Origin of the sequence: Rhodococcus sp. IEGM 1302, assembly GCF_030056935.1 — a bacterium.
GTDB lineage: Bacteria > Actinomycetota > Actinomycetes > Mycobacteriales > Mycobacteriaceae > Rhodococcus_F > Rhodococcus_F qingshengii.
In genome coordinates, this window is sequence record NZ_JASHKY010000003.1 from 256,630 (window position 1) to 314,300 (window position 57,671).

The 57,671-nt window shown below is 62.5% G+C and carries 51 protein-coding genes, 3 tRNA genes and 1 other RNA gene (2 of these 55 only partly in view); 35 read left to right on the plus strand and 20 right to left on the minus strand.

All coding sequences use genetic code 11. The annotated features are described in order from the left end of the window. Both QM609_RS08295 and QM609_RS08300 read left to right on the plus strand, forming a co-directional pair. Nucleotides 1-113, plus strand: partial view of a YdcF family protein gene (locus tag QM609_RS08295; protein ID WP_007731109.1) — the 3' portion only. 577 nt of this gene lie to the left of the window's left edge; the window shows 113 of its 690 coding nt (coding positions 578-690); its start codon lies off the left edge, out of view; its stop codon occupies nt 111-113. A gap of 5 nt (nt 114-118) precedes the next feature. Next, a complete protein-coding gene (locus QM609_RS08300; RefSeq protein ID WP_007731110.1) occupies nt 119-1,417 on the plus strand; it encodes a deoxyguanosinetriphosphate triphosphohydrolase in 1,299 nt (432 codons plus the stop codon). A 13-nt stretch (nt 1,418-1,430) separates the two neighbouring features. Here the strand turns inward: QM609_RS08300 and QM609_RS08305 are convergent, their stop codons facing one another. After that, nucleotides 1,431-2,981: a serine/threonine-protein kinase gene (locus tag QM609_RS08305; protein WP_030536591.1), complete on the minus strand. Its 1,551-nt coding sequence runs from the start codon at nt 2,979-2,981 to the stop codon at nt 1,431-1,433. Nucleotides 2,982-3,053: 72 nt separating this feature from the next. On the opposite strand from QM609_RS08305, the gene dnaG reads away from it, so the two are divergent. Then, nucleotides 3,054-4,973, plus strand: a complete 1,920-nt coding sequence (dnaG, locus tag QM609_RS08310; protein ID WP_030536590.1) for a DNA primase — start codon at nt 3,054-3,056, stop codon at nt 4,971-4,973. Nucleotide 4,974: 1 nt separating this feature from the next. Here dnaG and QM609_RS08315 read toward each other — a convergent pair whose 3' ends face one another. Continuing rightward, the gene (locus QM609_RS08315; RefSeq protein ID WP_003941570.1) at nt 4,975-5,226 is read right to left on the minus strand and encodes a hypothetical protein; all 252 of its coding nucleotides are present in this window, start codon (nt 5,224-5,226) and stop codon (nt 4,975-4,977) included. A gap of 136 nt (nt 5,227-5,362) precedes the next feature. Between QM609_RS08315 and QM609_RS08320 the strand changes: the two genes are divergently transcribed. Beyond that, nucleotides 5,363-5,435, plus strand: a tRNA-Asn gene (locus tag QM609_RS08320). Between the two features lie 56 nt (nt 5,436-5,491). Here QM609_RS08320 and QM609_RS08325 read toward each other — a convergent pair. Both QM609_RS08325 and QM609_RS08330 read right to left on the minus strand, forming a co-directional pair. After that, nucleotides 5,492-6,115 (minus strand): HAD-IA family hydrolase, encoded by a 624-nt coding sequence (locus tag QM609_RS08325; RefSeq protein WP_228232656.1) that lies wholly within the window; start codon nt 6,113-6,115, stop codon nt 5,492-5,494. A 131-nt stretch (nt 6,116-6,246) separates the two neighbouring features. Further along, a complete protein-coding gene (locus tag QM609_RS08330; RefSeq protein WP_003941659.1) occupies nt 6,247-6,444 on the minus strand; it encodes a hypothetical protein in 198 nt (65 codons plus the stop codon). A gap of 177 nt (nt 6,445-6,621) precedes the next feature. Between QM609_RS08330 and QM609_RS08335 the strand changes: the two genes are divergently transcribed. Then, a tRNA-Ile gene (locus QM609_RS08335) sits at nt 6,622-6,695 on the plus strand. A gap of 2,047 nt (nt 6,696-8,742) precedes the next feature. Beyond that, nucleotides 8,743-9,261, plus strand: a complete 519-nt coding sequence (locus tag QM609_RS08340) for a DinB family protein (RefSeq protein WP_050657018.1) — start codon at nt 8,743-8,745, stop codon at nt 9,259-9,261. Here the strand turns inward: QM609_RS08340 and QM609_RS08345 are convergent, their stop codons facing one another. Together QM609_RS08345 and QM609_RS08350 are read right to left on the minus strand one after the other, a co-directional pair. After that, a complete protein-coding gene (locus QM609_RS08345) occupies nt 9,262-10,734 on the minus strand; it encodes a mannitol dehydrogenase family protein (RefSeq protein WP_050657014.1) in 1,473 nt (490 codons plus the stop codon). Between the two features lie 7 nt (nt 10,735-10,741). After that, the gene (locus QM609_RS08350; protein WP_050657017.1) at nt 10,742-11,752 is read right to left on the minus strand and encodes an NAD(P)-dependent alcohol dehydrogenase; all 1,011 of its coding nucleotides are present in this window, start codon (nt 11,750-11,752) and stop codon (nt 10,742-10,744) included. A gap of 139 nt (nt 11,753-11,891) precedes the next feature. Here QM609_RS08350 and QM609_RS08355 point away from each other — a divergent pair, with 139 nt between their 5' ends. The 13 genes from QM609_RS08355 to QM609_RS08415 all read left to right on the plus strand — a co-directional run bounded on the left by QM609_RS08355 (nt 11,892) and on the right by QM609_RS08415 (nt 26,780). Further along, a complete protein-coding gene (locus QM609_RS08355) occupies nt 11,892-12,890 on the plus strand; it encodes a sugar-binding transcriptional regulator (RefSeq protein ID WP_050657013.1) in 999 nt (332 codons plus the stop codon). A 63-nt stretch (nt 12,891-12,953) separates the two neighbouring features. Then, nucleotides 12,954-14,306, plus strand: a complete 1,353-nt coding sequence (locus QM609_RS08360) for an ABC transporter substrate-binding protein (protein WP_030536581.1) — start codon at nt 12,954-12,956, stop codon at nt 14,304-14,306. Continuing rightward, nucleotides 14,303-15,253 carry a carbohydrate ABC transporter permease gene (locus tag QM609_RS08365; protein ID WP_019748978.1) on the plus strand — a complete coding sequence of 317 codons (951 nt, stop codon included), beginning with the start codon at nt 14,303-14,305 and terminating at the stop codon, nt 15,251-15,253. Before QM609_RS08360 ends, QM609_RS08365 begins: the two co-directional genes overlap by 4 nt. After that, nucleotides 15,253-16,119, plus strand: coding sequence for a carbohydrate ABC transporter permease (locus tag QM609_RS08370; RefSeq protein WP_050657016.1), 867 nt, complete (start codon nt 15,253-15,255; stop codon nt 16,117-16,119). The genes QM609_RS08365 and QM609_RS08370 overlap by 1 nt, the downstream gene beginning before the upstream one ends. Nucleotides 16,120-16,146: 27 nt before the next feature. Beyond that, nucleotides 16,147-17,241, plus strand: a complete 1,095-nt coding sequence (locus tag QM609_RS08375) for an ABC transporter ATP-binding protein (RefSeq protein WP_050657012.1) — start codon at nt 16,147-16,149, stop codon at nt 17,239-17,241. Between the two features lie 95 nt (nt 17,242-17,336). After that, the gene (locus QM609_RS08380; RefSeq protein WP_042921922.1) at nt 17,337-18,254 is read left to right on the plus strand and encodes a carbohydrate kinase family protein; all 918 of its coding nucleotides are present in this window, start codon (nt 17,337-17,339) and stop codon (nt 18,252-18,254) included. Between the two features lie 95 nt (nt 18,255-18,349). Beyond that, complete coding sequence (locus QM609_RS08385) at nt 18,350-20,566, plus strand: MMPL family transporter (protein ID WP_149357664.1); 2,217 nt, start codon at nt 18,350-18,352, stop codon at nt 20,564-20,566. Between the two features lie 18 nt (nt 20,567-20,584). Next, complete coding sequence (locus QM609_RS08390) at nt 20,585-21,787, plus strand: sensor histidine kinase (RefSeq protein ID WP_050657011.1); 1,203 nt, start codon at nt 20,585-20,587, stop codon at nt 21,785-21,787. After that, nucleotides 21,784-22,458 (plus strand): response regulator transcription factor, encoded by a 675-nt coding sequence (locus tag QM609_RS08395; protein WP_076948663.1) that lies wholly within the window; start codon nt 21,784-21,786, stop codon nt 22,456-22,458. The genes QM609_RS08390 and QM609_RS08395 overlap by 4 nt, the downstream gene beginning before the upstream one ends. Before the next feature lie 66 nt (nt 22,459-22,524). Next, entirely contained in the window at nt 22,525-23,829 is a 1,305-nt protein-coding gene (locus QM609_RS08400; protein ID WP_050657009.1) for an HNH endonuclease signature motif containing protein, read from the plus strand. 309 nt (nt 23,830-24,138) lie between these two features. Continuing rightward, a complete protein-coding gene (locus tag QM609_RS08405; RefSeq protein WP_007735481.1) occupies nt 24,139-25,266 on the plus strand; it encodes an NDMA-dependent alcohol dehydrogenase in 1,128 nt (375 codons plus the stop codon). A 36-nt stretch (nt 25,267-25,302) separates the two neighbouring features. Further along, a complete protein-coding gene (locus tag QM609_RS08410; protein WP_007735479.1) occupies nt 25,303-26,142 on the plus strand; it encodes a serine hydrolase domain-containing protein in 840 nt (279 codons plus the stop codon). A gap of 128 nt (nt 26,143-26,270) precedes the next feature. Beyond that, complete coding sequence (locus QM609_RS08415) at nt 26,271-26,780, plus strand: DUF3145 domain-containing protein (RefSeq protein ID WP_050657015.1); 510 nt, start codon at nt 26,271-26,273, stop codon at nt 26,778-26,780. A gap of 110 nt (nt 26,781-26,890) precedes the next feature. Here QM609_RS08415 and QM609_RS08420 read toward each other — a convergent pair whose 3' ends face one another. The 6 genes from QM609_RS08420 to aceE all read right to left on the minus strand — a co-directional run bounded on the left by QM609_RS08420 (nt 26,891) and on the right by aceE (nt 35,370). Next, nucleotides 26,891-28,324 (minus strand): acyl-CoA carboxylase subunit beta, encoded by a 1,434-nt coding sequence (locus QM609_RS08420; protein ID WP_050656440.1) that lies wholly within the window; start codon nt 28,322-28,324, stop codon nt 26,891-26,893. A gap of 108 nt (nt 28,325-28,432) precedes the next feature. Next, nucleotides 28,433-29,683 (minus strand): KasA/KasB family beta-ketoacyl-ACP synthase, encoded by a 1,251-nt coding sequence (locus QM609_RS08425; RefSeq protein WP_003941591.1) that lies wholly within the window; start codon nt 29,681-29,683, stop codon nt 28,433-28,435. Between the two features lie 7 nt (nt 29,684-29,690). Continuing rightward, entirely contained in the window at nt 29,691-29,966 is a 276-nt protein-coding gene (gene acpM / locus QM609_RS08430) for a meromycolate extension acyl carrier protein AcpM (RefSeq protein ID WP_003941649.1), read from the minus strand. Nucleotides 29,967-30,050: 84 nt separating this feature from the next. After that, on the minus strand, nt 30,051-30,959 hold the full coding sequence (locus tag QM609_RS08435; RefSeq protein ID WP_064689135.1) for an ACP S-malonyltransferase: 909 nt from the start codon (nt 30,957-30,959) through the stop codon (nt 30,051-30,053). A 127-nt stretch (nt 30,960-31,086) separates the two neighbouring features. Next, the gene (locus QM609_RS08440; protein ID WP_003941635.1) at nt 31,087-32,415 is read right to left on the minus strand and encodes a PucR family transcriptional regulator; all 1,329 of its coding nucleotides are present in this window, start codon (nt 32,413-32,415) and stop codon (nt 31,087-31,089) included. 99 nt (nt 32,416-32,514) lie between these two features. After that, nucleotides 32,515-35,370: a pyruvate dehydrogenase (acetyl-transferring), homodimeric type gene (gene aceE / locus QM609_RS08445; protein WP_042445740.1), complete on the minus strand. Its 2,856-nt coding sequence runs from the start codon at nt 35,368-35,370 to the stop codon at nt 32,515-32,517. Nucleotides 35,371-35,603: 233 nt separating this feature from the next. On the opposite strand from aceE, the gene QM609_RS08450 reads away from it, so the two are divergent. From QM609_RS08450 to QM609_RS08475, 6 genes are all read left to right on the plus strand, one after another. Next, nucleotides 35,604-36,164 carry an Rv2240c family protein gene (locus QM609_RS08450; protein ID WP_228401081.1) on the plus strand — a complete coding sequence of 187 codons (561 nt, stop codon included), beginning with the start codon at nt 35,604-35,606 and terminating at the stop codon, nt 36,162-36,164. Between the two features lie 177 nt (nt 36,165-36,341). Then, nucleotides 36,342-36,767 (plus strand): DUF3052 domain-containing protein, encoded by a 426-nt coding sequence (locus tag QM609_RS08455; protein ID WP_003941575.1) that lies wholly within the window; start codon nt 36,342-36,344, stop codon nt 36,765-36,767. A gap of 35 nt (nt 36,768-36,802) precedes the next feature. Then, nucleotides 36,803-37,267 carry a peroxiredoxin gene (locus tag QM609_RS08460; protein WP_003941619.1) on the plus strand — a complete coding sequence of 155 codons (465 nt, stop codon included), beginning with the start codon at nt 36,803-36,805 and terminating at the stop codon, nt 37,265-37,267. A 32-nt stretch (nt 37,268-37,299) separates the two neighbouring features. Then, nucleotides 37,300-37,371, plus strand: a tRNA-Val gene (locus QM609_RS08465). A 91-nt stretch (nt 37,372-37,462) separates the two neighbouring features. After that, nucleotides 37,463-37,687 (plus strand): hypothetical protein, encoded by a 225-nt coding sequence (locus QM609_RS08470; RefSeq protein WP_050656439.1) that lies wholly within the window; start codon nt 37,463-37,465, stop codon nt 37,685-37,687. Between the two features lie 65 nt (nt 37,688-37,752). Further along, the gene (locus QM609_RS08475; protein WP_076948678.1) at nt 37,753-38,772 is read left to right on the plus strand and encodes a cobalamin biosynthesis protein; all 1,020 of its coding nucleotides are present in this window, start codon (nt 37,753-37,755) and stop codon (nt 38,770-38,772) included. Here the strand turns inward: QM609_RS08475 and QM609_RS08480 are convergent. The 3 genes from QM609_RS08480 to QM609_RS08490 are packed head-to-tail and all read right to left on the minus strand — an operon-like array spanning nt 38,713 to nt 40,873. Beyond that, nucleotides 38,713-39,651 carry an SURF1 family cytochrome oxidase biogenesis protein gene (locus QM609_RS08480; protein ID WP_283337267.1) on the minus strand — a complete coding sequence of 313 codons (939 nt, stop codon included), beginning with the start codon at nt 39,649-39,651 and terminating at the stop codon, nt 38,713-38,715. The genes QM609_RS08475 and QM609_RS08480 overlap by 60 nt on opposite strands. A gap of 48 nt (nt 39,652-39,699) precedes the next feature. Continuing rightward, nucleotides 39,700-40,191 carry a low molecular weight protein-tyrosine-phosphatase gene (locus tag QM609_RS08485; protein WP_007735468.1) on the minus strand — a complete coding sequence of 164 codons (492 nt, stop codon included), beginning with the start codon at nt 40,189-40,191 and terminating at the stop codon, nt 39,700-39,702. Then, a complete protein-coding gene (locus tag QM609_RS08490) occupies nt 40,178-40,873 on the minus strand; it encodes an HAD hydrolase-like protein (protein WP_042445748.1) in 696 nt (231 codons plus the stop codon). The genes QM609_RS08485 and QM609_RS08490 overlap by 14 nt, the downstream gene beginning before the upstream one ends. A 56-nt stretch (nt 40,874-40,929) precedes the next feature. On the opposite strand from QM609_RS08490, the gene cobC reads away from it, so the two are divergent. From cobC to QM609_RS08510, 4 genes are all read left to right on the plus strand, one after another. Next, nucleotides 40,930-41,964 carry an Rv2231c family histidinol phosphate aminotransferase CobC gene (gene cobC / locus QM609_RS08495; RefSeq protein WP_050656437.1) on the plus strand — a complete coding sequence of 345 codons (1,035 nt, stop codon included), beginning with the start codon at nt 40,930-40,932 and terminating at the stop codon, nt 41,962-41,964. Continuing rightward, entirely contained in the window at nt 41,961-43,094 is a 1,134-nt protein-coding gene (locus QM609_RS08500; RefSeq protein WP_030537562.1) for a Nif3-like dinuclear metal center hexameric protein, read from the plus strand. Before cobC ends, QM609_RS08500 begins: the two co-directional genes overlap by 4 nt. Before the next feature lie 108 nt (nt 43,095-43,202). Continuing rightward, nucleotides 43,203-43,940, plus strand: coding sequence for a zinc ribbon domain-containing protein (locus QM609_RS08505; RefSeq protein WP_019748955.1), 738 nt, complete (start codon nt 43,203-43,205; stop codon nt 43,938-43,940). After that, nucleotides 43,937-45,052 (plus strand): bifunctional RNase H/acid phosphatase, encoded by a 1,116-nt coding sequence (locus QM609_RS08510; RefSeq protein WP_050656436.1) that lies wholly within the window; start codon nt 43,937-43,939, stop codon nt 45,050-45,052. The genes QM609_RS08505 and QM609_RS08510 overlap by 4 nt, the downstream gene beginning before the upstream one ends. 29 nt (nt 45,053-45,081) lie before the next feature. Here the strand turns inward: QM609_RS08510 and QM609_RS08515 are convergent, their stop codons facing one another. Together QM609_RS08515 and QM609_RS08520 are read right to left on the minus strand one after the other, a co-directional pair. Next, complete coding sequence (locus QM609_RS08515) at nt 45,082-46,317, minus strand: SLC13 family permease (protein WP_042445760.1); 1,236 nt, start codon at nt 46,315-46,317, stop codon at nt 45,082-45,084. Between the two features lie 28 nt (nt 46,318-46,345). Beyond that, nucleotides 46,346-46,873 carry a DUF1697 domain-containing protein gene (locus QM609_RS08520; protein WP_007735458.1) on the minus strand — a complete coding sequence of 176 codons (528 nt, stop codon included), beginning with the start codon at nt 46,871-46,873 and terminating at the stop codon, nt 46,346-46,348. Nucleotides 46,874-46,927: 54 nt separating this feature from the next. Between QM609_RS08520 and rnpB the strand changes: the two genes are divergently transcribed. The 3 genes from rnpB to QM609_RS08535 all read left to right on the plus strand — a co-directional run bounded on the left by rnpB (nt 46,928) and on the right by QM609_RS08535 (nt 49,365). Next, an RNA gene (rnpB, locus tag QM609_RS08525) (RNase P RNA component class A) lies at nt 46,928-47,342 on the plus strand. Nucleotides 47,343-47,661: 319 nt separating this feature from the next. Beyond that, a complete protein-coding gene (locus tag QM609_RS08530) occupies nt 47,662-47,847 on the plus strand; it encodes a hypothetical protein (RefSeq protein ID WP_007735457.1) in 186 nt (61 codons plus the stop codon). Between the two features lie 108 nt (nt 47,848-47,955). Further along, on the plus strand, nt 47,956-49,365 hold the full coding sequence (locus tag QM609_RS08535) for an RNB domain-containing ribonuclease (RefSeq protein ID WP_050656435.1): 1,410 nt from the start codon (nt 47,956-47,958) through the stop codon (nt 49,363-49,365). Between the two features lie 4 nt (nt 49,366-49,369). Here QM609_RS08535 and pip read toward each other — a convergent pair whose 3' ends face one another. Genes pip through panB form a run of 3 tightly spaced genes read right to left on the minus strand, consistent with a single transcriptional unit; the run spans nt 49,370 to nt 51,711 of the window. After that, nucleotides 49,370-50,353 (minus strand): prolyl aminopeptidase, encoded by a 984-nt coding sequence (gene pip, locus QM609_RS08540; RefSeq protein ID WP_050656434.1) that lies wholly within the window; start codon nt 50,351-50,353, stop codon nt 49,370-49,372. Next, nucleotides 50,353-50,790 carry a hypothetical protein gene (locus tag QM609_RS08545; RefSeq protein ID WP_007735455.1) on the minus strand — a complete coding sequence of 146 codons (438 nt, stop codon included), beginning with the start codon at nt 50,788-50,790 and terminating at the stop codon, nt 50,353-50,355. The genes pip and QM609_RS08545 overlap by 1 nt, the downstream gene beginning before the upstream one ends. Nucleotides 50,791-50,841: 51 nt before the next feature. After that, nucleotides 50,842-51,711, minus strand: a complete 870-nt coding sequence (gene panB / locus QM609_RS08550; RefSeq protein WP_007735454.1) for a 3-methyl-2-oxobutanoate hydroxymethyltransferase — start codon at nt 51,709-51,711, stop codon at nt 50,842-50,844. A 207-nt stretch (nt 51,712-51,918) separates the two neighbouring features. Between panB and QM609_RS08555 the strand changes: the two genes are divergently transcribed. The 3 genes from QM609_RS08555 to QM609_RS08565 form a co-directional block, all read left to right on the plus strand. Further along, a complete protein-coding gene (locus QM609_RS08555) occupies nt 51,919-53,490 on the plus strand; it encodes an alpha/beta hydrolase (RefSeq protein WP_030537557.1) in 1,572 nt (523 codons plus the stop codon). Nucleotides 53,491-53,597: 107 nt separating this feature from the next. Beyond that, on the plus strand, nt 53,598-54,938 hold the full coding sequence (locus tag QM609_RS08560; protein WP_003941637.1) for a glutamine synthetase family protein: 1,341 nt from the start codon (nt 53,598-53,600) through the stop codon (nt 54,936-54,938). Further along, nucleotides 54,935-57,671, plus strand: partial view of a bifunctional [glutamine synthetase] adenylyltransferase/[glutamine synthetase]-adenylyl-L-tyrosine phosphorylase gene (locus tag QM609_RS08565; RefSeq protein ID WP_050656433.1) — the 5' portion only. The gene runs 278 nt beyond the window's last position; 2,737 of the gene's 3,015 nt are visible here — the first part of the coding sequence; its start codon is at nt 54,935-54,937; its stop codon lies off the right edge, out of view. Before QM609_RS08560 ends, QM609_RS08565 begins: the two co-directional genes overlap by 4 nt.

Below are 57,671 nucleotides of genomic sequence, written 5' to 3' on the forward strand. Positions count from 1 at the left end.
CTGTCTTCACCCGCGAATCCCAGTTGCACGGAATCGCTCGCGAAACCGGCGCGCTGCTCTGGTATCAGCTCACGCACTTCTCGGCAGACTTCCCCTACACGGCAGGGCAATAGAGACCATGACAGCTCACACCACCTACGGAGGCGGCACCTACTCCGAACACGACCTCGAACGTCGTGTCGTCGAGGCGCCGAAGCGAGCGGGGTTGCCGGGTTCGCAGATCGCAGCGGCGCAGCATCGTTCGGACTTCTCGCGAGATCGGGCGCGTGTCCAACACTCCGCGGCTTTGCGGCGCTTGGCCGACAAGACCCAGGTTGTCGGCCCGCGCGACGGTGACACACCTCGCACGCGGTTGACGCACTCGATGGAGGTCGCACAGATCGGGCGAGGGATCGCCGACGGACTCGGTTGCGATCCGGACCTGGTGGACCTCGCCGGTCTCGCGCACGACATCGGGCACCCACCGTACGGTCACAACGGCGAGAAGGCCCTCGACGAAGTCGCCAAGGACTGCGGAGGTTTCGAGGGCAATGCGCAGAATCTGCGGATCTTGACCAGCCTCGAACCCAAGATCCTGCGCCCCGACGGTCTGAGCGCAGGCCTCAATCTCACCAGGGCGTCACTCGACGCAGCCATCAAGTATCCCTGGACCCGCCCTGAGCCCGGCGCGAAGTTCGGGGCATACGACGACGACGCAGAGGTGCTCGCCTGGGTTCGCGAGGGAGCGCCCGAGCGTCGGCAATGCCTGGAAGCTCAGGTCATGGACTGGGCCGACGACATCGCGTACTCCGTGCACGACGTGGAGGACGGGGTGATCGCAGGCCGTATCGACCTTCGCTCGCTTGCTGATCCGTCCGAGCAGCGCGCACTGGCAGAACTGGGGGCCTCCGAGTTTCGGGGGTTGGTAGTCGACGATCTGATCGACGCCGCTCAACGGTTGTCCGAACTCCCCGTCGTACGCGGGGTCGGAAGTTTCGACGGAACACTCGGAAGTTCCGTCGCGTTGAAGAATCTCACGAGTGAATTGGTGGGTCGCTTCGCCACCGCGGCGATCGCCAGCACCCGGCTGACACACGGTGACCGACCCCTCTCGCGCTATCAAGCCGACCTCGACATACCCGAGGCCGTCGCATCCGAGGTGGCGTTGCTCAAGACCGTGGCGCTGTACTACGTGATGTCCGACGCCGGACACAAAGCGCGTCAGGATCGGCAGCGTGATCGTGTTCATCGCGTCGCGGAATGGCTGCTGGCAACTGCGCCGGCCGGGCTCGATCCGATCCTGCTGCCCGCGTGGGAACGCGCCGCGGACGACGGTGCTCGGGTCCGGGTAGTGGTGGATCAGATCGCGTCGTACACGGAGAGTCGGCTCGAACGGGTGGACAAAGCGAGCCTGGGCGCGCAGGCCAGCTGGGGCTGAGCCACTTACGCCCTCAGCAAGTCATCCGCGTCGACGGGTCGGTAGTGGTATCGAGCCACTTGCCGTAAGCGTCGCCACCTGCTGCGCGAACGTCCTTGCAGATCTTCGACTCGGTGTTCCCGGATTCGCGATACACCGTGTAGATCGCCGTCCCCGAATCGGAGACTTGACGCAGTGACGGGCAGGACTGGTCTGTGCGTAGGTATTTCGAGCCGGGGAACGCGTCGAGGTAGTTCTGGATCTCGCTGGCGTACGTTGCCGGATCGGTGGCATTGGCCAACACCACGATTCCGGTTCCTTTGCATGAGGGGACGGTGATCGGCTTGCTCACCCCGAGATCGCCGTTCTTCGTGGCGGGGTTCGGCGCCCGCGTGGTCGTGGTTGCCTGCTGTCCGGCGGTGGGTAGCGGCTCGAGCTTCGGCGTTCTGACCGGATCCTGAATGGGTGCCGGTGCCGACGTGGCGGTGGAAGCTGCTACAGCGGTTGGTGATTCGGGGCCCGAATTCCCCAGCGTCACCCAGGCCGCCGTGCCTCCTGCGGCCAGAACGAGTGCAATTCCAGCCGCACCGATCGCGATCGGTGCTCGGTTTCGCTTGGTCTTTGTCACGATGTGCGTGTAGTTCCCGTGAGCGGGATTCGCCGTGGTGTAGGTGGGCTGCCCGACGATCGTGGGTTGCAATCCGCCGGCGGCACCGGGGGTGTGGGTCGTCGAGAGGGCCTGCCGCGCTTGGAGTGCGAGCGCTCCCGTAGTCGGATAGCGGTGTGCGGGATCCTTTGCCATGCCGCGAGCCACGATGGCGTCAAGGCCTTGCGGGAGCGACGGAACCGCCAGTGTGGGGCGTGGCGGCGGAGCGTTCAGGTGCGAATTGACCAGATGCTCGATGCTTGTGGTGTTGAAAGGTGTTGTTCCGGTGAGTGATTGGTAGAGGACACAAGCCAGGGAATAGACATCCGCTGCGGCCGTCGGCGTTTCGATTCCGAACCGCTCCGGCGCCATGTATGCATACGAACCGACTGCGCTTCCCTCGGTGGTGATCTTCGTGTCCGTCTGTGAGTAGGCGATTCCGAAGTCGACGAGGTAGGCGAAGCCGTTGTTCGTGAGAATGATGTTGTCTGGTTTGACGTCACGATGGATGAGCCCGCGGGCATGGGCGGCGTCCAACGCCGACGCGATTTGCGAGACGATGTCGACGGCTCGTACAGGCGTGAGTCGGCCGAATTCGGTCAACTCGGCTCGCAACGTATGACCTTCGACCAATCGCATGTCGATGAAGAGAACTCCGTCGATCTCGCCCCAGTCGTGCACCGGGATCACGTGCGGTTCGTTCAGGGCGGCGGTGGTGCGAGATTCTCGGCGGAAACGAGCTTGGAATGACGGGTCGGCCGCAAGCTCTCGATGGAGCAACTTGAGAGCGACCAGGCGATCCTTCGAGGTGTCGTACGCCTCGTACACTTCACCCATTCCGCCTCGGCCGAGGAGGCTACGCAACTCGTACACGCCGAATCGGGTTCCTGATCGCCCTTCGTGCGAGCTCGAGGCGTTTTCAGTCATCGTCGGTCCCATCGCTGCGGTGCAGAGTCGGCCATCAACATATCGTTGTCAGGAGGTGCCGGGGGACCGCCTAGACTGATGTACGTGGCGGGCCGAATTTCTGACAGAGACATCGCGGCCATTCGCGAACGCACTCGCATCGAGGACATCGTCGGTGAATACGTTTCACTCAAGCGTGCCGGTGGCGATTCGATCAAAGGTCTGTGTCCCTTTCACGACGAGAAGTCGCCGTCGTTCCATGTGCGACCCAACCACGGCCTCTACCACTGCTTCGGCTGCGGTGAGGGTGGTGATGTGTACTCGTTCCTGCAGAAGATGGATCACATCAGCTTCGTAGAGGCCGTCGAGCAGTTGGCGGATCGACTCAGCTACACGATTTCGTATGAGGGCGGCGGACCGTCCGTTCAGCGCGATCGCGGCACCCGTGCACGCTTGATCGCAGCAAACGCGGCGGCTCAGGAGTTCTACGCCGCTCGTCTGCGCGAACCCGATGCCCAGGCGGCTCGCGACTACCTCACCGAGCGAAACTTCGACGGTGCAGCGGCCTTGCAGTTCGGGTGTGGATACGCGCCAGAAGGTTGGGACACTCTCACAAAACACTTGATGTCCAAAGGTTTCGAGTTCAAAGAACTCGAAGCAGCCGGGCTGTCCAAAGAAGGCCGGCGAGGTCCGATCGACCGGTTCCATCGCCGACTTCTGTGGCCGATCCGCAGCGTCGCCGGTGACGTCATCGGCTTCGGTGCCCGCAAGCTCTTCGACGACGACACCATGCCGGGTAAGTACGTCAACACGCCGGAAACGATTCTCTACAAGAAGTCTCAGGTCCTGTTCGGCTTGGACCTCGCCAAGCGCGACATCGCCAAGGGGCACCAGGCGGTAGTCGTCGAGGGTTACACCGACGTCATGGCGATGCACTTGGCCGGCGTCAAGACCGCCGTCGCTTCGTGCGGAACCGCCTTCGGTGAGGAGCACCTTGCGATGCTCCGTCGACTCCTGATGGACGACAGCTACTTTCGCGGTGAAATCATCTACACCTTCGACGGTGATGCCGCGGGGCAGGCCGCTGCGATGAAGGCGTTCGAGGGTGATCAGAAGATGGCCGGGCAGACGTTCGTCGCCGTCGCGCCCGACGGAATGGACCCGTGCGATCTGCGACTGAAGTCTGGTGACGCCGCCGTTCGCGACCTCGTGGCACGGCGCACTCCGATGTTCGAGTTCGTGGTGAAGTCCATCCTCACCGAACACGATCTGGAGACCGCTGAAGGTCGTGTCGAGGCACTGCGTCGTACCGTGCCCGTCGTTGCGCAGATCAAGGAATCAACTCTGCGCGACAGCTACGCGAATCTGTTGTGCGGATGGGTCGGTTGGGACGATCTTCCGTCGGTTCGACGACGCGTGCGTGACGAAGCTCGCAAACGGGCGTCGACGCGTGGATCGTCACCGGCGCCCAAGCGTCGTCAGGTTGTCGACCAACCTGCTGCCGATGCGCTTGCGCTGCCGATCGGAATCTCCAGGCCCCGGCCCAACGATCCCGCGCTCTCGACGCAGCGAGCTGTCCTCAAGGCCGCATTGCAGCACCCTGGCATCGCCGGCAGTGTCTTCGACTCGTTGCCGCCCGAGACGTTCACCCACCCCGCCTACGTTGTCATCAGACAGGCAATGGCTGACGCCGGTGGAACGAGCAAGGGACTCGGCGGCGCCGAGTGGATCGAAGTCGTTACCAAGGGCGTCGAAGACATGACGGTGGCCTCGGTTGTATCTGAGCTGGCCGTCGAACCGATGCCGTGTGACGAAGACACGGTTCCGCGCTACATCAACGGAGTGCTCGCACGACTGCAGGAAGCGTGGGTGGGCGAGCAGGTTGCCGACCTCAAATCCAAGCTTCAGCGCGTTTCACCTGCTGCAGCCCCCGAGGAGTACAACTCACTGTTCGGCGACCTCGTGGCGCTGGAGCAGTATCGCCGACAGCTGCGTGAGCAGGCTGTCGGCGACCAAAGCGTCTGACCTAACGGTTTTTCTTCAACTGGTCGTGGGGGACCAGAATCGTAGTCTCCTCGTTGATCGGCTTCATCGGCTCGAGCTTGGGCTGAGTACTCAGTGAGTCGGCCAGCTTCTGCCGTGACGCGTCCAACACCTTCTTGGTGGCCGGACTGGTGGCCACCGCCTTCGCGGCCCGGCTGATCTGCTCGTATCGTGCGCGGCCCGCTTTGGTTCCCAGGACGTACCCAGCTGCAACACCGATCAACAAACGCATCATTCCTGCTTCCCTCCAGCACCGATCGTCCTGACTCCATCCTGCCTGATGACTCGCTGGGCAGGCGATTTGGTACTTCGGTGAAGGATTCGCTACAGTTTCTCAGGCAACGCCGGAACGGGCGAAGCGAGCAAGACAATCCCCTGTAGCTCAATTGGCAGAGCTTCCGACTGTTAATCGGACGGTTGCTGGTTCGAGTCCAGCCGGGGGAGCAGCAAAGCCCCTCACCTGAGAAATCGGGTGGGGGGCTTTCTTGTTTTGATCTGACCTAGTGCGCTCGCAGCAGACCCACCGATCGAAGTGCCGATTCGACGTCTGCCGCCTTGTTTGCTTGTTCGCCGCGAATTCCCAGCCGTCGAGCGCTGAGGACGTTCACCGGGTTGTCGTCGACGAAGAAGGTCTGCTGTGGACGCGCTTCGAGCAACTCCAGCGCAGCCAGGAAGGCCGCAGGTTCGGGTTTGGTAGCTCCGAGCATGCAGGAGAAAACATGCTCGTCGATTGCCGATGGAGTTACGACACTCTCGATGGCGGCCAAGAGAACAGGTCCGTTGTCGGAGAGTGTGGCGACCACGACCCCCTCGCTTCGAAGCGCGATTGCGAGATCGATGACCGCGCGGTCCGGGATGAAGGCCTTGGCCCAGGCTCGGCGTAGCTCGTCGCGGTCACCAGGAAACCCGAGTCGTCGAAAGCGTTCCAGGATCGCGGTTTCGGAGTGAATGCCGAGATCGCATTCCTGGTCGAACCCGGACGCGAACACGAGGGCATGAATCTCGTCTTCCGTGACGCCGATGGCCGCAGCCAGTTCTGCGGCGCGACGGTCAGGCTCGAATCGACACAGCACACCGCCCAAGTCGAACAACACGAGTTCAGGTGGTCCGCTGTCGTTCGCCATGTCGGAGAGGATAGGCGGCATCAGCACCCGTGAACGCGACGCGAAGATATTGGCGATAGATACACCAAAGCCCGACGCAAGTGTCTGCGTCGGGCTTTCGGTGGAACCGTCGAACTGTTTGACCGGTGCGCCTACTTCGCTGCGCGATCCGACGGCTCGAACAGCCGGATGATGTGGCTGGGGTTGATGTAGTAGACACCATTCGGAGAATTGAGAACGAGAGTGTCTTCGGTGAAATCGGTGACGGTGCCGTTCAGTTTCGCGCCGTCGGACATGATGATCCGGATCGTGGCCTTCGAGTTCTTGAATTCGGTCAGTGCAAGCTTCATGTGGTGATCCTGTTCCGTGGGGTGTGCACTCCCACGGTATCGGCTCATCGCGCCTGTGCCGACCAACCTTGGAAGACTCGACTCGAAAGAGTGCAACGCGTCACCGCCTGCCCGATTGTGATCCGCGTCGGATGTGCCGGTAACATTCGGATTCGCCGCGATGCATCGCATCCGGATGGGGCGGTAGCTCAGTCGGTTAGAGCCGTGGACTCATAATCCATTGGTCGCGGGTTCGAGCCCCGCCCGCCCCACATTCAGTTGCCGTGAGCCCGCAGGTCAGACCCAATGACTTTTGTCGAAAGTCATGCTGCCGACGATCGCAACGGCGACAAGTGCGCAGAGTGCAATCAACAGGGCAGTTGCCCACAGGTTGTTGGTGCAGTTGCCCACACGTAGTTGGTATTGAATCGCACGCAACGCGCATGCGGGTACGGCTGAGTTGATCCTTCGTGGCTACACAAGTAAATGTCGTACCGCGATCGTCGATCTCGGACGAGGTGAAAGTCTCGGATCCGGATACCCAATCCTCGACAAGTATCGGGAGCGCAGTGCAATTGGGCGCAACCGAGCGAGCGACGTGCCGGACGTGAAGGAAAAGTAGGTACCTATCCGGGTATTTCAGCGTATGTGCTCGACGTACAGAAGTGTCACGCTTTAGACGTGCCTACCGGTGTAGGTACAAGGCAGTCGAGCCGTCCCCCCCGCGGCTCGGCTGCACCCAAATGTTGACGCGCTGACCGGCAGCCGACTGTCGGAAACGACTCCACGCGAGGAACGGCAACGATAGTGGGCCCCGCAACTGCGGGGCCCTTTCTCTGTCTGAAAAGCGCTGTCGGACTTGGGTCATCACCATTGAGGACTTCGTGCTCGATCACTGGAAACGAGAGCCAACGAGGGCTGTCTCGCCGTCCTTGTCTGCGTCGGATCCATTTTGCCGAGCTTCGTGAATTGCAGAATCCGCAGTCCGCGAGAGCTCAGTAGTTGCCTCGATCGGGTGCAAAACCGGGCAATCGGAACAAAACACTTGTCGATGCGTTACAATTATTGTTAAAGTGTAACGATGAACTGCAAGTGAACAGCAACTTCAAGGTCTCGCTACCGGAAGCCGATGGGCGCCGGGGGAGATTCGTCTGCTGTCGATGGACGCGACGCCGTTGGGCCGCACGGATAAAGGCTCTGCGAATTGCGCCGGGTCGCACCCCTGATCAACCTGACAGACCAACGTAACGGAGAACATACTGTGACAATCAAGAACTCGATCGGGCCTGGTGTCGAAGCCGATCATGGAAACAGGCTGTTCGGCAACACTATTCGATCAGCTGAAGGTGAGGAACTCGTCCAGCGGCTGAATGCCATGTTCGAGCGAGCGAACAGCACAGGTCAGGTGGTGAATCAACGAGAACTCTCGACCGTGCTTTCTGTGCGGAGATCCGAGGGTTCCCCGGGCGACCGGTCATTTCCGGCGCCTGACAGGCTGATGCATGCGATCGAGGGACTCTCGTACGAATCCCTTTCCCTGTTGATTTGTGCGGCCGAGCATTTACTGCGTTCGGAAGGGGTACATGTCGACTCGACGCCCTTCACTTGAGGGGCGACGAGACCCGTCGAGGAAATCGAAGTGATCGGTCCGTCGCCGACGAACGAGTATTTTGTCACGATCGGAATGACGTAGTTACGTCGTCGTTTGTAATTCTGTTGTGCGACCGGCGAATCAGGCCTCCGGCGTTGCTCGGTCGCACGATCCCGATTCCGCTGCTTCGAAGGCTTCTTGGTGCGCTCACGCGCCTCAGCGTCGAATCCTCTCCAGTCGTCGTGCGGCCCGCTCATGTCATCGCGGACTCGATCGATCGGCGACGTGGAATCAGTCGGAGTATGTCCAGTTCTTCGGCCGATCCGAGTATCGACCGGCAAATCTTGTCGACGGAGTCAGATGCCGGATACCGGCACCGAAATACGGATCAACATTCACCTCGGGAAGCCGCATGAAGTGAATTGACTATCGCAGTCTGCTGTTGTGGTGTGAACGCTGCCCAGGCGCTGGCGGAACCCGCGAGTTCAGGGACATCGTTCCATCCAGGGCTCTGTAGCCGGGCCAACGCCGCCTCGACCGTCCCGAAAACTTCGAGGTACGCATGTGCGTCGTCGCATGTGAAGGCGAGTTCGTGTGGTTCGGCGTCGCCCCCGTCCCCGCCACACGAAGTAAGCATCAGCACGAATGGAATCGCAATACCGACCATGATGCGCTTCATCGGCCAATCGAAGCAGACCGACTCCGCTCCCGCGGACTATTCTCGATGCATGCCGATCACCCCGGATACAAAGAACTGGACCTGGGTCCTCGAACGCCCATGCGGCGAGTGCGGGTTTGATTCGTCCGCTGTTGCGTTCGCGGATGTTCCAGATCTTGTGCGTAGCAATGCCGTCTCGTGGGCCGAGGTACTGGAGGGCGAGAATGTGACGGAGCGACCGGACAGCGAAACATGGTCAGCGCTGGAGTATTCCGCCCACGTACGCGACGTGTTCAGGATCTTCAAGGTGAGGTTGGAACAGATGCTCGAATTCGACGATCCGCTATTCGAGAACTGGGATCAAGACGCAACAGCTGAGGCCGAGCGGTACAACGACCAAGATCCGGCAACGGTGGCATCGGAATTGTCCGACGCCGCGGCCGAAGTCGCGAACGCCTTCGAAACCGTGCCAGAGGGTAGCCGCCTACGACGGGGTCTCCGCAGTGACGGATCGGCGTTCACCGTCGAATCGTTGGCGGCCTACTTCATTCACGATCCGATCCATCACCTGCACGACGTCTCCGCGTAGTCAGAGCCCGCGCACCTCCTCGAGGGTTCTTCTGGCTCCGACGGAGTGCAACGAGTCGAGGGTCTTTCGGAAGCTTGCGACAAATCGGCGATCGTCCACGAGATCACCGAACACTTGTCGGTACCCGATGAAGGCCAACGGGTCGCTCGACTGTTTCTGGGCGAGCGGCACCAGAGCGTCCGACAGCTGATCGACGACGGTGATGGGATCTCCGTTCTCGTCTGTGCCCTCGGCGTAGCGGGCCCAGCTGGCGACAATTGCGGTGGACAGGTTGATCGACCCACCGGTGTCGAGTTGGGTCCGGATGACGGGCAACAGCCACTTGGGAATTCGATCGGACGACTCGGCGCACAGACGCACAATCGTGTCGCGGACCTGGGGGTTCGAGAATCGTTCGATGAGGGTCTTCTTGTACTGATCGAGGTCGACGCCGGGTACCGGGTCAAGGGTCGGCGTCGCTTCCAGATTCATGTAGTCGAGCAGGAACCCTGACAAGAGTTCGTCCTGGCATGCCTCGTGGACCAGGCGGTATCCGGCAAGGTAGCCGAAGTACGCGATGCCTTGATGGCTGGCATTGAGAAGGCGCAGTTTCATCAGTTCGTACGGGCGAACATCCGGCACGAGATTGACGCCGGCATTCTCCAGAGGTGGCCTGCCTGAGGTGAACTCGTCCTCGAGGAACCACGCGGTGAACGGCTCAGCCGCGACCGGCCACTGATCGTCCACGCCAAACGTCTCGGCGATCTCGGTGGTCACCTCGGCTGTCGTGACGGGTGTGATCCGGTCGACCATGGAGTTGGGGAAGGCGCCGTTCTCGTCGATCCATTCCGCAAGTTCGGGATCCTTCAGAGCGGCGAAGGCTTCGACAGCCGTCTTGGCGACCGATCCGTTGCCTTCGATGTTGTCGCAACTCATGATCGTGAACGGGGCGAGGCCCCGGTCGCGACGGAGTGCGAGTGCCGCACAAATCAGACCGAAGGTGGTGCGGGGGAGTGTTCCCGGCTCGAGATCGTGCATTACATCGGGATCGGACGCGTCGAACTCACCCGTAGTGTGCGAGATGTTGTATCCGCCCTCGGTGATGGTGAGAGATACGATTTTCGTCGATTCGGATGCCATCTTTTCGATCACCGCCTCCGGATCCTCCGGAGCGAACAGGTACTCGACGATCGACCCGATGACCCGGGCCTCGAGGGTTCCGTCGGAATGCTTGAGCGCCAGCGTGTAGAGGCAGTCCTGCGCGCGGAGTGCGTCTTTCATTCGCTTGTCCGACGGCATCACTCCCACTCCGCAGATTCCCCAGTCGAAGCCCTCACCGCGTCGCAGGAGAGCATCGATGTACATGGCCTGGTGTGCACGGTGAAAGCCTCCGACACCGAAATGCACTATGCCGGTAGTAACTTTGCTCCGGTCGTAGGTCGGCACTTCGAGTGCAGCATCGAAGTCGAGCAGGGTCTTCGTATTGAGTTCCATGAAAGTACTAGTCTCCTTCGGCGACAATGACTACGGCTTTGATGCTGCCGGGAATGCGATCGGCCACCAGGGCCTCTTGCGACTGTTCGAGTGAAAAGCGTGCTGTGACCATCGAGTCCAGATCGACGCGCCCGGCAGCGACCAGTGCGGCGGCGATCGGCCACGTGTTGGCGTATCGGAACACTCCGGTGAGCATCAGTTCGCGATTCTGAATGATCGGGACCGGCAACGGTATCTCGTCGGCACCCATTCCGACCAGAACGACGGTTCCAGCGGGCCGAACTGCGTGAATCCCGTCGATCACTGCGGCCGTGGCACCCGACGCGTCGATGAATGCGTCGACGGCCAGCGAGCGTACGTCGCTTACATGGGGATCAACGACGGTTGTTGCGCCGAATTTCAGTGCCACATCACGCCGGGCCGCGTCGATGTCCGAGACGATGACTTCCGTCGCGCCGAATGCCTTGGCCACCTGCGTCGTCACGATTCCTACCGGGCCGGCGCCGGCGATCAACACCCGAGAGCCGGCAGTGATCCCCGCCTTCTGGGCTGAGGCGATCCCTACGGAAAGTGGCTCGAACAGCGCAGCTGCCTCGTAGGACACGGAATCTGCGATGGGATGGGCGAAGTCGGCACCGATCGTGACGTAGTCGGTCAGCGCACCGTCGATCGGCGGCGTCGCGAAGAACTCCATATGAGGGCAGAGGTTGTATCTGCCTGCCTTGGATTCGGGACTTGTCGGATCGGGCTTCTGAGGCTCGATGGAGACACGCTGCCCGATGCGTCTTGGGTCGACGCCGTCACCGACCGCAGCGATGCGTCCCGATGCTTCGTGTCCGAGAACGAGCGGTGAGTTGACTACGTAAGGGCCGATGCGACCTTCGTGAAAGTAGTGCGCGTCCGACCCGCACACGCCCACGGCATGGATGCGAACGAGGACTTCACCCGCCTTCGGGGACGGTCGTGGTCTCTCGACCATCTGCATCTTTCCGGTCTCGACGAGGACATTTGCCCGAATTGTCGCAGGTAGATCGACGGATTCTCCGGAAACTGTTGTGTGGGTCACAACGTAGATGTTAGCTTAATGAGCATAAGAACAACTAGTGAGCATCTGCTCACGATCGAGAAACTTTGAAACTGATGCACAAGGAGACCGTGTGAACCAGTCGGCTCAGCCCACAGGACTCAAGTCGTCGAAGTTGCCCGCTTCCGAGGATGTGCGGCTCGCCTTGCGGGCAGCGACCATGTATCACCTCGAAGGCGCCACCCAGGCGGAGATTGCAGCGAAGTTGGGCGTCTCGCGGCCGACGGCCGGGCGACTGTTGGCCAGGGCGCGGACGCAAGGTTTGGTCAGGGTCGAGATTTTGGTACCGCCGGAGCTCGAAGGTTCGGTGAACACGGAGTTGGAATCGAAGCTGGAGAAGCACTTCGGGTTGGCCGAAGTGTTGATCGTCCCCGAAGCGATTTCGGATACGGACGATCCGGACTTCGACGCACTCGGCCGACGAGCAGCGGAAGTTCTGGTTCGTCGTCTGCAGCCGTCGAGCGTTCTCGGCTTTACCTGGGGTCCGGAAACCGTTGCGGTAGCAGGATCTTTGCCAGACAAGGCGGCGAAGTGCTCGGCTGTGGTACAACTTGACGGCTCCATGACGGTGACCGACTACCAAACCGGTGTCGACTTCACCATCGGCCGATGTGCACAACAGTTGCAGGCCAATCCTATTCGTCTCAACGCTCCGCTGTATGCCGACCCGGCGACCGTGGAGTCGATGCGAAACGACTCGGTGATCTCGAAGGCGCTGCAAGCCGGAACTGATTCCGACATCATGGTTTTCGGAGTCGGTGCCGTCTCGACAGCCACGACCTTGTTTGCCGGTAGCTTCGTCGACTCGACCATGCTGGACGAGTTGGAAAGTCGAGGCGCTGTCGGTGAAATCGGCGGCCGTTTCTACACGATCGACGGCAATCCAGTGGAGGGGCCACTGCCTGAGCGAACGGTCTCCGTATCGCTCGACGCAGTGAAATCCTGCGATCAGACGATTCTGATTTCGGGGGGAACACACAAACGCCAGGCCGTTCTGGGCGCATTGCGCGGAGGTTTGGCAAACGTACTCGTCACCGACGTCGAGTGCGCCCAGTGGCTGCTCGAAGGCTAGCGATCTCACGAGCTTCGCGGTCCGAGCGCGCGACTGACACGCAAGTGTGAAGGAAGGTAATCCGTGAAAACAGGAAGACGAGTGTGGGGCGCTGCCGCGGCGGCGCTCTGCCTCCTGGTGTCGGGATGTGCGGGCGCTGGTGCGCTCGGTGGTTCCGGCGAACGAACAGTCACCATCGCGATGGTGTCGAACTCGCAGATGCAGGACGCCATCAAGCTGGCGCCGGCTTTCGAAGCCGAGAACCCTGGCATCGACCTCAAATTCGTCAGCCTTTCCGAGAACCAGGCGCGCGCCAAGATCACAGCGTCGACGGCAACCGGCGGCGGTGAGTTCGACGTCGTGATGATCAGCAACTACGAGACACCTCAGTGGGCTGCAAACGGTTGGCTCACGAACCTGTCCGACTATGCAGACACGACGCCCGGTTACGACGAGGACGACTTCGTACCGTCGATCAAGACTTCTCTGTCGTACGAGGACAGTATGTACGCGGTCCCCTTCTACGGGGAGTCGTCGTTCCTGATGTACCGCAAGGATCTGTTCGATCAGGCGGGGATTACAGTTCCCGAAGACCCGACGTGGCAAGAAGTCGCAGGTTGGGCAGCGCAGTTCGACAACCCGGATGCCAAGATGGCGGGAATCTGCTTGCGCGGAAAGCCTGGCTGGGGTGAGGTACTCGCACCGCTGAACACAGTGATCAACACCTTCGGTGGACGCTGGTACGACGAGAATTGGAATGCGCAGTTGACCAGTCCGCAGGTCGAGGATGCGGTTCAGTTCTACGTGGACACGGTCAAGGAGCACGGTCAGCCGGGTCCTGCCACAAGCGGATTCGGTGAATGTGCAACACAATTCGCGCAAGGCAACACGGCGATGTGGTACGACGCGACCTCAGCTGTGTCGGTGCTCGAAGATCCCGCCTCGTCGAAGGTAGTCGGCAACATCGGATATGCGAAGGCCCCGAAGGTCGAGAAGTCCGATCCTGGTTGGCTCTACACGTGGGCGCTCGGAATCCCGGAGTCGGCAAAGAACAAAGATGACGCCTGGAAGTTCATTTCCTGGATGACGAACAAGGACTACATCCAGAAGGTCGGAACCGAACTCGGCTGGTCGAGAGTTCCTCCGGGAAGTCGCCTATCGACCTACGAGATTCCGGAATATCAAGAGGCCGCACAGGCATTCGGTCCGATCACCCTCGAATCGATCAACAATGCAGATCCGAAAAACCCGACAGTGCAACCGGTTCCGTACACCGGCGTCCAGTTCCTCACCATCCCTGAGTTTCAGGACCTGGGCACTCGCGTCAGCCAGCAGATCAGTGCGGCCATCGCGGGTCAGAAGAGCGTGAAAGAAGCACTCGAACAATCCCAGCAGTATGCCGAGGTGGTCGGCAAGACCTATCAGGAGAACCGATGACTACGGTTGCCGAGCCCAGAACTACGGTGGACGACGCGCCACCGGTCCGGGTCGAAAAGAAGATCTCCCGCGCCGAGGGTTGGCGTCGTAGAGGTCCCCTGTTGCCGGCGTTGATCTTCTCGATCGTCGTCACCCAGATTCCGTTTCTGTTCACCCTCTACTACTCGACGCAGTCGTGGAACCTAGTCCGGCCGGGATCGCGGCACTTCAACGGGTTCGACAACTACATAGAGGTTTTCAAGGACAGTCAGTTTCGGGAAGTCGCGGTCAACACGGTCATCATGATCGTGGGAACCGTCATCGTTTCCGTGATCCTCGGACTCGCGCTGGCGCTGCTACTCGACCGCGCATTCCTTGGTCGGGGGATCGTGCGGACACTGCTGATCACGCCGTTTCTCATCACTCCCGTCGCCGGCGCATTGCTGTGGAAGACAACAATGTTCGACCCGGTGTTCGGTATCGTGAACTTTGTCCTCCAGCCTTTCGGCGTCGGCCAGGTCGACTGGGTCAGCAAGTTTCCGCTCGCCGCCGTCATGATCAATCTGATCTGGCAGTGGACGCCCTTCATGATGCTGCTCATTCTGGCCGGTTTGCAGTCCATGCCCCGAGACATTCTCGAAGCCGCACGAGTGGACGGAGCCAAGCCGTTTGCGATGTTCCGCGAACTGACGTTGCCGCACCTGCGCCGCTTCATCGAACTCGGTGCAGTTCTGGGTGCGATCTACCTCGTGAACACCTTTGACGCGGTGTACATGATGACCTCGGGTGGGCCCGGCGTGGCCAGCTCGAACCTGCCGTTCTACATCTACCAGCGCGCGTTCCTCGGCTTCGACGTAGGTCAAGCTGCGGCGATGGGTGTCGTGACAGTGATCGCGACGATCATCGTGTCGACACTTGCGCTCCGATTGATCTTCAAGAGCTTCACCGGCAACGAGGAGGCGGCGTGATGACTGCCGTAGAGACGACAAGCGCGACGACCGACAAACCCGTCGTCAAGAAAAAGAAGAGCAGTAAGTTCAGTCCGTGGTCGGTCGTGGCGTGGATCGCCGCTCTCGGATTCTTCTTCCCGGTCTTCTGGATGGTCCTGACCGCGTTCAAGACCGAGGCAGACGCCTACACGGATCCGCCGAAGCTGTTCTTCACTCCCACCCTCGAACAGTTCCGTGCCGTCCTCGACTCCGGTCTCGGCACGACGCTGGCAAACTCCGCATTTGCGACGGCCATGTCGACGATTCTTGTTCTGCTACTGGGTGTTCCGGCTGCGTTTGCATTGTCGCTTCGCCCGGTAGCCAAGACTCAGGACGTTCTGTTCTTTTTCATCAGTACCAAGATGCTCCCAGTCGTCGCTGCAATCGTGCCGCTGTACGTGATCGTCAACGACATCGGATTGCTCGACAACATCTGGGCGCTGGTCATCTTGTACACATCGATGAATCTGCCGATCGCAGTGTGGATGATGCGTTCGTTCTTTCTCGAAGTCCCCGGCGAACTTCTCGAAGCTGCCAGCATGGACGGCGCGAGTTTGTGGACCTCGGTTCGCGAGGTGATCCTCCCGCTGATCTCGCCCGGAATTGCTGCGACTGCGCTGATCTGCGTGATCTTCTCGTGGAACGAATTCTTCTTCGCCGTCAACCTGACAGCTGTTCAAGCACAGACGATTCCGGTCTTCCTGGTCGGGTTCATCACCGGCGAGGGCCTGTACTGGGCTCGGCTCTCCGCGGCAGCGACCATGGCGGCATTGCCCGTCATCCTGGCCGGTTGGTTCGCCCAGAACAAACTGGTGCGCGGCCTGTCCTTCGGTGCAATCAAATAATTCTCCTCACCCTCTCAGGAGTTCGTCATGGCTGAAATCTCGTACCAGAAAGCGTCTTGCATCTACGAAGGTGCCGGGACCCTCGCTGTCGATTCACTCGATCTCGACATCAACGACGGGGAGTTCATCGTGCTCGTCGGTCCGTCAGGTTCCGGAAAGTCCACGGCCCTGCGCATGTTGGCAGGGCTCGAGGACATCGATTCCGGCGCGATCACCATCAACGGCAAGGACATGACCGATGTCCCGTCCAAGGATCGCGACATCGCAATGGTCTTCCAGAATTACGCGCTGTACCCCAACAAAACCGTCGGGGAAAATATGGGGTTCGCGTTGAAGATGCGCGGTGTGCCCGTCGAGGAGCGTAAGAAGAAAGTGGCCGAAGCGGCTAAACTGCTTGACCTGACTGACTATCTCGACCGCAAGCCGGCCAAGCTTTCCGGTGGTCAACGGCAGCGAGTTGCCATGGGCCGAGCTATCGTTCGTGAACCGCAAGTGTTCTGCATGGACGAGCCGCTCTCCAACCTCGACGCAAAGCTACGCGTCCAGACCCGCACGCAGATCGCGGCGTTGCAGCGTCGTCTCGGAACCACCACCGTCTACGTCACGCACGATCAGGTGGAAGCGATGACGATGGGTGATCGAGTGGCAGTGCTCAAGGGCGGCAAGTTGCAACAATTCGCCTCTCCGACCGAACTTTACGATCGGCCGGCCAATGCTTTTGTTGCCGGTTTCATCGGATCTCCAGGTATGAACTTGGTAACGGCGCCGGTCAGTTCGGGTGGGGTGCGTTTCGGTGACGTCGAGGTTCCGCTGGACCGCGAGCAGATGGCGGCAATCGCCGCGGCCGGTCTGGCTTCGGTCACAGTGGGAATTCGGCCCGAGCAATTCCAGGTGGTTGCTGCCGGAGACGGAATCGCAGCTCAGATCGACCTGGTAGAGGAACTGGGCAACGAGTCGTACATCTACGCACACGTGCCTGGTACCGAAGCCGACCCGATCTCGCTCGTTGCACGCACCGGCGGTCGATCGAAGCTGCAGTACGGCCAGACGCTGGGCTTCGAGCGGGTGGACGGCCTCGTTCACCTCTTCGACCCGACTACGGGTGAGCGCGTGGGTAGCTGAATCCCACCATAATCGTGACCTGCTCGGCACCCGAACTCGTTCGTGCCGAGCAGGTCACATCCATCTTCGACCGGTGAGAAGGTTAGGGTCTACCGATGAGTGATACACGCGAACGATCCGTCGTGGTGTGTGGTGAGGGACTGGTTGATCTGGTTCCGGTGGGGGAGAACTTCTCACCCAAGTTGGGCGGTGGACCGTTCAACGTTGCGGTTGCACTGGGTCGACTCGGATCCGACGTGGGATTCGTCTCTCGCTTGTCCACCGACGCCTTCGGAGATCGGATGATCGACTCGCTGGCCGCGTCCAATGTCGACACAACCGGAGTCGAACGTGGGCCCGAGCCGACAACTCTGGCCGTCGTGAACCTTGCAGCGGACGGAGGTGCGCGGTATTCCTTCTACCTCGAGGGAACGGCAGATCGACAGTTCGCGCTGCCGAAACTTCCCTCTGCCCGGGCATTCTCGTTCGGAACGCTGTCGCTGGTGCTCGAGCCCGGGGCCTCGGCCTACGAAGCTTTGCTGCACGAAGCACACGCCCGCGGTCGACTCACCATGGTCGACCCCAACATTCGTCCGGCGGTGATCTCCGACCCGGACGCGTATCGACGACGGTTTCGTTCGTGGTTGCCCGCCATCGATATTCTCAAAGTGAGCGACGACGACGCGAAGTGGTTGGGTTCGGTCGACGGCGCCGAGTGGCTCCACGAAGGCGTCGGCGCCGTCCTGCTCACCCGTGGTGGTGACGGGTTGCGGTTGATCACCGAGGAACTCGATGTTTCGGTGCCGGCGCCCGCGGTCGACGTCGCGGACACGATCGGTGCGGGCGATACCGTTCACGGAGCCCTGTTGGCCTACCTTGATCGTCACGACGCACTCGACGTCGCTGTTGTGCGTGCGTTCACCGAGGCAGATTGGTCGGCCGCGTTGACCTTTGCCGCACGCGCGGCAGCCGTCACCGTGTCACGTCCCGGGGCGGATCCGCCGTGGTCAAGGGAGTTGGGCCTGCCCGTCTAGCACTGGGGACCACCGCCCTACTGCGAGCGCAGTACGTCGAACTGCCTACCTGTGCACGATGTGCGACGGGGTCGTGTATCGGCACAGTGACACGCATGTCGATATTCCTGTACAAACTCTCGCGACTCGCGTTTCGGCGCCGTTGGGCAATGGTGGGCTTCTGGGTCGTCCTGCTGGTGGCGGGCGGAGTAGGCGCAGCAACGCTGTCCGGTCCGACCGTCAATACGTTGTCGATTCCGGGCACCGAATCACAAGCGGCGCAAGATCTTCTGGCTGAAAGATTTCCGCAATCGTCCACCGACGGAGCCAGTGCTCGCATCGTCTTCGAATCTCCGGCGGGCACGACGCTCACCGATCCGGCGATTCGACAATCCGTCAGTGACTTGGTCTCTGCGCTCGGGAAGGACCCCGAGGTTGCAGCGGTATCGGATCCGTATGCCTCCGGCGGAGTGTCGCCGACTGGGACGATCGGATACATGCAGGTCTCCTATACCGCCGACTCGATGGACTTACCGGACAGTTCGAAAGAACTGCTCGAGTCCGCCGTCCACGACGCCGCGGATTCAGGGCTGGCAGTCGATGTTGCCGGCAACGTGCTGATGGAAAGCAGCGCCGAATCGATGGGAGAGGTGATCGGAGTCGCGATCGCCGCGGTGGTGCTGACCGTCACCTTCGGTTCCTTGGTTGCGGCGGGGCTTCCCTTGATCAGCGCGTTGATCGGCATCGGCATCGCGATCTGCACGATCACAATCGCAACTGGTTTCATCGAATTAGGTTCGAGCACAACCGTCCTGGCAATGATGCTGGGGCTCGCCGTGGCGATCGACTATTCGCTCTTCATCGTCTCGCGCTACCGCTCCGAACTACGTGACGGACATGATCCAGAAATTGCTGCGGGCCGCGCAGCGGGGACTGCGGGTTCGGCCGTAGTGTTCGCGGGGTTGACGGTGCTCATCGCATTGGCAGGACTGTTCGTCGTGAACATCCCGTTCCTGACGAGCATGGGTCTGGCTGCAGCATTCGCAGTTGCTGTTGCAGTGGTGATTTCACTGACGCTGCTGCCCGCCACACTCGGATTTGCAGGGTCGCGCGTCATGAGTCGGTCTGATCGTCGACTGCTGGCGTCCGGCGGTGAACTGACACACCGGAAACAGTCGGAGGGGGCGGGCTCGCGATGGGCCAAGTTCGTGATCCGGCGTCGAGTTCCGGTTTTGCTCGCGTCAGTCCTCGGGCTGGGATTGCTGGCGATCCCCACATTCGGAATCAACCTGAGTTTGGCGAGCCCACCAGTGCCCGACACAACTGCCGCCAGGGCTACCGACCGACTATCCGAGGGGTTCGGTGCCGGGTTCAGCGGTCCGCTCATGGTGGTCGTCGACGTTGCCGACGCCGCAGATCCGGCAGCGGCATTGAGCGGCGCCCAGGAAAAGCTCGGCGCTCTGCCCGACGTAGCGGCAGTGACGCCGCCAGCACTCAACCAGGCCGGCGATACAGCAGTCGTCACGGTGGTTCCCTCGAGCGGCCCCGAAACCGAGGCAACAAAGGCACTCGTCGCAGATATACGTGAGGTCGCCGGATCACTGACCGACGAGACCGGAGCCACGATGTCGGTCACCGGTCAGACAGCGTTGACGATCGACGTTTCGGATCGCCTGGCCGACGCCCTGGTTCCCTACCTCGCATTGGTCGTCGGCCTCGCCTTCATCCTCCTGATGTTGGTGTTCCGCTCGATCTTGGTACCACTCAAGGCAACTCTCGGATTTCTGCTCTCGATCGGTGCGACGTTCGGTGTGCTGGTCGCGATCTTCCAGTGGGGTTGGTTCGCCGGCATTCTCGGAATCGAAGGTCAAACCGGATCAGTTGTGGCGATGTTGCCCATCTTCATGATTGGCATCGTCTTCGGGTTGGCGATGGACTACCAGGTGTTCCTGGTGACCAGAATGCGTGAAGCGTTCGTCCACGGTGACGGACCGGATGAAGCAGTCGTGAAGGGCTTCGACCAGGGCGCGCGAGTGGTCACGGCCGCGGCGCTGATCATGATCGCCGTTTTCGCGGGCTTCATCTTCGGCGGCGACGCCTTCATCATGCAGATCGGACTCGGACTCTCGTTCGCGGTTCTGTTCGACGCCTTCGTGATTCGTATGACCGTCGTACCGGCCGTCATGTCCCTGTTGGGCTCGAGGGCATGGTGGTTCCCCTCATGGCTGGACCGGTTGGTCCCGAACGTCGATGTCGAGGGGGAGCAGTTGACTGCGCTGCTCGCAGATTCGAAGGAATCCAGTGAACCCACGAGCGACAAGTTGTCGGTGTGACCCGGATACGGTAGATCGATGACTTCGACATCGACGTGGGGTCGATGGTGTGCGGAACACCCGCGCACCATCGACCTGGCACTGGCGATTCTCGTGCTCCTTGCCACGTGGACGGCGCACCGCATCGCGCTCGACGGCAATGACACCCGCGAGGTCACGGTTGTGGGAGTGCTTGTAACAGCGATCGCAGCGGCAACCATCGTGTTCCGAAGGCGCTATCCGTTCTCGGCACTGGCGGTGGCAGTACTCCTCGGCGTATTGATGATTGCACTGTCAGCGCCGCCGAATGCCGGCACAGGTTCCGCAGCGATGGTGTGCCTCTACTACGTTGCCAGCACGAGTGACCGCCGGAGGACCTTCTTCGCAGCGGCGAGCACAGTCAGCTCGCTGATGCTCGTCACGATCTTCCTGGGAGTGGGGAACAATCTCCTGCAGGAGGCACTGGGGTTGTTGGCTTGGTTGCTGATGGCAAGTTTTGCCGGCGCCGAGGTCCGTTCTCGCCGAGCCTATCTGGAGTCCGTCGAGGCGCGCGCGGTGCAAGCGGAAAGAATGCGCGAGGACGAGGCCCGACACCGCGTCGTCGAAGAAAGGATGCGGATTGCGCGAGACCTGCACGACGTTGTCGCGCACCACATTGCCTTGGTCAACCTGCAAGTCGGGGTCGCGTCGCACTTGATCGGGAAAGACCCGGAGAAGGCGACGACTGCACTACGCGGAGTGGAGGAAACGTCCAAGGCGGCACTCGATGAAATTCGGGCCACGGTCGGAGTTCTCCGTGACGCTCAGGACGGTGATCGCTCGATGAAACCGGCTCCGGGGCTTTCGGATCTACCGGCACTGGTGGATCAATTCGTCAGTGCGGGAATGGAAATCGAAGTGCGCGCTGTGGGTTCGCTGCGCCCTCTCGGGCCAGCAGTAGACCTCACGGCGTACCGAATTGTCCAGGAAGCACTCGTGAATGCGAGCAAGCATGCGTTGCCAGGGGCCGTCACCGTGTCGTTGTCGTACGAAGCCGAGGTTCTGGTGCTGTCGGTCGAAAACTCCGGAACAGCAGTGCCTTCGACGTCGCCACCCGGGTACGGACTGCTCGGAATGAAAGAGAGGGCTCAGGCAATGGGAGGCGAAGTGTCAGCAGGATTCCGCGCGGACGGGGGATTTCGTGTGGACGCCCAACTGCCGCTTGTCTCGGTGTCCAGGGGTTCGGAGAGTGGGGAGTCGTGAGTATTCGGGTGGTAGTGGCAGACGATCAGGCGCTCTTCCGTCAAACGCTTGCGCTGCTGATCGGTTCGGAAGAGGACATGGAGGTGGTCGCCGAGGCTGCAGACGGAGAGCAGGCATTCCAGGCGGCGCTCGAGCACCGACCCGACGTTGTATTGATGGACATTCGAATGCCAGGCACCAGCGGAGTCGAAGCGACCGCCATGATTGCCGATCATCCGGATTTGACCGACGTGCACGTGTTGATCCTTACCACCTTCGAAGTGGATGAGCATGTGGCACAGGCGATCCGGGCTGGAGCCAGCGGCTTCATCGGCAAAGGAATCCGAGCCGAGGATCTACTCGATGCTGTTCGGACGGTCGCAGGTGGGAACTCTTTGCTGTCGCCGATTGCGACCAGCGCGTTGATTTCTCGGTTCCTTTCCACTCCGTCGCGGGCCGACTCGACTTCTGGGATCTTCGGTCAATTGACGCCGCGTGAACTCGAGGTGGTAACTCTCGTTGCTATGGGGATGTCCAACGACGAGATCGCCGCGGAGTTGGTGATCAGCGCTGTCACGGCAAAAACACACGTGAACCGGGCGATGACAAAACTTGATGTCCGTGACCGCGCACAGTTGGTGGTTCTGGCCTATCAATGCGGTCTGGTGGTTCCGGGACGCTCGGTGGATTGATTCGATAAACCCTCTTGACTCGAACGTGTGTTCGAGTATTGTTGGAGGTGGGGATCGGGGGATTCAATGAGTGTCTTGTCGTCGGACGTGGTGTCTGGTTCTGCGGTGGGGTTACGCGGACGCCTGTGGCGGTTGTCTTCTGCCGAGTTGCGTGAGGCTGCGGTGTCGTCGAGTGCGGAGATTCTGCGCCTGGAAGCGGTGCGGGTGGCGGTGGTGGACGAACTGTCGTTGCGCCCGGATGATCAGGTGATTGCCAGCCGTGGAGTCGGGTCATGGTTGGCGGCGAACACGATGCTGCAGGTTCGGGACGGGAAGAAGATCGCCGCCCTGGGTGCAGCTTTGCGGCCGTTTCCGGCGGTGGCTGCTCGGTTCGATTGCGGGGATTGCTCGTTCGAGCATGCCGTGTTGATCGTGGCGTTCTGTGAATCACCACCGAAGGGGATGCCGGAGGAGGCGCTCCCTCGTTGTATCGACCTACTGCTTGCGGCTGCGTCGGGTGTGGAGGCGACGACGACGAAGGTGCGGAACGTGATCGCGACGTTGGAGAGGTTGTTCGAGTCGGATGAGATTCCGCCCGCCGAAGATGTCGATCTCAACGAGTTGCGGATCGCGTCGACGCTCAATGGTCGGGTGGTGGTGCGTGGTGATTTCGACGCTCTCACCGGGGAAATGTTGTTGTCGGCGTTGTCGAATCTGACGATGCCGACCCCGGCACCGGACGGAACCCCGGATTCTCGGTCGGCGGCGAAACGCACGGCGGACGGGTTCACCGAACTGATCCGCCGTTACCTGGACTGCGCCAAAACAGGCACAGACGGTGGTCAACGCCCGCACGTGAACGTGCACATCAACGCTCGGGATCTCGCTGAGCATCGGGACTGCGCCGCGACACCCTCCACTGCTGATGGTGAAGAGTCTGCGTCGGATCTCGATGTCGGGCACATGCCCTGGCTCGGACCGCTGTCCGTGTCGCAGACCAGGCTTCTCGGGTGTGATTGTTTCCTGTCCACTGTTCTGCTCGACGGTCACGGCGCGCCGTTGGATGCGAGACCAGGAAAGAGGTTGGTCACCGCGGAGCAGCGAGTGGCGTTGATCGCCCGGGACAAGGGCTGCGCGTTCCCGGGTTGCACATGTGTGCCCGCCTGGACGGATGCGCACCATATCCGGCACTGGGCGAACGGTGGGCCGACGGTGATGAACAACCTGGTCCTGCTGTGCCGTTCACACCACCGACTGATGCACCGCAAATCCGGGTTCGTCGGGAAATGGGAAATCCGAATCGGCGCCGACAACAAACCCTGGTTCATTCCGCCGCCCTCGATCGACCCCGGACAGCAACCGCGGCCGGCGAACACCACCTTCAAAACCTGAGGACGAACCTCAGATGCACCAGAACATGCCCAGGTCTGTTTCAGACCCGCTGCTCTGTGTCCGACCGATTGGTGGGGGGGTGGAGTCGAATGGTTGCGTGCTTTCGGGGCGGCTCTACTTTCGGGTGCCCGTGTGGCCTGTCCCACTCAGTGGGTCATTATTCCGTTGTTGCCGCGCCGGTTGTGCCAGGTCATTTGGACGTCTGACCTGCAGTGCAAAATCTTTCGTTAGAACACGTTCCAATTTCGCAGATTTGTGGCTATGGTCACAGAGATAGATGCGGGTGTGCGAATGAAAGGGTGAAGTGACGTGAAGACCAAGGGTGCAATCCTGTGGGGCCTCAATGAAAAGTGGTCCGTCGAGGAGATCGAGATCGGTGAGCCGGTAGCCGGCGAAGTTCAGATTCGCATGGAAGCGGCCGGAATGTGCCACTCCGATCACCACATCGTCACCGGCGCGACCCCGATGCCGTCGTTCCCCGTCATGGGTGGGCACGAGGGTTCGGGCGTCATCACCAAGCTCGGCCCGGAGGTCAAGGGTCTGGAGGTCGGCGACCACGTCGTTCTGTCCTTCATTCCGGCTTGTGGAACCTGTCCGGCGTGCTCGGCCGGCCATCAGAACCTGTGTGACCTCGGGATGGGCCTCCTCAGCGGCCAGGCCATCAGTGACGGTACCTACCGAATCCAGGCTCGCGGCGAAAACGTGATCCCGATGTGCCTGCTAGGGACGTTCTCGCCCTACATGGTCGTGAACCAGTCGTCAGTGGTGAAGATCGACAAGGATATTCCGTTCGAGGTTGCCGCACTCGTCGGTTGCGGCGTCCCGACCGGTTGGGGATCGGCAACCCACATCGCCGATGTGAAGCCCGGCGAAGACGTTGTGATCATGGGTGTCGGCGGCGTCGGTATCAGTGCGCTACAGGGTGCAGTTGCATCGGGCGCCCGGTACATCTTTGCCATCGACCCCGTGCCGTGGAAGCGTGAGCAGGCTCTGAAGTTCGGCGCAACGCACGCTTTCGAAAGCGCTGCCGCTGCCATTCAGCCGATCATCGACGCTACGTATGGCCGCATGGCACAGAAGACGATCATCACCGTCGGCGAAATGAGAGGTGAGTACGTCGAAGAAGCGATGATTCTGACGGCAAAGGCCGGCCGTTGTGTCGTCACCGCAATGGGGCACCTGACGGACATGGATGTGAAGCTGAACCTGTTCCTGATGGCGATGCTTCAGAAGGACCTTCAGGGCAACATTTTCGGCGGTGGCAACGCTCGCCAGGACGTGCCGAACCTCCTCGCGATGTACAAGGCAGGCAAGCTGAACCTCGACGACATGGTGACTCGGACCTACACGCTCGAAGGCGTGAACGACGGCTACCAGGACATGTTGGATGGCAAGAACATCCGCGGCGTCATCCGCTACACCGAAGCTGACTGGTGATCGGAAGCGCAACTCTTGTGCCAGTAGTCTGATCGGGTGCCCAGTACTCACAGTCTCGACGTAATCCAGCAGTGGCCGGTCGACAATGCGGCAGCGGTCGTCCTCTCCGGGAAGAATCCCGGTGAGGGCGACCGCATTCGTGGTTTCAGTGGCGACCAGGCGCATGTTTTCCCCCTGGCTTCGGTGACAAAACTGTTGTGCGCCTACGCGATTCTCGTGGCAGTGGAGGAGGGGGCGGTCGAGTTGGATGGGCCGGCCGGGCCTGAGGGGTCGACCGTTCGTCATCTCCTCGCACATGCTTCGGGATTGGCATTCGCCGAACGTGTTGTTCAGGCGCCGGTGGCGTCGAAGCGGATCTACTCGAGTGCGGGGTTCGAGGTGCTTGCCGAGTTGGTTTCCCGGGAGACCGAGATCGAATTTGCCGACTATCTGGCCGAGGCGGTGTTCGCGCCGTTGGCGATGACCAGCGCGGCTCTTGTCGGTCCGGCCGGTCACGGTGCGCAGGCATCGGCAGACGACTTGGCCAAGTTCGCGGCTGAACTGCTCTCGCCGACTCTGGTCTCGGCGCAGACGTTCGCAGAGGCGACAACTGTGCAGTTCCCGGGGCTCAACGGAATTCTTCCGGGTTACGGCTCTCAGCGCCCCAACGACTGGGGGCTCGGATTCGAAATTCGGGGCGACAAGCGTCCGCATTGGACGGGTCTCGAGAACTCGGCCGCTACCTTCGGTCATTTCGGCCAGTCCGGGACGTTCCTGTGGGTCGATCCCACGATCGATACTGCGTGCGTCGTGCTTACCGATCGCGATTTCGGTGATTGGGCCAAGCCTTTGTGGACCGAATTGTCGGATGGCGTGGTCGGTGAAGTTTCGCGGTAGAGCACAAATTTCTCTCCTTCCACTGGCGCAACACGGGTAACACAAGGCACACTGTTCAATCGAGCGTGCTGCACGAACTCGACAGAGGTCGTTGGGGAAGACGTCCCTCGTCGAAGCAGGAGGCTCGAGTGCGCGAAATGAATCAATTCGCGGACGTGACGACTGGTGTGGTTTACATCCACTCGTCGCCCGCGGCGCTGTGCCCGCACGTGGATTGGGCTTTGTCCGCCACGTTGGACAGCCCTGCCAAGCTCAGATGGACCTCACAGCCTGCCTACGACGGGCTTCTGCGTGCGACGACGGACTGGACGGGTCCCGTCGGAACCTGTGCCCGCCTGGTCCACTCGCTACGCGCGTGGCCGATGTTGCGGTTCGAGGTCACCGAGGACCCGAGTCACGGCGTCGACGGCGAACGGTACAGCCATGTGCCCGGTCTGGGCCTGTGGCGCGGATCCACCAGTGCGAACGGTGATGTCGTCGTAGGGGAGATGAAACTGCGGTCCATCATGAATTCCGGTGGAGACATCGCCGCGGAAATCGATCGGGCGATAGGTACACCGTGGGACGAGGAACTCGAACCCTTCCGGAGTTCAGGCGAAGGTGCCGAAGTGACATGGCTGCGAAGGCGTGTCAGCTGACCGAGGTCCATCCTGAACCCGGAGTGCTCTCGCGGCTTGAACGACAAAGACTTGAATGACAAAGGTGGGCCCCGCCGTATCGGCGAGGCCCACCTTGCTGTCCAGGGTTGTCAGAGCGGAATGTTCTTGTGCCGCGCGCGGACAGATGGTGCAGACGCGAGGGCAGCGGTCACGATGCTGCGAGTCTTCGCCGGGTCGATTTCCTCGTCGACGACACCGATTTCGACCGCGCGGTCGACGCCGCCCGCGATTGCCTCGTGCTCGGCAGCGAGTCGGTCGTGCAATGCTTCACGCTCGTCGTCCGGTGCAGCTGCGAGGGCCCGCTTGTGCAGGATGCCGACAGCAGCCTTCGCACCCATCACGGCTACTTCGGAGTTGGGCCAAGCGAATACGGCCGTGGCTCCCAGTGCTCGCGAGTTCATCGCGATGTAGGCGCCGCCGTAGATCTTTCGAGTGACGACGGTGACGCGGGGGACCGTTGCCTCGGCGAAGGCGTGAAGTAACTTCGCTCCGCGTCGGACAACGCCTTCCCACTCCATCGAGACGCCCGGCAAATACCCGGGAACATCGACGACGACCACGAGCGGCACGCCAAATGCGTTGCACAGTCGCACGAATCGAGCGGCCTTCTCTGCACTTTCGGAGTTCAGGCACCCCCCGAGTCGCAGTGGGTTGTTCGCAATGACGCCAACGGTGCGTCCGGCCATCCGGCCGAAACCGGTGACGATGCTCCGAGCGTAATTGCCTTGCAGTTCTTCGAAACTCGACTCGCCTTCGACGTTGTCGAGCATTTCGTGAACGATCGGACGAACGTCGTACGCGCGTTTCGCGGAGGCAGGCATCATGGCGCGCAGATCGCTGTCGCCGAGTTCCGCTGCCCGCTGATCGAATTCGCCCTGCTCGCACATCATCGAGACCAGGCGGCGCGCGCGGTGCAATGCGTCGGCCTCGTCGTGTGCGGCGATGTGCGCGACACCCGACTTCTTGGTGTGTGTGTCCGGACCGCCGAGTGACACCATGTCGACCTGTTCGCCGGTGACACTACGAACTACGTCTGGCCCGGTGACGAACACTCGGCCTTCCGGCGCCATGATCACGACATCGGTGAGGGCTGGACCATACGCGGCTCCGCCAGCGGCAAAGCCGAGCACGACGGAAATTTGAGGTATGAGACCCGACGCGCGGACCATTGCCTCGAAGACCAGTCCGACGGCGTGGAGCGCCTCGACGCCTTCAGCCAGACGCGCGCCACCGGAGTGCCAGAGGCCCACGATGGGGGACTCTTCCTCGATAGCGGTATCGATGGCTCTGACGAGGTGTTTGCAACCGTCGACGCCCATGGCGCCACCCATGACAGTGGCGTCGGAGCAGTATGCGATGGTGCGGACGCCGTCGATGTTTCCGGACGCGGCGAGCACACCGGACTTGTCACGGGCGTGGAGCGGCACTGTTGTGCCGGGGTCGAACAGATTTTCCAGGCGCGCAAGAGGATCGCGCGGGTCTGTCGATGATTCGGACTTTGTCACGGGGGCCAGGATGGTCATCGCGTCCTCCTTCAGTACGAGCCTTGGGTGGAACGAAAGGTCGGTGTTGTCCGCGGGTGACGTTGTGTTGCAACGACACCCGCGGACAGGTGCAAACCGCGGTTCGGGCTAGGCCCGACCGAAGGCGAGCGCGACATTGTGCCCACCGAAACCGAACGAGTTGTTCAGTGCGAAATCGAAAGAGCCGGTTCGGGGTTCACCCTTGACGACATCGAGATCGATTTCTGGATCCTGGCTGTCAACATTGAGCGTGGGCGGGATGATCCCGTCACGCACTGCCAGAACCGTGAGGACTGATTCGAGGGCGCCGACAGCGCCGATCGAGTGTCCCAGCGCGGATTTCGGGCCGTACACCGCAGCGTGATTGCCGACCGCTGCGTTGATTGCCTTTGCCTCTGCGATGTCACCGATCGGCGTCGCAGTGGCATGGGCGTTGATGTGCTTGATGTCGGACTTCGTCAGTCCGGCCATCTCGATTGCTCGGGTCATGGCTCGCGCCGCGCCCAGGCCTTCCGGATGCGGTGCCACAATGTGGTACCCGTCCGAAGTGATTCCGGAACCAAGCAGGCGGGCGTGAATCGTTGCCCCGCGTGCCTTTGCGTGCTCCTCGGTTTCGAGGATCATCAAGGCGCCGGCTTCGCCGAAGACAAATCCGTCGCGGTCCTTGTCGAAAGGACGTGAAGCTGCGGCCGGATTGTCGTTGTTGGTGCTCATCGCACGCATCATGGCGAAGCTCGCGATCGGAACGGCGTCGATGAAGCTCTCGACTCCACCAGCCACAACCATGTCCGCGTCACCCATGACAAGCATGCGGTGAGCGTGAGCAATTGCCTCGGAACCTGATGAACATGCCGACACCGGAGTGATGACGCCACCGCGGGCCCCGAGTTCGAGTCCGACCGTTGCGGCCGGTCCGTTGGGCATGACCATCTGCACCGAGAACGGGGACACCTTGCGGTATCCGCCGCCACGGAGCTTGTCGACGGCGTCGATGAGCGTGTCGCCGCCGCCGAGTCCGGTGCCGATGACAACGGCCAGGCGGTCCTGATCGACTTCAGGGCTGCCGGCGTTGCTCCAGACCGTGCGACTCAACGTGAGGGCAAGGCGTTCCACCCAGCTCATCCGTCGAATTTCGACGCGGGACAAGCCCTCGTCCGGTGAAACCTTCAGGTGCCCGCCGATGCGAATGGGAAGGTCGAACTCGTCGATGAACGGGTCATCGAGGATTCCGATGCCGCTTTCGCCGGCGAGTAGCGCCTTCCACGTGCCATCCACATCACCAGCCACCGAGGTCGACGTCGCGAGGCTCGTGACGACGATGTCGGGGAATTTCCCTTTGCGGGTAGAAGCGGAAGTCACGGTCGGCTCACTCTGCGTTCTTGGCTTCGGCGCCTTCGGCTTCGAGCTTCTGGATGTACGCGACGATGTCGCCGACGGTGCGCAGACCTGCAAGATCCTCGTCGGGGACCTTCACGCCGTACTTGTCTTCGGTCTGAACGGCGATCTCGACCATGGACAGGGAGTCGATATCGAGGTCGTCCACGAAGGACTTGTCAACGGTGACCTCGGAAGGCTCGATACCGGTGACCTCCTCCACGATCTGGCCGAGTTCCGCGATGATTTCTTCCTGAGTGTGGGCCACTGGTGTGGCTCCCTTCTTGATCGATTGAGGTGGGGTGAAACGTCCGGCCGCCGTTCGGGCTGATCGGCCGGGTGGGCGTCCGAGCTAGGTCAGCTCGGACAGTGCGGAGATATCCTCCGGGTTCTTGAGGGCCACCGTCGGTGTGCCACGCATTTCACGCTTGGCAATTCCGACGAGGGTTCCGGCCGGCGGGAGTTCCACGATCGCGCTGACTTCTGCTGTCCGCAACGACGCGGAGCAGAGGTCCCAACGAACGGGGCGGGTTACCTGCGCGGCAAGCTTGGTGAGGGCGTCGGCGCCCGAGGAGACGGGTGCGCCATCCGAGTTGGAAAGCAGCGTGCGCGTCGGATCGGAAGGGGTGATCTTGGCGGCAGCAGCTGCGACGGCGTCCTGCGCAGGCGCCATGAAGCGGGTGTGGAAAGCTCCGGCGACGGGTAGTGCGCGGACTCGGGCCTTTTCGGGTGCGTTTGCTGCGAGTTCTTCGAGCGCGGTGAGCAGTCCGGCCGCCACGATCTGGCCGGCCGCATTGCGGTTGGCTGCTTCCAGCCCGAGTTCTTCGATTCGTGCGAGCACTTCGGCTTCGTCTCCACCGAGAACGGCTGACATGCCCGTGGGCTCGAGCGCACAAGCCTTGGCCATCTCGGCGCCACGGAGGGCGGCAAGCGCGACCGCGTCGTCAGCGGAGATAACACCGGCGACCGCAGCAGCGGCAAGTTCACCTACCGAATGGCCGGCAGCGATGACGTCGGCGCCGAGGAGCCCACGTGATTCGATTTCCTCGTATGCCAGCAGAGCAGCGGCAACGACGAGGGGCTGGGTTACCGAGGTGTCGGTGATTTCTTCGGCGGTCGCGGTCGTGCCGAGTCGGACGAGGTCCAGGCCGGCTGCCTTCGACCACACTTCGAGGCGGTCTTGTGCTCCGGGCAGTGCCAGCCAGGGGCTGAGCATGCCGGGTGTCTGAGAGCCCTGTCCCGGGGCGAGCAACGAAATCACTTATTAAGAGAACACCGCCGCGAGCGACCTGCGAGATGTCGGTCGCGATGAACTCTGGCGAAGTGTTTTGTAGGGTTCCCACAAAATCCCACGTCGCGCTCGGCCATCGAAATTGGACGCTCAGGGGTTACAGGTTTGTTTGTCCGGATGTTAAAGATGTGACTGAAGTAACCGAATTGTTCGATTTGAGATCGATTTGTGTCAATCGGCCCACGGTAGCGGCGATCCGTAGTACATACGCGTCGCGTGGATTCGTTGGATCCCGGCCGGTAACTTCCGCGATTCGCTTCAAGCGGTACCGAACGGTATTTGGATGAACAAACAGAAGACGTGCACAAGTCTCAACCGCACCTCCACAGTCGAGATAACTGTCTAAAGTATCGGTCAAGACTGTGCCGGATTCAGCTAAAGGTGCGACAAGGAAATCGCGAAGAGCCTTCACGGCAGCGGCGTCTCCCAGTAGTGCCCGTTCCGGGAGCAGTTCAGTCGCGAAAACGGGGCGAGGTGCGCCGCGCCACCCGGCAACAGCCTTGATTCCCGCCAGAGCTTCGGACGCACTGAAGTGCGCTGCGCTCAACGAGGGTGTCGTCGGGCCGATCACCACCGGCTCGTCGGCGAAACTCATGAGCAGGTCTTGAAGGAATTGGCTGCCTTCCGTCTTACTGCTCAGCTCGCCGCTGACGATCATCACCAGTCGCGGACCCTGCACCACGGCGAGAACAGCGCGCCCGTGCGCGGCGGCAGTCGCGTGGACGGTGCCGGCAACCGAGACCCGCTCGTCCGGCGGGGGAGACCCGACGATGACGGTGGCCGGAGCCGTGGCATCCCAGTTCAAGGTGGCGGCGCGAGAGAGCATGTCCGAGCCGGTGTCTCCCTGCACGACGGCGTCGACGACGAGCGCTTCCAGTCGCGTGTCCAGGGCACCCCGCGACTCGGCAGCGCTTGCGTACACCGTCGCTGCTGCGAAACCGAGTTCACGCCCGTAGCGCAGGACGGCTTCTGTCAGCGCGATCAGCTGCTGATCGTTGCGGGCGAGAGCCGGCAGCCATTTCTCGAAGAACTCCATCGCCACCCGGACCATGTCGACGGTCTGGCGCAGCGTGAGCTGTCGAGCAAGATCCTGAGGGATGACCGGAAACGACTCGTATCCGAAGCTGATCTCCGAGTCGAGTTGCCGCAGCCATTCCAGGAAATTCACCACCGACGTCTGCACCAACAGTTGAACGTCGGCGCGTTGCGAAGCGTCGAGACTGTCGAAGAACGGAAGCTGCTCCTCCATCACGGTCACGGCCTCGGTGGAGAGCCGGCCGGAGAACTGTTTGACGCGGCGGAGCAAGGCTTCTGGAAGTGGATCGCGAACCTGACGACGGCGGGCGAGTACAGCCTGCAACCCGGACGACTGTGGTCGAGTGCGGCGTACGCCCTCTTCGGGTTTCTCGGGATCAGGTTCGGGCATGAGAAAAACCTACGCCCATCGCCGCAGCGGATGTCGAGATGACACCCGCGGCGATGGGCGTAGGTCTGTTTTCGATCGCTGGGACTGTTGCCCTACGACTTAGGCGCTACCGGTGTCCCCGGTCTGCTCGGGAGCAGCATTCACGTCGTCGATGCGGTATCGGCTCGCTGCTTCGACGGCCTTCGACCGCTCGATCGATCCTTCCTTTGCCAAACCGATCAGCACGGCAACGACGATGGATTCGGCATCGACGTTGAAGTAACGACGCGCAGCGGTGCGGGTGTCGGAGAAGCCGAACCCGTCCGTGCCGAGCGTGGTGTAGTCGCCGGGAACCCACTGACGGATTTGATCCGAGACCGCCCGCATCCAGTCCGAAGCCGCGACGACGGGGCCTTGGGCCGAGGACAACGCCGTGGTGACGAAGGGAACCGGAGCATCCTCGGACGGATTGAGCAGCGCCTGACGTTCGCATTCGACGCCTTCGCGGCGCAGCTCACCCCAGGACGTGACCGACCAGACGTCGGCCGAGACGCCCCATTCGTCGGCAAGTAGCTTCTGCGCGCGCAGCCCCTCGGGCATCGCGACACCGGAGACGAGGATCTGTGCCTTCGGGCCGGATGCTTCGGACGTCTTGTAGAGGTAGATGCCCTTGAGCAAGCCCTCGACGTCGAGACCTTCGGGCTCGGCCGGCTGAACGTACGGCTCGTTGTAGATGGTCAGGTAGTAGAAGATGTTCTCGCCACCGAAACCGTCGACGCCCTCGGTGCCGCCGTACATGCGGCGCAAGCCGTCCTTGACGATGTGCGCCAACTCGTACGAGAACGCGGCGTCGTACGTGACAGCTGCGGGGTTGGTGGATGCCAGGAGCAGCGAGTGTCCGTCGGCGTGCTGAAGACCTTCACCGGTCAGAGTTGTACGACCGGCGGTGGCGCCGAGAACGAATCCCCGAGCCATCTGGTCGGCAGCCGCCCACAGGCCGTCGCCGGTGCGCTGGAAACCGAACATCGAGTAGAAGATGTACAGCGGAATCATCGGTTCACCGTGGGTGGCGTACGACGTGCCGACTGCGGTGAACGAAGCCGTCGAACCGGCCTCGTTGATGCCCTCGTGCAGGATCTGGCCGATCGGGCTCTCCTTGTAGGCGAGCATGAGTTCGGCGTCGACGGACGTGTAGAGCTGCCCGTTGCGGTTGTAGATCTTCAGCGACGGGAACCACGAGTCCATACCGAACGTGCGAGCCTCGTCCGGGATGATCGGCACGATGCGCTTGCCGATTTCCTTGTCGCGCAACAGTTCCTTGAGGATGCGCACGATCGCCATGGTGGTGGCGACTTCCTGCTTGCCCGAACCCTTGCGGATGACGTCGTACGTCTTGTCCTCGGGGAGCTTGAGCGGAGCAGCGTCGGTGTTGCGGGAAGGCAGGAACCCGCCCAGTGCTTTACGACGGTCGAGCATGTACTTGATCTCGGGAGCGTCCGCGCCCGGGTGGTAGTACGGAGGCAGGTACGGATCCTTCTCGAGCTCGGCATCCGAGATCGGGATGTGCTGCATGTCGCGGAACGCCTTGAGATCGTCCAGCGTCAGCTTCTTCATCTGGTGCGTGGCGTTGCGGCCCTCGAAGTGCTTACCGAGGGTGTAGCCCTTGATGGTGTGCGCCAGGATGACCGTCGGCTGGCCCTTGTGTGCCATGGCCGCTGCGTAGGCGGCGTGGACCTTGCGGTAGTCGTGGCCACCGCGCTTGAGGTTCCAGATTTCCTGGTCTGTGAGGTCCTTGACCAGTTCCTTGGTGCGGGGGTCACGTCCGAAGAAGTGATCGCGTACGAACGCGCCGTCGTTGGCCTTGTACGTCTGGTAGTCACCGTCCGGCGTCACGTTCATCAGGTTGACCAGTGCGCCGTCGCGATCGGCGTGCAGCAGCGCATCCCACTCGCGACCCCAGACGACCTTGATGACGTTCCAGCCGGCACCGCGGAAGAACGATTCCAGTTCCTGGATGATCTTTCCGTTGCCGCGGACCGGGCCGTCGAGGCGTTGGAGGTTGCAGTTCACGACGAACGTGAGGTTGTCGAGGCCTTCGGTTGCCGCGACGTGAGCGAGGCCGCGTGACTCGGGCTCGTCCATTTCGCCGTCGCCGAGGAACGCCCACACGTGTTGATCGGTGGTGTCCTTGATGCCGCGGTCGTTGAGGTAGTGGTTGAACCGGGCCTGGTAGATGGCGTTCATCGGGCCGAGGCCCATCGAGACCGTCGGGAACTCCCAGAAGTCGGGAAGCAGCCGTGGGTGCGGGTAGGACGGCAGTGCGCCGCCGAAGTCGGCGTGGGACTTCTCCTGGCGGAATCCGTCGAGCTGTTCCGCGGGGATGCGGCCCTCGAGGAAGGCGCGTGCGTAGATGCCGGGGGAGGCGTGACCCTGGATGAAGATGTGGTCGCCACCGCCCGGGTGGTCCTTGCCGCGGAAGAAGTGGTTGAAGCCGACCTCGTACAACGCTGCCGAGGATGCGTAGGTGGAGATGTGACCGCCGACGCCGACGCCCGGTCGCTGAGCGCGGTGGACCATGATCGCGGCGTTCCAACGGATCCAGGCGCGATAGCGGCGCTCGACCTCTTCGTCACCGGGGAACCACGGCTCGTTTTCGGTCGGAATCGTGTTGACGTAGTCGGTCGAAGTGAGCGCGGGGAGTGCGACGTGCTTCTCGCCGGCGCGTTCGAGCATGCGGAGCATGAGGTAGCGGGCACGCGTGGGTCCGGATCGATCCAGAAGTCCGTCGAATGATTCGAGCCATTCGGTGGTCTCGTCCGGATCGATGTCCGGCAGGTACGACGCAACACCTTCGCGAATGACGCGAACGCGACCGTCGGTTCCCCCCGGCGTATTCGACGCGGGCGAACCCGACTCGCCGGCGGCGCCGGAATCGGCGTTCTGCCCGGACGCGGGACCCTGGATCAGGTCAGACAACGTGTGCTCCTCATTGGTTTGGGGACGCGTGGTGGGGCGTCCTTACATAGGTGATCGAGGCCTTGTTAGGTCCGACGCACTTCCATCGTGAATATGGCGCGTACCTCATCTTTCACCATCCCGGTCGGTCCGGCACACCTCGCCTCTGGTTACTCTCGGGTAGCGTTTTTCGGCGTGACGCAGGGGTGTGATGGTTCCCCGTAGTCACAGGCTTGGGGGATCGATCGGAACGTATGAAGGGGTGGGAAAAAATAAACAAAGAAATCAATTACGGCAGGGTCGGGGCGTGGGTCTCGGTCGGATCGATCGCAGTGGGACTGTCGGTGATCGTGGGATGTTCGGCGGCGGTGACCGGATCGGCAGTACCCAATGAAGCGCACGTGGCTGCATACCAATCCGAGGTGAGTATTTCGATGGCCGCCGCGTCCTCGTCGAAAGCGGCGGCAGATGCGGCAGATGCGGCGTTCGCGATCTGTGAGGAAGCGGTCTCTCGATCGAAAAACGACGTGGTTGCGTTCAATGCCTACGTCGACGCCGGAAATCATGGTGAGACCGACCTGAGAGCCGAAGCAAGCGCTGCTGCTTCCTCGGCAAGGGAGACGGCCTCGTGGTTCGACTCGGTCTCGAGTGAACTTCCGACGCAACTTTCCGGACTGTTCGCCGAATTGGCCGCGAACCTACGTTCATCTGCTGTCGTGATCGAGAGTGATCATTCGGCCGATGAAATCAATTCGATCAGCGATACGAGCAATTCGATTCGCAAGTCGATCTTCGATGAATGTGGATCCCTGTGACCTGCGGTAATCCGCAGGCGTAAGGTTCGCCGTGTGTCAGAAGACGATCTTTGGTGAAAGTTTTCGGCGTGGTCGGCTTGCGCTAACGCCTCAGACCATGTTCGCTTTCCCTAATTGATCGTCAAACGGTAGGTGTGCGGGGTCGCCACACACCATCAACAAAAGGAGGACCCCACCGTGGTCGCCGCGGCGGATGCCCAGAACTACGCTCAGAAACTCGGGATTACCACTGACATGGTGGTGCAGGAACTGGGCTGGGATGAGGATACCGACGACGGCATTCGTGCCGCGGTTGAGGAAACCATCGGCGGGGAAATGCTCGACGAGGATTCCGACGAGGTCATCGACGTCGTGCTGCTGTGGTGGCGCGACGAGGACGGTGACCTGGTAGATGCCTTGATGGATGCCATCGGGCCCCTCGCCGACGAAGGCTTCGTGTGGGTTCTCACTCCCAAGACCGGTCTCGACGGACACGTCGAGCCCAGCGAGATCGCCGAATCGGCGCCGACTGCCGGCCTGACGCAGACATCGGCAGCCAACCTCGGTGACTGGTCGGGAAGTCGACTGGTTCAGCCGAAGGCTCGTCCGGCCAACAAGCGCTGACCCGGTCCTTTCCGCACTTTCCCAAGGAATCGCACATGCCTCTCGAAGTTGGTGCCCAGGCACCGGATTTCACCTTGAAGGACCAGAACAACCAGGAAGTCTCGCTAGCAGATTTCCGCGGTAAGAAGAACGTTCTGCTGGTCTTCTATCCGTTGGCCTTCACCGGGACTTGTCAGGGGGAACTCTGCAAGGTCCGTGACGAGCTTCCGAAGTTCGAGAACGACGACACCGCCATTCTCGCGATTTCTGTCGGTGCTTCGCCGACTCACAAGATCTGGTCGGCCGAGCAGGGATACACATTTCCCTTGCTGTCGGACTTCTGGCCGCACGGTGAGGTCGCTCAGAAGTACGAGGTGTTCAACGACAAGTTGGGCTTCGCGAATCGTGGCACCTTTGTCATCGACAAAGACGGAATCATTCGTTTTGCCGAGATGAACGGCCCCGGAGAAGCCCGTGACCACGGACTTTGGGCAAATGCGCTTGCCGCGCTAGAGTCTTAGAGCACTCCCGGTGAGGGTCTCACCGGGAGTTCGGGCGTGTAGCTCAGTGGTAGAGCTCTGGTTTTACACACCAGCGGTCGGGGGTTCGAAACCCTCCGCGCCCACCGAAGAATTCAAGCCCCGATCTGCGTCGACGCAGATCGGGGTTTTTTCATTTTCGGCAACGAATTGTCCGCAATACGCCATTCTGGACGCATGTCCAGTTCTGTGATCGAAGTAGCCGTCGACCCGACGCGCGTGCATCCCACCCGTCCGCACATACACATCGCCGAGATGCCCAGTCTCAGTGTTGCGTTGTTCGCGGGGCAGACGATCCGGGTTCGTTCCCAGAGCGACGCACTGGCGACCGGGATTGCCCGTGTCTGGGAAATCAACCGAATGCACCGCTTGATCTACCTGACGATCGACTGGGACGGGTAGAGATCGGCTCGTGCAGACACGTGACGGTTGGCCAGAGAACGAGCGTCGCTGCTACAACTACGCTCGTGCAGATTTCGGTTCGTTCGTCCCAATCTCGATTCAATGCGCGAGCTGCCGGGCTTCTCCTCGGCTTCGTCGCGGATCGGGCATTCACCGATCCGGGGCGGTTCCATCCGGTTGCCGGCTTCGGAACCGCGGCTATCGCGCTGCAGAAGATGTCCTACCGGGACTCGCGAGCGGCCGGAACACTTCATGTCGCTGTGCTCTTGGCCGGCACCGCTGGACTTGGGCTCGCAGCCGAAGCAGCGTCGCGCCGGGCTGGTTGGGTGGCCGTCACGGGTACGACGGCGATAGCTACCTGGGCCGTGCTCGGCGGGACGTCGCTTGCACGCACCGGCATCGATATGGCCGCTCGATTGGAGGCGTCACAGGTCGATCGCGACCTGACGAAAGCGCGTGAGCTACTTCCTTCACTCTGTGGACGCGATCCATCGGTGCTGGGCGAGGAGGGCCTCACGCGTGCAGCGCTGGAGTCGGTCGCCGAAAACACCTCGGATGCAAGCGTCGGTGCAATGTTCTGGGGTGCAATTGCGGGCGTGCCGGGTCTGTTCGTCTACCGCGCTGCCAACACACTCGACGCGATGATCGGCTACCGCTCCGAGAAATACCTCAGATTCGGGTGGGCTGCGGCGAGGTTCGACGACCTGGTCAACATCGTCCCCGCTCGGCTGACCGGTGCGCTGACGGCTGCGTGTGCACCGGTGGTGGGCGGCTCGGTTCAGGAATCACTGGCAGCGTGGAAACGCGACGCAGCGGCTCATCCAAGCCCCAATGCGGGCGTCGCGGAAGCGTCGGCGGCAGGGGCGTTGGGCATTTCGTTGGGTGGTCGGACCGAGTACGCGCACGGGGTGGAGATGCGTCCCGTCCTCGGCCGCGGGCCTGTGCCGACGCCGAACGATCTGCGCCGCGCGGCGAGGCTTTCGTCGGCGGTGCAGATCAGTGCAGTTGTGGTGTCAGCGGGTATTTCAGCGGGTATTGCCGTATCGATCGGCAAGTTTGGCTTCCTGCGCCGTCAGCGGCACTGATTCCGGCTCCGGCTTCTTGCGACGGCTGAAGGTACGAGCCGGTTCGGCGGGGTGTGAGGCAGGCGCGGACACCGGCGCTTCCGGGGTCGTCTCGGTAGCGGCGTCGCCGGCTGCGAAGCCGTCGACAGCTGCTTGAGCTGCCTTCTCCTTGCGACGTTCGCGCCACTCCGCGCGAATGAAGTAGGCCAGTCCGAGCGGCGCCATGATGCCGAACGCCAGCCATTGGAACCCGTACGAGAGATAGGGGCCTGCATCGAGTTGGGGGAGAGGGATCGTCCCCAGGCCGCCGGGCTGGTCGGGTTCGAGTTGGATGTACGCGTTGATCAGGTCCGTTCCGATGAACTCGCCGATAGGTTGTGCGTCGATCGAGTAGACCTGTTTCGCGCCGTCCTCGAACATCGGAACTCGGCCGGGCGCGGTGCCTTCCGACAGACGCACGCGACCGTTGAGAGTGACCGGATCGGTCGGCGGCGCGGCGATGGGCGGTGCCTCGGCGCCGTTGATCGGCCGAACGTATCCGCGATTGACGAGGATCGTGCGGCCGTCGTCGAGAAGGAAAGGCGTCAGGATCTCGTACGACGGTGCGCCCTCGATGGACTGCAGTCGAACGAGGATGTCGGCGTCGGGCAGATAGGTGCCTGCCGCGGTGATGTTTCGCCATTCGTCGTCCGGTGCGATCGTCGAATCGGCGATGACGTCACCGATCGGCACGGTCTCCGCGTTGATCGAGTTCGAGATCAGATCATTGCGGTGCTCGGTCTTTGTGTTCTTGCCGAGTTGCCATGGGGCGAGCACGGTGAAGCACAGGTAGGCGAAGAGCCCGACCACAGCTGCCAGTACCAACCAACCGGGCCGCAACAGGAATTTCAGTCTTCGCACACGTCCACGGTATCCGTTGCCCGAACGGGAGTGAATTTTGCTCCGGGTTCAGGCCCGCTCGCGGATCCAGTCGAGTATGTCGGGAATGGCTGCTTCGATCTGGTCTCGCACCAGTTCGAAGTCCTCCTGATCCCCGTAGTACGGGTCCGGAACCGATTCTCCGTCAGCCTCGGGGTCGAACGATCGCAGTAGGCGCCGACGCTCGGTGGGCACGCCGAGATGAGCAAGCTCACGTTCATGGCCGGTGTCGAGGGCGACGACCAGATCGGCCGCGAGATGATCTGCATTGACCTGCGCGGCACTGTGGCCCGTCGGATATCCGGCCGCTCGGAGCACGACGTTGGTCCGCTCGTCGGCCTCGCTACCGGTGTGAAACCCCTCGGTACCTGCACTGCTGACACGGACTCGGTCGGCGAGGCCTTCACGGTCCAGATGCGCGAGCAAGATCTTTTCGGCCATCGGTGACCGGCAGATATTGCCGGTGCACACAAACGTCACATGAAGTGGTTCAGTCACGTGGAGTGGTTCAGTGGCGGCCATCGAGAAGTCCTCCCAGTTCGGATGCCGACGATACGGAGCGAAACGCTTGCCGCGCTTCCTCGGCGGAACCGTAGCCCCATTCGACGACGACGGTGGGGATGCCGTACTTCGCGGCGCCGAGCACGTCGTGATCACGGTCGCCGATCATGAGAACGTCGGGGGTTCCGCCGTCGGATGCGAGGACGGGAGTGATCCCGAGTGAGGTCAGCGAATGCGCGATCACATCGGGTTTCGCCCGACGAGTTCCGTCGTCACTCGCGCCGCCGATGAACTCGAAGTGCTCGGCCAGGCCGAAATGCTCGAGGATTCGAATGGCGAATCGCTCCGACTTGGAGGTGGCGACGGCCAGTCGGGTGCCGCTCGCGCGAGCCTTACCCAGGACGACGTCCATGCCTTCGTACACCGAGTTCTCCTGCCACCCGGTCGCGTCGTAACGCTCGATGTACGCGGCGATCGCCCGATCCACGTCCGCCGGGGCCATACCGAGTGACCTGAAGGTGTCGACCATCGGCGGGCCGATCACCGATGCCAACATCGCTTCCGTCGGCTCCGGATGGCCGACAGTTGCCAACGCGTGTCGGAAGCCGCCGTGAATGCCGGGAGCGGAATCGGTGATGGTGCCGTCCAGATCGAACAGAACTACGGGAAAGCGGTCGAGCGGTGGTGTCGTCACGGCACTCATTGTCCCGGACGGCAGGGGTGATGTCCGCGCACGGTGCTCGACCGTAGGCTGACCGGGTGAGTACCGGAACGGTTGACCTGGAGAGCTTGCGACATCACGGCGATGTCGAAGCGGAGCCCGGGTTACTCGATTTTGCCGTCAACGTTCAAGGCTCCGGCCCGCCGAAGTGGTTGCGGGATCGGCTGGCCGCAGGGCTGGCGACGCTCGGTTCGTACCCGTCGGCCGCAGCGGAACTGAAGGCTCGCGAAACGGTCGCGCAGCGGCACGGGCGCCGGCCCGAAGAGGTGTTGTTGCTCTCGGGCGGTGCCGAGGGATTCGCGATGCTGCCGCGCCTGGGCGCTCGTTCGGCAGCGCTGATCCATCCGTCGTTCACCGAGCCGGAACTGGCACTGCGAGAGGCCGGTGTGCCGGTGACTCAAGTGATTCTGGAGCCGCCTTTCGAGCTTCGGACCGCGCAGGTACCCGAATCCGCGGACCTTGTCGTTCTGGGCAATCCGACCAACCCGACGTCCGTGCTTCACCCCAAGGCCGATGTGTTGGCATTGCGTCAGCCGGGCCGGATCCTGGTGGTGGACGAGGCCTTCGGCGACGCGGTCCCCGGCGAAACGGAGAGCATCGCCGGTGTCGAGTCGGCGGATGTACTGGTCCTTCGGAGCCTGACCAAGACGTGGGCGCTCGCCGGATTGCGGTGTGGATACGCGATCGGCTCTCCCGATCTTCTGGCTCGACTCAGTCACGGCCGAGCCCACTGGCCATTGGGCAGTCTGCAGATCGAGGCCATCACGGCGTGCTGCGAACCGTTTGCCGTCGAGCAGTCGAGGATCAAAGCCGACGCGATTGCCGTGGACCGCCGAGACATGTCGCGGCGACTGACCGAGATCGGGATTGCCGTGCACCAACCCGCTGCGGGGCCGTTCGTGCTCATCGACGTCCGTGACGGCGCCACGATGCGAGAGCACCTGCGTGCCCGCGGAATCGCCGTCCGCAGGTGCGACACCTTTCCCGGACTCGGCCCGGATCGGCTGCGCGTGGCCGTCCGTCCAGCCGAGCAGGTTGCGGTACTGATCGAAGCGATGAAGGAGATCTTGTGAGTGGCCCCACCCTTGCGGACGTCATAGCCGTGCTGGAATCCGCGTATCCGCCGGCCCTGGCGGAATCGTGGGACTCGGTCGGTCTGGTCTGCGGCGATCCGGCCGACGCTGTGACGAGAGTGGTTTTCGCGGTGGATCCGACCGAGGCAGTGGTCGACGACGCCATCGCCTCCGGTGCCGACCTTCTGGTCGTTCACCATCCACTTCTGCTGCGTGGGGTGGACACCGTCGGTGCTCACACACCCAAAGGTGCGTTGGTTCACAAGCTCATCAAGGCGGGATGCGCACTGTTCTCGGCGCACACCAATGCGGACTCGGCCGACCCCGGAGTGTCCGACGCGTTGGCGCAGGCTCTGGGCCTGACCGTGCTTCGCCCGATCGAACCCAAGCCGACGCAGCCGCTCGACAAGTGGGTCGTCATGGTTCCGGTGGAGAATGCATCGGCCGTGCAGGATGCACTTTTCGAGGCCGGGGCTGGGCGGATCGGTGACTACAGCCAGTGCAGTTGGACCGTCACCGGTACGGGTCAGTTCCTGCCCGCCGACGGAGCGAATCCGACGATCGGGACCGTCGGCGCTGTGGAGCAGGTTCGCGAGAATCGTGTGGAAGTGATTGCCCCTCGCGGAAAGCGAAGCGCAGTGCTGGGCGCATTGCGTGCCTCCCATCCGTACGAGGAACCGGCCTTCGATGTCTTCGAACTCGCAGCGTTCCCCAGTTCACTCGGACTCGGGCGGTTGGGTGAGCTCGACCACCCCGAAACCTTGCGGGAATTCACCGCGCGAGTGGCGCGCTCACTGCCCTCGACCGAGTGGGGTGTTCGCGCGGCCGGAGATCCAGACGCGACCGTTCGTACCGTGGCGGTGTGCGGCGGTTCCGGCGACTCGTATCTCGACGTGGTGGCGGCACTGGGCGCCGACGTCTACGTCACTGCGGACCTGCGGCATCATCCCGCGGACGAGCATCTACGCGCCGGTGGCCCGGCTCTGGTCGACGTCGCGCACTGGGCGAGTGAATACCCGTGGTGCGCGCAGGCGAAATCGGTGCTCGACGCCGCGTTTGCCGACAATCCGGAGTGGGAAAGCCGGGTTTCGACAATTCGCACCGATCCGTGGTGTTTGAGTGCGCATTAGTGCAGCGCTCTGCAAGGTACGGTTGCACGAACAATTCAAGAGCAGTTCTTCGAGAGCCGTCCTTCGCGAGCACTGCCGACATCGGACTTACAGCAGGAGTTATACAGCGTGAACGTCGAACCACAGGTGCAATCCAAGCTTCTCGACCTCGCCGGGGTGGATGCTGAGCTCACTCGGATCACCCACCGACGCGGAGCGCTTCCCGAGCAGCAGGAAGTCGAACGTCTCGAGGCCGAGCGAATCAGCCGTAAAGACGCGTCCGTAGCCGTCGAAATCCAGATCGACGACATCGATCGCGACATTCGCAAGCTCGAAGGCGAGGTCGACGCGGTTCGTCAGCGCGAGGATCGTGACCGCACACTCCTGCAGAGCGGGTCGGTCGGGGCGAAGCAGCTCACCGAACTCGAACACGAACTCGGCAGCCTGGTCCGGCGTCAGGGGCTCCTTGAAGACGAGTTACTCGAAGTGATGGAGCAGCGTGAGGCGTTGCAGGCCGATCACGATCACGCCGGTGCCCAGCTGTCCCAGGCCGAAGAAGAGCTGATCGACGCCAAGCGTCGCCGCGACGATGCCGTCGCTGATCTGGACAAGGCGCAGGAGCGTTGCGCCGCCGATCGTGAACGACTCGTCGGTGAATTCCCCGCCGATTTCCTTGCTGTCTACGAGAAGCAGCGCACCCTGGGCGGACCGGGCGCGGCGCTTCTGCAGGCACGCCGATGCGGCGCTTGCCGGATCGAGATCGACCGCGGCGAGATCTCGCGAATCGCCGCGACGCCGGCCGACGTCGTAGTTCGTTGCCCAGAGTGCAATGCAATCATGGTGCGTACCAAGGAGTCCGGTCTGTGACTCCCACGCAGGTCATCGTCGAGGCCGACGGTGGATCGCGGGGCAATCCCGGTCCGGCCGGCTACGGAGCGGTGGTGTTCGACGCCTCGCGCTCGGTGTTGGCCGAACGCAAGGAAAGCATCGGTATCGCGACCAACAACGTCGCCGAGTACCGCGGACTGATCGCCGGGTTGACCGCTGCCGGTGAACTCGGCGCGTCGACGGTCGACGTCCGCATGGATTCCAAGTTGGTCGTCGAGCAGATGTCCGGGCGCTGGAAGGTCAAGCACCCGGACATGATTCCGCTGCAGCGGCGCGCTGCCGAGCTGGCGACGCAGTTCTCGCGAGTGACCTACACGTGGATTCCTCGCGGCGAGAACTCTCATGCCGATCGTCTTGCCAACGAGGCGATGGACGCGGCTGCCGGCATCGAAACCGCAGCCCCCGCACCCGCCGCGCCGTCCGAAGAGACGTCGGAGCCGCAGATCGCCGGCTCTCCGGGATGGATCGCCACCACCGGCAAGCCGACACGAATGTTGTTGCTACGTCACGGACAGACAGCGATGTCGGTCGATCGCCGGTACTCCGGACGCGGGAATCCGGAGCTCACGGAACTGGGCCGCGCGCAGGCTGCCGGCGCAGCCGGACGCTTCGGGAACCGAGGCGGTATCGACGCCATCGTCTGCTCACCCCTCGGCAGAACCCGTGAGACGGCAGAGGCATCGGCCCGCGTGCTCGGTTTACCCGTCGTCGAGCACAAGGGTTTGATCGAAACTGATTTCGGCGACTGGGACGGACTCACGTTCCGCGAGGCAGCCGAGCGTGACCCGGACCTGCATCGCGAATGGCTCTCGGACACTTCGGTGCGTCCACCGGGCGGCGAGAGTTTCGACGAGGTACGCGAACGAGTCGTCGCCGCGCGTGACGACCTGATCTCGACCTACGGCGGCGCGACGCTGTTGGTCGTCTCTCACGTCACCCCGATCAAGACTTTGGTGCAGCTGGCCCTCGATGCCGGGCCGTCGTTGCTGTATCGGTTGCATCTGGATCTGGCGTCGCTGAGTATCACCGAGTTCTATCCCGACGGGGGAGCCTCGGTCCGGTTGGTCAACGACACGTCACACCTTCGCTGAAAGAGCCCCGACGGCTGATCAGCCTCTGATCAGATCACCAACCACAGGGCACTCACGGCGGCGAGCAATGTCAGTGGCGTCGTGATGACCCCGAGCAGAGTGAATGTCGCCAGCGTGGGCGGTGCGCCCGCGCTGGTGGCGACTCGTCGCCAGAGCATCGTTGCCAGTGAGCCCACGTAGGTGAGGTTGGGGCCGAGGTTGACGCCGATCAACATCGCAAGCACCAGCGCTGGAGGTGCCGCCGTTCCGAGCGCTGCGATCATCAGCAAGGTTGCCGGCAGGTTGTTGACGAGATTGGACGCAACCGCCGCTACCGCGGCGACAAAGAGCAGCGAGCCGTAGCTGGTGTCGCCTGGCAGGATCTGCGCAATCCATTCACCCACCGGCCCGTTCGCGACTCCGGCGACGATGATTCCGAGAACCAGGACGAACGCGCAGAACCAGAGGTCGGCAGCGTAGAGCATCTTGGCGGCGGTCGTACGGTGCCGAGACAGAGCGATCGCTCCCAGGACACTCGCACCCACCACCGCGATCCAGGCGGGCTCGATCCCGAAGAAACCCGAAACCGCGAAACCGAGCAGCGTCATTCCGATCACCGTCAGCGGCAGAATCGGCGCAGGCGCAGATCTGGCTGCCACCGGCGGTTCGGCGCTGTCGCCCCGCGCGAGTTCCGAACGGAAGAACAGTCGAAAAATCAGGTACTCGACAGCGATCGTCACAACCCACGGCAACGCCATCAATGCGGTGAAGTGCAAGAACGTCAAACCTGTTGCAGCAAACGCGATGAGGTTGGTCAAATTCGACACCGGCAGGAGCGTCGACGCCGAGTTCGACAGGTGCGCACTGGCATAGGAATGGGGCCGCGTACTTGCTCCGATGGATCGTGCGGCCGCGATCACCGCGGGTGTCAACAGCACGACGGTGGCGTCGAGGCTCAGGACCGCCGTGGTCAGGGCAGCGGCGCCGAAAACGTAAATCAGCAACCGGTGTGGATCGGCGAGGGATTTTTGCTGCAGGATCTGGCTGACCCAGCGAAAGACGCCGAGAGCGTCCGCGGCATGAGCGAGAACCAGCACGGCAACCAGGAAGACGACGGTGGGTGCCATGCTCGTCAGTTCTTCGCGGGCTTCGTCGAGAGTTACGACGCCGGTCAGGAGAACGATGACGGCTGCCGGCCCGGCGATGACGATCTCGGGAAGCCCGCGTGGACGCACTATCGCAAAGACGAGTACGGCGGCGACGAGCAGGATGGGAAGAAGAGTCACGCGTTGGTGCTCCGTGTCGGGGCGAGCGTCATTTGAGCAGTTTGTAGAGCGTGTTCAGGTTTCGGGTTGTGGTGAACGCCTTGAACTTCGGTTTTCCGGTGTTCCGGCCGAACGCGCTCTTGACGGTCTGCCCCTTCTCGACCTCCCAGTACAAGACTCCGTCGCCTGCCGCCACACGCTCGACCGAGGCATCGAGTTGCGCTGCTGCAGTGCTCAATTCCTCCAGGATTTCCGGCTCGGAGGCAACCATCGCATAAGCATGCCAACCCTCGCGTTCGCGCTCGAACGGGTAGTTGTCCACGATCGCCTGCAGTGTCGGAAGGTCGAGGACGAACACCCAAGCCTCGTAGCCGAACTCGCGGGCAAGGGCGGATTCGATCTGTTTCTTCAGCGTCGGGATGTCGGTGCTCGGACTGTCGAACAGAACGTTGCCTGAGGCCAACACGGTTTTCACCCCTTGGAATCCGAGGTCACCGAAGACTCTCGCCAGGTCCGCCATCTTGATGTTGATGCCGCCCACGTTGATACCGCGTAGCAGGGCCACGTACCGAGTCATACGGTGACCATAGTGCCGGCCACCGACAGGCGCCCGGTAGCATACGGGGGCGGACGAGTTGGCCGGGCGGCCGCGGCTTCTGGAACCAGCGCGTATCGCGCACAGGCCTGGGGCCGAGGAAAGTCCGGACTCCACAGAGCAGGGCGGTTGTTAACGGCAACCCGAGGCAACTCGCGGGACAGTGCCACAGAAAACAGACCGCCTGCCTTTCGAGGCAGGTAAGGGTGAAACGGTGCGGTAAGAGCGCACCAGCACCTCGGGTGACCGGGGTGGCTAGGTAAACCCCGCCCGGAGCAAGGTTGAAGGTCGCATCGCTCGCGGTGCGGCTGCGCAGGTGTTCGAGGGCTGCTCGCCCGAGCCTGCGGGTGAACCGCTCGAGGCACCCGGCGACGGTGTGCCCAGATGGATGGTCGCCACTCGGCACTTCGGTGCCGCAGGACAGGATCCGGCTTACACGCCGACTCGTCCGCCCGCGATCTGCACAGTGAGAAAAAGAAGACCCCCACCGGATCGGTGGGGGTCTTCTTTGTTCGAAAAGCTGTCAGACAGGCTTGATGACCAGCAGCGTAGCCCAGTACGTTGCCGCGTCATGGCCCATGAGCGGGAGGAGGTAATCGTAAAGAATTGCGGACATGCGCACTCCATTTTCTGTTCGTAGCTTGTGTTGGGCATTCAAGCAGAACTCACCGTTCGAATGTCCGGTTCTCACCTGCCAGGCCAAGTAGAAAGAATATCAGTCTCACAGCGATCTACAAGCTTCTATCTCACTCTGATGTCACACTGTGGATATGACTGATGAAGATCGACTCTGGTACTTCGACGTGTCCGACGGTTCCGTCACGCAGGGAAAGGGTGCGTCCTCGCTGACGAGGATGGGGCCGTACCCTGATCGGGACTCTGCCGAGCATGCATTGAAGATCGCTGCCGAACGCAACAAAGCCGCCGATCGGGCAGACGAAGACTGGAACAACTGAGACTTGGAATAACTGAGACTTGGAACAGCCGGGACTCGAACAACTGGGACCGGTACTGCTGCTACACCGGCCCGAACCGATCATGGAGGATGCGTGCCCGCAAGTCGAATGATGGTGCAGGGAATCGACTTCGGAGTGGTTCGGGCGGAGTTCGACTTGCCAGGAGCATTCTCGGCTGCGGCGCAGGCCGAGGCCGAGAATGCCGTGGATCGTTTCGGTGCCGGGCGTGTCGACGAAACGGGTATCGCCTTCGTGACCATCGACCCTCCCGGATCGATGGACCTCGACCAGGCAGTGCACATCGAGAAGATCTCGACCGGGTACGTCGTGCACTACGCGATCGCCGACGTCGCGGCGGTGGTGACGCCGGGTGGCGCTCTCGACATCGAAACCCGCAAGCGGGGCCAAACCTTCTATCTCCCGGACGGTTCCGTCCCGCTGCATCCCCGAGCGTTGTCGGAGGGATCGGCGAGTCTGCTGCCGGACGTGGTTCGTCCCGCCGCGCTGTGGCGGATCGAACTCGACGCGCAGGCCGAGCCGACGTCGTGGCAGGTGAGACGCGCTCTCGTGAAATCGGTGGCACGTCTGGACTATTCGACCGTGCAGCGCGATGCCGACGCGGGAACCTTGCATCCGTCCATCGCCGCACTACCGGAGTTCGGACGATTGCGCAGTGTCTCGGCGGTTGCCAGGGGTGCCATCGAGCTGAAACTGCCCGAGCAGTCAGTGGTTCGGGATCAGTCGGAGGACGAGTCCTCGGCTCGCTGGCGGATCGAACTGGAGCCACGTACCGAAGCGGACGACTGGAACGCAGAAGTGTCGCTGCTGACCGGGATGTGTGCCGGCCGCATGATGATCGACGCAGGTATCGGGTTGCTTCGCACGCTGCCGCCGGCCGAGGAGTCCGCGGTTCGGACCTTGCGGAGAACTGCAGTGGCGCTGGGTATCACGTGGCCGGAGGGGCAAAGCGTCGGGCAGATTCTTGCCGGCCTCGATTCCAACGAGCCGTCGACTATGGCGCTGATGTCGGTTGCGCCGTCGTTGCTGCGCGGGGCAGACTACGCGGCCTTCGACGGTCGACTACCGGAGTTGACGGTGCATGCGGGGATCGGAGCGCCCTACGCTCACGTGACTGCTCCGCTGCGCCGGCTGTCCGATCGTTTCAGCACCGAGGTGTGTCTGGCGATCACAGCTGGTACGCCGGTACCGGAATGGGCGCGCACTGCACTTCCCGAGCTGCCCGACATCATGAGTGGGTCCGACTCGCTGGCGAACAAGGTCGACCGTGCGTGCATCGATCTGACCGAGTCCACGCTGCTCGACGGCCGGGTCGGCGAGGTCTTCGACGCAGTGGTGATGCGCGCCAAGGACGGAAAGCGCTCGGCGGAAGTGTTTGTCCCGTCGGTCGCCGTGATTGCGAAATGCGTCGGAACGCCCGACGACGGTGAGCGCGCAAAGGTGCGACTCACCGCCGTCGACACCGTCAAACGGACGGTGGAATTCACGTTCCCGGCGTAGGGAGTTACCGGTAAGAATCGGTGGCTTCCACCAGGTGATGCATGATGCCGGGCTCCATCGCGGAGTGTCCCGCGTCGTCGACGATCACGAGCTTGGATTCGGGCCACGCCTTGTGCAGCGCCCACGCGCTGGTGGCGGGGCAGACGACGTCGTAGCGGCCCTGGACGATCGTCCCCGGAATGCCGTGCAGTGCGGAGCTTTTGCGTAGGAGTTGGTTCTCGTCGAAGAACCCGCCGTTGACGAAGTAGTGGTTCTCGATACGGGCGAAAGCCAAGGCGAACCGGGTCTCGGAGTTCTGTTCGATCTTGTCCGCCTGTGGGTACAGGTAGCTCGTCGATCCTTCCCAAGCCGACCAGGCGATCGCTGCCCGGGCTGCGACGTCGGGGTCTTCGGAATGGAGCAGTTGGTGATAGACCGCGACGAGGTCTTCGCCGCGCTGCGCCTCGGGTACAGGTTCGAGGAATTTGTCCCAGCGCTCCGGGAAGATGTTTCCCGCGCCGCCGTTGTAGTACCAGTCGATCTCGCTACGACGCAGGAGGAAGATCCCGCGCAGGACCAGCTCAGTGACGCGCGTAGGAAACGTTTCGGCGTAGGCGATGGACAGCGTGGAACCCCAGGACCCGCCGAAAACCATCCACTTGTCGATCGAAAGATGTTCACGCAGGGCTTCGATGTCGGCCAGCAGCTTGTCCGTCGTGTTCACCGACAGGTCGGCGCCGTCGGCAACGTGAGGGGTGGACCGCCCGCAGCCGCGCTGGTCGAGTAGAACGATGCGGTATGCGGCCGGATCGAAGAACTGGCGTACCGCCGGTTGCGCACCACCGCCGGGGCCACCGTGCAGGAACACCACCGGCTTGCCGTCCGGATTTCCGCTGACTTCCCAGTACATGCTCTGGCCGTCACCGACATCGAGGAAGCCGGTGACGAAAGGCTCGATCGGGGGATACGGACTCCGGAGAGCCGACGGCTGCGCGGAAGTGTCGGTCATCAGAAGCCCACCAGGCCGGAAGCGAGATCGGGGATCTCGAGTGCGGAAATCGCGCCGCTCCGGACGTCGGGGCACGCGGCTGAGGTTGCCGCGTCGATGCTTTCGCGGTTCTGAGCGAGATCGAGCAGGTTGATGCCGTTCTGCGTCGCCCACGTGATGACGATCGTGTTCAGTCCGCCCTTGCCGAGCGTCGGGGTGACGGTCCGCCAGTTCTGCAGCTGCCCTTCCATATCCGAGCACAACTGCTGGACTTGAGCGTCGGTGAACGTCGAACCGGACGCGGTTGTTGCCGGCGCCGTCGTGGTGGAACTCGCGGGCGTAGTGCTGCTGGGCGCGGGAGAGTTGGTGGACCCTCCCGCGCATCCGCTCAGCACCGTGACGAGAGCTGCCGCGCCGACTACAGCTGCGGCAGTAGAACTTCGACGGTTACCGATCATTGAACGCACCCCTGGCTGGTTGAGAGACAGGCGGCGTTCGCCGGTCTCGGATCAGAAACTGTGTTCTGCGGCCGGGAAAGCGCCAGTGCGAACTTCTGATGCATAGGCTGCGGCTGCGGAACGCAGTTCGTCACCGACGTTACCGAAACGCTTGACGAACTTGGCTGTCTTACCACTCGTGTAACCCGCCATGTCCTGCCAGACGAGTACCTGAGCGTCGCATTCGGAACCGGCCCCGATGCCGACGGTGGGGATGGTGAGTTTGCGGCTGACCTGGCCCGCAATCTCGGCCGGAACCATTTCCATGACGACGGAGAACGCCCCGGCTTCCTGGACTGCAATGGCGTCCGCCACAAGCTGCTCGGCCGCGTCGCCGCGACCCTGGACGCGGAATCCGCCGAGCGAGTTCACGCTCTGCGGGGTGAATCCGACGTGTGCCATGACGGGGATGCCGGCCGAGGTGATTGCCGCGATCTGCTTGCTCATCCGCTCACCGCCCTCGAGTTTGACGGCGTGCGCGAGGCCTTCCTTCATGAACCGTGTGGCAGTCGCCAGGGCCTGCTCGGCGGAACCCTCGTAGGTGCCGAAGGGGAGGTCGGCGACGACGAGTGCGTGCGGCGCGCCGCGAACGACGCCACGCACGAGCGGGAGCAGTTCGTCGACGGTGATCGGCACGGTGGTGTCGTAGCCGTAGACGACGTTGGCGGCAGAGTCGCCGACGAGCAGCACCGGGATGCCTGCGTCTTCGAAGATGCGTGCCGTGGAGTAGTCGTAAGCGGTGAGCATCGACCAGCGTTCGCCGTTCTGCTTCATCTCGGCGAGGTGGTGAATGCGCGTCTTACGCTTCGGTGCATCGGTAGAGCTTGCAGTGGGTACAGAAACTGCACTGGGTACAGAACCGTAGAGAGGTGTTTCGGACATCGTTGTCCCTTTCTGGCCTCGAGGCCCTGAGCGTTGATCGCCTTCGGGTCCCCGGGTGTGGGTGATGACGTGTTCAGTCTGCCACCGGACATCGCCGACACGAATAGTTGACGGGGTGCAATGGGTCACATCACCGCGCGCGTATCAGGTAGGTGCCGAGACGAGGCGAACCGCTGGCTATCGCGGTTTCCTGGCACCATCGATGGCATGTCGAAGTTCGTTCGCCTCTCCGGTGCCCTCGCCGGAAGCGCAGCAGTGCTCGTGTTGGTTGTCGGTTGCACCAGTTCGGAAGGCACGCCCGAATCAGTGGAACCTGCTGGTTCTGCCGCGTCCGCGGTGCCGTCCGGCCTCGAGAAATTCTACGAGCAGACGCTCGACTGGGGTTCGTGCGACCAATTTGTCGAAGAAGGAACTGCGCCGCTGGGGCGTGGGGTCGACTGCGCCGAGGTGAGCGTTCCCGTCGACTACGCGAATCCGAACGGCGACACCGCGAAGGTGGTGATCTCGCGTTCGAAGGCAACCGGCGACCGCATCGGCTCACTGTTGCTGAACCCCGGCGGGCCGGGTGGGTCCGGGCTGTCGATGGCGACCTCGGGTTCGGGCACCGAATTGCAGGAACGTTTCGACATGATCGGCTTCGATCCGCGGGGGATCGGGGCGTCGACCCCGCAGGTTCGGTGTTTGACGCCGGAGGAGACCGACGCGGAGCGTGCGGAGGTCAACGTCGACATGACGCCGGAGGGCATCGCTCTCGCCGAGGCGGACAGCAAGGACTACGCCGCCAAGTGCGCTGAGCGGACCGGTACGGAGTTCCTCGCTCATGTCGGTACCTACGAGGTGGTGCGAGATATGGACGTCATTCGGGGCGTTCTCGGCGATCCGAAGATGAACTACCTCGGGTTCTCGTACGGGACCCGGCTCGGATCCACGTACGCGGAAACCTTTCCGCAGAACGTCCGAGCGATGGTCCTCGACGGCGCGCTCGACCCCGAGCAGGATCCGGTCGACGAGGTGGTCTTGCAGGGGCAGGGCTTCCAAGGCGCGTTCGACGCCTTTGTCGCCGACTGTGTCTCGCGAACGGATTGCCCGCTGGGTGATGATCCGGCGCAGGCGCAGGCACGCTTTCAGGCACTCGTCGATCCGTTGATCGAGAAGCCGGCACAGACCACCGATCCGCGAGGGCTGAGTTATTCCGACGCGATCACGGGCGTGCAGCAGGCTCTGTATTCGCCACAGTTGTGGACGCCGCTGCGTGGGGGTCTGTCGAGTCTGGCCGACGGACGCGGCGACTCGCTGCTCAATCTCGCCGACATGTACGAAGGCCGTGAGGATGACGGCAGCTACTCCAACATCAACGACGCGTTCAACGCCATTCGCTGCGTGGACGATCCGGCAACCACCGACCGCGCCGAGGCCGGCGAATCCGACACTCGGTACCGCGAGGCGGCGCCGTTCCTCGACGACGGCCGCGGGACGGGTCAAGCGCCGCTCGACCTGTGCGCGTTCTGGCCCGTTCCGGCTACCGGCAGCCCTCACGCGCTCGACCCCCAGGCACTCGCTGACGCCGGTCTGCCGCAGCTGGTCGTCGTGTCCACGACGCAGGATCCGGCGACCCCGTATCAGGCGGGAGTGGATCTCGCGAAGCAGTTGGGCGCTGCTCTGATCACGTTCGACGGAACCCAACACACGGTGGTTCTGGACGGAAACTCCTGCGTCGACGATGCCGTCGTCGACTACTTCGTTTACTTGAAGGCTCCGGAAGAGGGTCTGACATGTTAGCCGGCGCGGCGCCGTACGCTGCGCCTATTCGATGGTGACCAATCACTCTGTTAACCGGGACCACTGATGTAACACAGATTTAACGTGGCTTGCTTAGTCTCGCGTGCATGGATCGCCAAAAAGAATTCGTGCTTCGTACCCTGGAAGAGCGCGACATTCGGTTTGTCCGCTTGTGGTTCACCGATGTTCTCGGGTACCTCAAATCGGTGGCGATCGCCCCCGCCGAACTCGAAGGCGCTTTCGAGGAGGGAATCGGATTCGACGGTTCCGCCATCGAGGGATTCTCACGAGTCTCCGAAGCCGACACCGTCGCTCGGCCCGACGCCTCGACATTCCAGATCCTGCCGTGGGCGCACAAGGACGGTGCGCAGCATTCCGCTCGCATGTTCTGCGACATCACGATGCCCGACGGTTCGCCGTCGTGGGCCGATCCGCGCCACGTACTGCGTCGCCAGCTGAGCAAGGCCAGCGACTTGGGCTTCAGCTGCTACGTCCACCCGGAAATCGAGTTCTTCCTTCTGGAGAACGGCCCGATCGACGGCACTCCACCGATCCCGGCCGACTCGGGCGGATACTTCGACCAGGCCGTGCACGATTCGGCTCCGAATTTCCGCCGCCACGCCATCGACGCACTCGAGTCGATGGGCATCTCGGTCGAGTTCAGCCACCACGAGGCCGCGCCGGGTCAGCAGGAGATCGATCTGCGCTACGCCGACGCACTCTCGATGGCCGACAACGTGATGACGTTCCGGTACGTCGTCAAGGAGGTCGCGATCGGTGAAGGCGTCCGGGCGAGCTTCATGCCCAAGCCGTTCAGCGATCAGGCCGGCTCCGCGATGCACACCCACATGAGCCTGTTCGAGGGCGACACCAACGCCTTCCACAATCCGGACGATCCGATGCAGCTCTCCGAGACCGGCAAGGCGTTCATCGCCGGCATCCTCGAGCACGCCAACGAGATCAGTGCGGTCACGAACCAGTGGGTCAACTCGTACAAGCGACTCGTCCACGGGGGAGAGGCACCCACTGCTGCGTCGTGGGGCCCGTCCAACCGATCGGCTCTCATTCGCGTCCCGATGTACACGCCCAACAAGGCGTCCTCGCGCCGCGTCGAGATCCGTAGCCCAGACTCGGCTTGCAACCCGTACCTGACTTTCGCGGTCCTGCTTGCTGCCGGTCTTCGCGGCATCGAGAAGGGCTACACCTTGCCGCCCGAGGCAGAAGACGACGTGTGGTCGTTGACCTCCGCCGAGCGCCGCGCCATGGGTTACAAGGAACTGCCGAGCAACTTGGACAGCGCTCTGCGCGAGATGGAGAAGTCGGAGCTCGTGGCCGAAGCACTCGGCGAGCACGTCTTCGATTTCTTCCTGCGCAACAAGCGTCGTGAGTGGGAGGAATACCGCAGCCACGTGACGCCGTTCGAGCTCAAGACCTACCTCGGTCTGTGACGGTGAAACCGCCCGCTGCGAGATCAGCAGTTCCAGGACCGGGTCGACTCGGGCTGGTCGAGCCCACCGCTGCCGACGAGTTGCGTCAGCTCGGTTGGGTCGACGCCGAGAGCATCGAACTCTTGTGGTCGCTGTCGCGTGCCGCGAACGCCGACCTCGCTCTGCGCACCCTTGTGCGGATCAAGGACGGGCTCGGCGACGGGTGGCGCGAACTCGATCAGGTCCTGCGCAAGGACAAGAGCCTGCGCGGCCGTTTGTTCGCACTGGTGGGTGCGTCGTCGGCCTTCGGCGACCACCTGGCCGCGGATCCGATCGGCTGGAAACTGCTCGACGGCACCGCTCTGCCGACCAAGGACGAGGCGACTGCAGCGTTGCTCGAGGTCGTGGGTGCAACTGTCGACGAGGGTGCCACCGAAGGTTCATTGACCTACCGCGCCACGGTAACCGGGCCGGAAGCTGTTGTTGCTCTGCGTAAGAGCTACAAGGACCAGTTGATGCTGCTGGCTGCGGCTGATCTTGCGGCGACCGTCGAGAACGAACCCGTAGTTCCGTATCAGACTGTGGGGCACCAGCTTTCCGATCTGGCCGACGCCGCGCTGACCGCTGCACTTGCGGTGGCCATCGCAACGGTGTGTCCCGAGGGCAGCTGTCCGATCCGGCTCGCCGTGATCGCCATGGGCAAATGTGGTGCGCGCGAGCTGAACTACGTCTCCGACGTCGACGTGGTGTTCGTCGCCGAACCGGCCGATGCGACGGCCAGTCGCGTTGCCGGTGAGATGATGCGTATCGGTACCTCCGCATTCTTCGAGGTCGATGCTGCGCTGCGGCCCGAAGGCAAGCGCGGAGAATTGGTTCGCTCCCTCGAATCCCACATCACGTACTACAAGCGCTGGGCCAAGACCTGGGAGTTCCAGGCACTGCTCAAGGCTCGTCCGATGACCGGCGACATGGAGCTCGGTCGCCAGTACTCCGAGGCGATGAGCCCGATGGTGTGGATCGCCTCCGAGCGCGAGGACTTCGTCCCCGAAGTCCAGGCCATGCGTCGACGCGTCGAGGAAATGGTTCCCCCCGAACTGCGTGAGCGCGAACTCAAACTCGGCCGCGGAAGTTTGCGCGACGTCGAATTCGCCGTCCAACTCCTGCAATTGGTGCACGGGCGCGCTGACAGTTCGTTGCATGTCCAGAGCACCGTCGATGCACTGACTGCATTGGCGGCGGGTGGATACGTCGGCCGCGACGACGCCGCCAACCTGACTGCGTCGTACGAATTCCTGCGTCTGCTCGAGCACCGTCTGCAGTTACAGAAGCTCAAGCGCACACACACCCTGCCGCCGCCGGACGACGAGGAAGCGCTGCGTTGGCTGGCCCGCGCCGCGCACATGCGACCCGACGGTCGTCTGGATTCCCTGGGAGTCCTGCGCGCCGAGATCAAGCGGAATTCGCATCGGATTCGCCGCCTGCACGCCAAGTTGTTCTACCGCCCGCTTCTCGAATCGGTGGCGCGGATGGACAAGGAAGCACTGGTCCTGGGGCCAGAAGCCGCGGTTCGCCAGTTGGCCGCTCTCGGTTACACGGCACCCGAGCATGCTCTCGGGCATCTGACTGCACTGACGAGTGGCGCTTCACGCAAGGGTCGCATTCAAGCGCTCCTGTTGCCGACTCTGCTCGAATCACTCGCGGACACACCGGATCCCGATGCCGGTCTGCTCGCCTACCGCAGGCTCTCGGACGCGCTCGTCGACCAGACGTGGTTCCTGCGCCTGCTCCGCGACGAGGCTGCGGTGGCCGAGCGTCTGATGACCGTGCTGGGCTCGTCGGCGTACCTACCCGACCTGCTCATCAAGGCTCCCGACGTGATTCGCTTGTTCGCGGATTCGCCGAGTGGACCGCGCCTGGTCGAGCCGAAGCCCGAGGACGTCGCTCGCGGAATACTCACCGCCTCCGGCCGACACAGTGATCCCAATCGTGCTGTTGCCGCGGCCCGCTCGCTGCGGCGACACGAACTTGCGCGCATCGCTTCGGCCGACATCCTCGGCATGCTCGATGTTCCTGCAGTCTGCAAGGCGCTGTCCTCGGTGTGGGCCGCGGTGCTCAATGCATCGCTCTCCGCGGTGATCAAGGCCAGCGTCACCGAACTCGGGACCGAGGCGCCGGCCAGTTTCTCCGTCATCGGCATGGGCCGACTCGGCGGCGGCGAACTCGGCTATGGATCCGATGCGGACGTGCTGTTCGTGTGCGAACCCCGCGAGGGCGTCGACGAGACCGTTGCGGTCAAGTGGGCCAACAGCATTGCCGACAAGGTGCGCAAGCTTCTCGGGGCACCGAGCACGGATCCTCCGCTCGAAGTCGACACCGGATTGCGTCCGGAAGGCCGCAACGGGCCGATGGTTCGCACGCTCGAGTCGTACGACGCGTACTACGCGAAGTGGGCTCAGGCGTGGGAGATTCAAGCGCTGCTTCGTGCGCACCCGGCTGCCGGTGATCCTGAACTGGGACTGCGGTTCCTGCACATGATCGACAAGACGCGCTACCCCGAAGGCGGCGTCAGTGACGCGGCGGTGCGCGAGATCCGGCGCATCAAGGCGCGAGTCGATTCCGAAAGGCTTCCTCGCGGAGCCGATCCGGCGACGCACACCAAACTGGGTCGCGGTGGCTTGGCCGACATCGAGTGGACTGTGCAATTGCTGCAGCTGCGCCACGCCGACAAGATCGAGTCGCTGCACAACACGTCGA

Bases quoted from the DNA above. Each gene is read 5' to 3' on its own strand.
- QM609_RS08370 (WP_050657016.1), top strand. From the start codon at position 15,253: ATGACTGCCGTAGAGACGACAAGCGCGACGACCGACAAACCCGTCGTC.
- QM609_RS08440 (WP_003941635.1), bottom strand. From the start codon at position 32,415: ATGCCCGAACCTGATCCCGAGAAACCCGAAGAGGGCGTACGCCGCACT.
- QM609_RS08490 (WP_042445748.1), bottom strand. From the start codon at position 40,873: ATGAGTGCCGTGACGACACCACCGCTCGACCGCTTTCCCGTAGTTCTG.
- QM609_RS08470 (WP_050656439.1), top strand. From the start codon at position 37,463: ATGTCCAGTTCTGTGATCGAAGTAGCCGTCGACCCGACGCGCGTGCAT.
- QM609_RS08545 (WP_007735455.1), bottom strand. From the start codon at position 50,790: ATGATCGGTAACCGTCGAAGTTCTACTGCCGCAGCTGTAGTCGGCGCG.
- QM609_RS08420 (WP_050656440.1), bottom strand. From the start codon at position 28,324: ATGACCATCCTGGCCCCCGTGACAAAGTCCGAATCATCGACAGACCCG.
- pip (WP_050656434.1), bottom strand. From the start codon at position 50,353: ATGACCGACACTTCCGCGCAGCCGTCGGCTCTCCGGAGTCCGTATCCC.
- QM609_RS08520 (WP_007735458.1), bottom strand. From the start codon at position 46,873: ATGACTCGGTACGTGGCCCTGCTACGCGGTATCAACGTGGGCGGCATC.
- QM609_RS08460 (WP_003941619.1), top strand. From the start codon at position 36,803: ATGCCTCTCGAAGTTGGTGCCCAGGCACCGGATTTCACCTTGAAGGAC.
- QM609_RS08385 (WP_149357664.1), top strand. From the start codon at position 18,350: ATGTCGATATTCCTGTACAAACTCTCGCGACTCGCGTTTCGGCGCCGT.
- panB (WP_007735454.1), bottom strand. From the start codon at position 51,711: ATGTCCGAAACACCTCTCTACGGTTCTGTACCCAGTGCAGTTTCTGTA.
- QM609_RS08400 (WP_050657009.1), top strand. From the start codon at position 22,525: ATGAGTGTCTTGTCGTCGGACGTGGTGTCTGGTTCTGCGGTGGGGTTA.
- QM609_RS08485 (WP_007735468.1), bottom strand. From the start codon at position 40,191: ATGGCCGCCACTGAACCACTCCACGTGACTGAACCACTTCATGTGACG.
- QM609_RS08305 (WP_030536591.1), bottom strand. From the start codon at position 2,981: ATGGGACCGACGATGACTGAAAACGCCTCGAGCTCGCACGAAGGGCGA.
- QM609_RS08325 (WP_228232656.1), bottom strand. From the start codon at position 6,115: ATGGCGAACGACAGCGGACCACCTGAACTCGTGTTGTTCGACTTGGGC.
- QM609_RS08560 (WP_003941637.1), top strand. From the start codon at position 53,598: ATGGATCGCCAAAAAGAATTCGTGCTTCGTACCCTGGAAGAGCGCGAC.
- QM609_RS08340 (WP_050657018.1), top strand. From the start codon at position 8,743: ATGCCGATCACCCCGGATACAAAGAACTGGACCTGGGTCCTCGAACGC.
- QM609_RS08330 (WP_003941659.1), bottom strand. From the start codon at position 6,444: ATGAAGCTTGCACTGACCGAATTCAAGAACTCGAAGGCCACGATCCGG.
- QM609_RS08450 (WP_228401081.1), top strand. From the start codon at position 35,604: ATGAAGGGGTGGGAAAAAATAAACAAAGAAATCAATTACGGCAGGGTC.
- QM609_RS08380 (WP_042921922.1), top strand. From the start codon at position 17,337: ATGAGTGATACACGCGAACGATCCGTCGTGGTGTGTGGTGAGGGACTG.
- QM609_RS08535 (WP_050656435.1), top strand. From the start codon at position 47,956: ATGATGGTGCAGGGAATCGACTTCGGAGTGGTTCGGGCGGAGTTCGAC.
- QM609_RS08365 (WP_019748978.1), top strand. From the start codon at position 14,303: ATGACTACGGTTGCCGAGCCCAGAACTACGGTGGACGACGCGCCACCG.
- QM609_RS08300 (WP_007731110.1), top strand. From the start codon at position 119: ATGACAGCTCACACCACCTACGGAGGCGGCACCTACTCCGAACACGAC.
- QM609_RS08375 (WP_050657012.1), top strand. From the start codon at position 16,147: ATGGCTGAAATCTCGTACCAGAAAGCGTCTTGCATCTACGAAGGTGCC.
- QM609_RS08555 (WP_030537557.1), top strand. From the start codon at position 51,919: ATGTCGAAGTTCGTTCGCCTCTCCGGTGCCCTCGCCGGAAGCGCAGCA.
- QM609_RS08345 (WP_050657014.1), bottom strand. From the start codon at position 10,734: ATGGAACTCAATACGAAGACCCTGCTCGACTTCGATGCTGCACTCGAA.
- QM609_RS08530 (WP_007735457.1), top strand. From the start codon at position 47,662: ATGACTGATGAAGATCGACTCTGGTACTTCGACGTGTCCGACGGTTCC.
- QM609_RS08390 (WP_050657011.1), top strand. From the start codon at position 20,585: ATGACTTCGACATCGACGTGGGGTCGATGGTGTGCGGAACACCCGCGC.
- QM609_RS08315 (WP_003941570.1), bottom strand. From the start codon at position 5,226: ATGATGCGTTTGTTGATCGGTGTTGCAGCTGGGTACGTCCTGGGAACC.